59 protein-coding genes, 1 other RNA gene and 1 other annotated feature (2 of these 61 cut by a window edge) are annotated in these 56,431 nt (G+C 46.3%); of the genes, 30 read left to right on the forward strand and 30 right to left on the reverse strand.

Translation table 11 applies throughout. The annotated features are described in order from the left end of the window. The 4 genes from OGY62_RS22465 to OGY62_RS22480 form a co-directional block, all read left to right on the forward strand. Window positions 1-547, forward strand: the 3' end of a protein-coding gene (locus tag OGY62_RS22465) for a sugar ABC transporter ATP-binding protein (RefSeq protein ID WP_286460560.1). Its footprint begins 956 nt before the window's first position; only the last 547 of its 1,503 coding nucleotides appear in the window; the start codon falls outside the window, past its left edge; it ends in the stop codon at window positions 545-547. Then, window positions 544-1,539, forward strand: coding sequence for an ABC transporter permease (locus tag OGY62_RS22470; protein ID WP_047461798.1), 996 nt, complete (start codon window positions 544-546; stop codon window positions 1,537-1,539). The genes OGY62_RS22465 and OGY62_RS22470 overlap by 4 nt, the downstream gene beginning before the upstream one ends. Before the next feature lie 20 nt (window positions 1,540-1,559). Continuing rightward, on the forward strand, window positions 1,560-2,624 hold the full coding sequence (locus OGY62_RS22475) for a sugar ABC transporter substrate-binding protein (RefSeq protein WP_060815943.1): 1,065 nt from the start codon (window positions 1,560-1,562) through the stop codon (window positions 2,622-2,624). An 89-nt stretch (window positions 2,625-2,713) separates the two neighbouring features. Continuing rightward, window positions 2,714-3,955, forward strand: a complete 1,242-nt coding sequence (locus tag OGY62_RS22480; protein WP_275147511.1) for an LVIVD repeat-containing protein — start codon at window positions 2,714-2,716, stop codon at window positions 3,953-3,955. Window positions 3,956-4,045: 90 nt separating this feature from the next. Here the strand turns inward: OGY62_RS22480 and mtnK are convergent, their stop codons facing one another. Continuing rightward, window positions 4,046-5,245, reverse strand: coding sequence for an S-methyl-5-thioribose kinase (gene mtnK, locus OGY62_RS22485; RefSeq protein ID WP_200092790.1), 1,200 nt, complete (start codon window positions 5,243-5,245; stop codon window positions 4,046-4,048). A 105-nt stretch (window positions 5,246-5,350) separates the two neighbouring features. On the opposite strand from mtnK, the gene mtnA reads away from it, so the two are divergent. Continuing rightward, window positions 5,351-6,379 carry an S-methyl-5-thioribose-1-phosphate isomerase gene (mtnA, locus tag OGY62_RS22490; protein ID WP_286460561.1) on the forward strand — a complete coding sequence of 343 codons (1,029 nt, stop codon included), beginning with the start codon at window positions 5,351-5,353 and terminating at the stop codon, window positions 6,377-6,379. Between the two features lie 44 nt (window positions 6,380-6,423). On the opposite strand, the gene OGY62_RS22495 is transcribed toward mtnA, so the two are convergent. The 5 genes from OGY62_RS22495 to OGY62_RS22515 all read right to left on the reverse strand — a co-directional run bounded on the left by OGY62_RS22495 (window position 6,424) and on the right by OGY62_RS22515 (window position 11,337). Further along, window positions 6,424-6,966, reverse strand: a complete 543-nt coding sequence (locus OGY62_RS22495; protein WP_012134737.1) for a 1,2-dihydroxy-3-keto-5-methylthiopentene dioxygenase — start codon at window positions 6,964-6,966, stop codon at window positions 6,424-6,426. Beyond that, on the reverse strand, window positions 6,963-7,652 hold the full coding sequence (gene mtnC, locus OGY62_RS22500; protein WP_071257972.1) for an acireductone synthase: 690 nt from the start codon (window positions 7,650-7,652) through the stop codon (window positions 6,963-6,965). The genes OGY62_RS22495 and mtnC overlap by 4 nt, the downstream gene beginning before the upstream one ends. Continuing rightward, window positions 7,649-8,263: a methylthioribulose 1-phosphate dehydratase gene (locus tag OGY62_RS22505; RefSeq protein ID WP_049011878.1), complete on the reverse strand. Its 615-nt coding sequence runs from the start codon at window positions 8,261-8,263 to the stop codon at window positions 7,649-7,651. The genes mtnC and OGY62_RS22505 overlap by 4 nt, the downstream gene beginning before the upstream one ends. 594 nt (window positions 8,264-8,857) lie before the next feature. Then, window positions 8,858-9,472 (reverse strand): YagU family protein, encoded by a 615-nt coding sequence (locus tag OGY62_RS22510; RefSeq protein ID WP_024130867.1) that lies wholly within the window; start codon window positions 9,470-9,472, stop codon window positions 8,858-8,860. Between the two features lie 659 nt (window positions 9,473-10,131). After that, window positions 10,132-11,337, reverse strand: a complete 1,206-nt coding sequence (locus OGY62_RS22515) for a DUF4236 domain-containing protein (protein ID WP_115181264.1) — start codon at window positions 11,335-11,337, stop codon at window positions 10,132-10,134. A 554-nt stretch (window positions 11,338-11,891) separates the two neighbouring features. On the opposite strand from OGY62_RS22515, the gene OGY62_RS22520 reads away from it, so the two are divergent. The 7 genes from OGY62_RS22520 (at window position 11,892) to OGY62_RS22550 (ending at window position 18,503) form a co-directional block, all read left to right on the forward strand. Next, window positions 11,892-12,743, forward strand: a complete 852-nt coding sequence (locus tag OGY62_RS22520) for a DUF6387 family protein (RefSeq protein ID WP_286460562.1) — start codon at window positions 11,892-11,894, stop codon at window positions 12,741-12,743. Between the two features lie 100 nt (window positions 12,744-12,843). Beyond that, entirely contained in the window at window positions 12,844-13,050 is a 207-nt protein-coding gene (locus OGY62_RS22525; protein WP_033830513.1) for a helix-turn-helix transcriptional regulator, read from the forward strand. Window positions 13,051-13,439: 389 nt separating this feature from the next. Further along, on the forward strand, window positions 13,440-14,645 hold the full coding sequence (locus OGY62_RS22530) for a tyrosine-type recombinase/integrase (protein ID WP_071845379.1): 1,206 nt from the start codon (window positions 13,440-13,442) through the stop codon (window positions 14,643-14,645). Between the two features lies 1 nt (window position 14,646). Further along, window positions 14,647-15,960 (forward strand): site-specific integrase, encoded by a 1,314-nt coding sequence (locus tag OGY62_RS22535; protein ID WP_286460567.1) that lies wholly within the window; start codon window positions 14,647-14,649, stop codon window positions 15,958-15,960. Then, window positions 15,957-17,588 (forward strand): DNA-binding protein, encoded by a 1,632-nt coding sequence (locus OGY62_RS22540; RefSeq protein WP_286460569.1) that lies wholly within the window; start codon window positions 15,957-15,959, stop codon window positions 17,586-17,588. Before OGY62_RS22535 ends, OGY62_RS22540 begins: the two co-directional genes overlap by 4 nt. Continuing rightward, entirely contained in the window at window positions 17,589-17,993 is a 405-nt protein-coding gene (locus OGY62_RS22545; RefSeq protein WP_047730223.1) for a hypothetical protein, read from the forward strand. A 96-nt stretch (window positions 17,994-18,089) separates the two neighbouring features. Further along, the gene (locus tag OGY62_RS22550; protein WP_039021687.1) at window positions 18,090-18,503 is read left to right on the forward strand and encodes a hypothetical protein; all 414 of its coding nucleotides are present in this window, start codon (window positions 18,090-18,092) and stop codon (window positions 18,501-18,503) included. A gap of 57 nt (window positions 18,504-18,560) precedes the next feature. On the opposite strand, the gene OGY62_RS22555 is transcribed toward OGY62_RS22550, so the two are convergent. From OGY62_RS22555 to OGY62_RS22565, 3 genes are all read right to left on the reverse strand, one after another. Beyond that, window positions 18,561-19,226: a hypothetical protein gene (locus tag OGY62_RS22555; protein WP_286460572.1), complete on the reverse strand. Its 666-nt coding sequence runs from the start codon at window positions 19,224-19,226 to the stop codon at window positions 18,561-18,563. Window positions 19,227-19,531: 305 nt separating this feature from the next. After that, the gene (locus OGY62_RS22560) at window positions 19,532-20,803 is read right to left on the reverse strand and encodes a relaxase/mobilization nuclease domain-containing protein (RefSeq protein ID WP_286460574.1); all 1,272 of its coding nucleotides are present in this window, start codon (window positions 20,801-20,803) and stop codon (window positions 19,532-19,534) included. 10 nt (window positions 20,804-20,813) lie between these two features. Further along, a complete protein-coding gene (locus tag OGY62_RS22565; RefSeq protein WP_000230073.1) occupies window positions 20,814-21,209 on the reverse strand; it encodes a hypothetical protein in 396 nt (131 codons plus the stop codon). Window positions 21,210-21,481: 272 nt separating this feature from the next. On the opposite strand from OGY62_RS22565, the gene OGY62_RS22570 reads away from it, so the two are divergent. Then, on the forward strand, window positions 21,482-21,793 hold the full coding sequence (locus OGY62_RS22570) for a hypothetical protein (protein ID WP_149005030.1): 312 nt from the start codon (window positions 21,482-21,484) through the stop codon (window positions 21,791-21,793). 2 nt (window positions 21,794-21,795) lie between these two features. Here the strand turns inward: OGY62_RS22570 and OGY62_RS22575 are convergent, their stop codons facing one another. Both OGY62_RS22575 and OGY62_RS22580 read right to left on the reverse strand, forming a co-directional pair. Continuing rightward, complete coding sequence (locus OGY62_RS22575; protein WP_286460576.1) at window positions 21,796-22,527, reverse strand: hypothetical protein; 732 nt, start codon at window positions 22,525-22,527, stop codon at window positions 21,796-21,798. Between the two features lie 37 nt (window positions 22,528-22,564). Next, on the reverse strand, window positions 22,565-23,560 hold the full coding sequence (locus tag OGY62_RS22580; protein ID WP_286460577.1) for a hypothetical protein: 996 nt from the start codon (window positions 23,558-23,560) through the stop codon (window positions 22,565-22,567). Between the two features lie 913 nt (window positions 23,561-24,473). Between OGY62_RS22580 and hxsD the strand changes: the two genes are divergently transcribed. The 5 genes from hxsD (at window position 24,474) to OGY62_RS22605 (ending at window position 29,574) form a co-directional block, all read left to right on the forward strand. Further along, entirely contained in the window at window positions 24,474-24,746 is a 273-nt protein-coding gene (gene hxsD / locus OGY62_RS22585; RefSeq protein ID WP_000333417.1) for a His-Xaa-Ser system protein HxsD, read from the forward strand. After that, window positions 24,746-26,134: a His-Xaa-Ser system radical SAM maturase HxsB gene (gene hxsB, locus OGY62_RS22590; protein WP_269564788.1), complete on the forward strand. Its 1,389-nt coding sequence runs from the start codon at window positions 24,746-24,748 to the stop codon at window positions 26,132-26,134. The genes hxsD and hxsB overlap by 1 nt, the downstream gene beginning before the upstream one ends. Next, window positions 26,127-27,239 carry a His-Xaa-Ser system radical SAM maturase HxsC gene (gene hxsC, locus OGY62_RS22595; protein WP_286460579.1) on the forward strand — a complete coding sequence of 371 codons (1,113 nt, stop codon included), beginning with the start codon at window positions 26,127-26,129 and terminating at the stop codon, window positions 27,237-27,239. Before hxsB ends, hxsC begins: the two co-directional genes overlap by 8 nt. Further along, window positions 27,236-27,871 carry a His-Xaa-Ser repeat protein HxsA gene (hxsA, locus tag OGY62_RS22600; protein ID WP_286460581.1) on the forward strand — a complete coding sequence of 212 codons (636 nt, stop codon included), beginning with the start codon at window positions 27,236-27,238 and terminating at the stop codon, window positions 27,869-27,871. The genes hxsC and hxsA overlap by 4 nt, the downstream gene beginning before the upstream one ends. 68 nt (window positions 27,872-27,939) lie before the next feature. Further along, the gene (locus OGY62_RS22605) at window positions 27,940-29,574 is read left to right on the forward strand and encodes a DUF6119 family protein (protein WP_286460582.1); all 1,635 of its coding nucleotides are present in this window, start codon (window positions 27,940-27,942) and stop codon (window positions 29,572-29,574) included. A 261-nt stretch (window positions 29,575-29,835) separates the two neighbouring features. Here the strand turns inward: OGY62_RS22605 and OGY62_RS22610 are convergent, their stop codons facing one another. From OGY62_RS22610 to smpB, 6 genes are all read right to left on the reverse strand, one after another. After that, a complete protein-coding gene (locus tag OGY62_RS22610) occupies window positions 29,836-31,656 on the reverse strand; it encodes a DUF3732 domain-containing protein (protein WP_286460585.1) in 1,821 nt (606 codons plus the stop codon). Continuing rightward, window positions 31,656-32,102, reverse strand: coding sequence for a three component ABC system middle component (locus OGY62_RS22615; protein ID WP_286460586.1), 447 nt, complete (start codon window positions 32,100-32,102; stop codon window positions 31,656-31,658). The genes OGY62_RS22610 and OGY62_RS22615 overlap by 1 nt, the downstream gene beginning before the upstream one ends. Next, window positions 32,099-33,262: a hypothetical protein gene (locus tag OGY62_RS22620; protein WP_286460587.1), complete on the reverse strand. Its 1,164-nt coding sequence runs from the start codon at window positions 33,260-33,262 to the stop codon at window positions 32,099-32,101. The genes OGY62_RS22615 and OGY62_RS22620 overlap by 4 nt, the downstream gene beginning before the upstream one ends. 250 nt (window positions 33,263-33,512) lie before the next feature. Further along, window positions 33,513-34,742: an integrase domain-containing protein gene (locus OGY62_RS22625; RefSeq protein WP_286460589.1), complete on the reverse strand. Its 1,230-nt coding sequence runs from the start codon at window positions 34,740-34,742 to the stop codon at window positions 33,513-33,515. A gap of 165 nt (window positions 34,743-34,907) precedes the next feature. Continuing rightward, window positions 34,908-35,270: a transfer-messenger RNA gene (gene ssrA / locus OGY62_RS22630) on the reverse strand. 145 nt (window positions 35,271-35,415) lie between these two features. Further along, window positions 35,416-35,898 (reverse strand): SsrA-binding protein SmpB, encoded by a 483-nt coding sequence (smpB, locus tag OGY62_RS22635; RefSeq protein WP_012134708.1) that lies wholly within the window; start codon window positions 35,896-35,898, stop codon window positions 35,416-35,418. Window positions 35,899-36,067: 169 nt separating this feature from the next. On the opposite strand from smpB, the gene ratA reads away from it, so the two are divergent. After that, a complete protein-coding gene (gene ratA / locus OGY62_RS22640) occupies window positions 36,068-36,505 on the forward strand; it encodes a type II toxin-antitoxin system toxin RatA (RefSeq protein WP_024130854.1) in 438 nt (145 codons plus the stop codon). Beyond that, on the forward strand, window positions 36,495-36,785 hold the full coding sequence (locus OGY62_RS22645) for an RnfH family protein (RefSeq protein ID WP_012134706.1): 291 nt from the start codon (window positions 36,495-36,497) through the stop codon (window positions 36,783-36,785). Before ratA ends, OGY62_RS22645 begins: the two co-directional genes overlap by 11 nt. 113 nt (window positions 36,786-36,898) lie before the next feature. On the opposite strand, the gene bamE is transcribed toward OGY62_RS22645, so the two are convergent. The 3 genes from bamE to nadK all read right to left on the reverse strand — a co-directional run bounded on the left by bamE (window position 36,899) and on the right by nadK (window position 40,018). Further along, window positions 36,899-37,243, reverse strand: a complete 345-nt coding sequence (gene bamE / locus OGY62_RS22650; RefSeq protein ID WP_012134705.1) for an outer membrane protein assembly factor BamE — start codon at window positions 37,241-37,243, stop codon at window positions 36,899-36,901. 149 nt (window positions 37,244-37,392) lie between these two features. Further along, the gene (gene recN / locus OGY62_RS22655; RefSeq protein ID WP_286460590.1) at window positions 37,393-39,054 is read right to left on the reverse strand and encodes a DNA repair protein RecN; all 1,662 of its coding nucleotides are present in this window, start codon (window positions 39,052-39,054) and stop codon (window positions 37,393-37,395) included. 85 nt (window positions 39,055-39,139) lie between these two features. Then, entirely contained in the window at window positions 39,140-40,018 is an 879-nt protein-coding gene (gene nadK / locus OGY62_RS22660) for an NAD(+) kinase (RefSeq protein ID WP_024130853.1), read from the reverse strand. 123 nt (window positions 40,019-40,141) lie between these two features. On the opposite strand from nadK, the gene grpE reads away from it, so the two are divergent. After that, on the forward strand, window positions 40,142-40,735 hold the full coding sequence (gene grpE / locus OGY62_RS22665) for a nucleotide exchange factor GrpE (RefSeq protein WP_024130852.1): 594 nt from the start codon (window positions 40,142-40,144) through the stop codon (window positions 40,733-40,735). Window positions 40,736-40,787: 52 nt separating this feature from the next. Here grpE and OGY62_RS22670 read toward each other — a convergent pair whose 3' ends face one another. Both OGY62_RS22670 and OGY62_RS22675 read right to left on the reverse strand, forming a co-directional pair. Beyond that, entirely contained in the window at window positions 40,788-42,074 is a 1,287-nt protein-coding gene (locus OGY62_RS22670; protein ID WP_047461874.1) for an HlyC/CorC family transporter, read from the reverse strand. A gap of 18 nt (window positions 42,075-42,092) precedes the next feature. After that, window positions 42,093-42,884: a cytochrome C assembly family protein gene (locus OGY62_RS22675; protein WP_012134700.1), complete on the reverse strand. Its 792-nt coding sequence runs from the start codon at window positions 42,882-42,884 to the stop codon at window positions 42,093-42,095. A 163-nt stretch (window positions 42,885-43,047) separates the two neighbouring features. Here OGY62_RS22675 and ffh point away from each other — a divergent pair, with 163 nt between their 5' ends. The 7 genes from ffh to OGY62_RS22710 all read left to right on the forward strand — a co-directional run bounded on the left by ffh (window position 43,048) and on the right by OGY62_RS22710 (window position 48,645). Next, complete coding sequence (gene ffh, locus OGY62_RS22680; protein ID WP_012134699.1) at window positions 43,048-44,409, forward strand: signal recognition particle protein; 1,362 nt, start codon at window positions 43,048-43,050, stop codon at window positions 44,407-44,409. Window positions 44,410-44,662: 253 nt separating this feature from the next. Next, window positions 44,663-44,911 carry a 30S ribosomal protein S16 gene (gene rpsP / locus OGY62_RS22685; RefSeq protein WP_012134698.1) on the forward strand — a complete coding sequence of 83 codons (249 nt, stop codon included), beginning with the start codon at window positions 44,663-44,665 and terminating at the stop codon, window positions 44,909-44,911. A gap of 18 nt (window positions 44,912-44,929) precedes the next feature. After that, on the forward strand, window positions 44,930-45,478 hold the full coding sequence (gene rimM / locus OGY62_RS22690) for a ribosome maturation factor RimM (RefSeq protein ID WP_024130851.1): 549 nt from the start codon (window positions 44,930-44,932) through the stop codon (window positions 45,476-45,478). A gap of 44 nt (window positions 45,479-45,522) precedes the next feature. Then, on the forward strand, window positions 45,523-46,290 hold the full coding sequence (trmD, locus tag OGY62_RS22695; RefSeq protein WP_024130850.1) for a tRNA (guanosine(37)-N1)-methyltransferase TrmD: 768 nt from the start codon (window positions 45,523-45,525) through the stop codon (window positions 46,288-46,290). Window positions 46,291-46,331: 41 nt separating this feature from the next. Further along, complete coding sequence (gene rplS, locus OGY62_RS22700; protein ID WP_012134695.1) at window positions 46,332-46,679, forward strand: 50S ribosomal protein L19; 348 nt, start codon at window positions 46,332-46,334, stop codon at window positions 46,677-46,679. Between the two features lie 190 nt (window positions 46,680-46,869). Beyond that, the gene (locus tag OGY62_RS22705; RefSeq protein WP_012134694.1) at window positions 46,870-47,223 is read left to right on the forward strand and encodes a DUF2946 domain-containing protein; all 354 of its coding nucleotides are present in this window, start codon (window positions 46,870-46,872) and stop codon (window positions 47,221-47,223) included. 63 nt (window positions 47,224-47,286) lie between these two features. Further along, on the forward strand, window positions 47,287-48,645 hold the full coding sequence (locus OGY62_RS22710; protein WP_286460591.1) for a PepSY-associated TM helix domain-containing protein: 1,359 nt from the start codon (window positions 47,287-47,289) through the stop codon (window positions 48,643-48,645). A 2-nt stretch (window positions 48,646-48,647) separates the two neighbouring features. On the opposite strand, the gene OGY62_RS22715 is transcribed toward OGY62_RS22710, so the two are convergent. The 4 genes from OGY62_RS22715 to OGY62_RS22730 all read right to left on the reverse strand — a co-directional run bounded on the left by OGY62_RS22715 (window position 48,648) and on the right by OGY62_RS22730 (window position 51,410). After that, on the reverse strand, window positions 48,648-49,130 hold the full coding sequence (locus OGY62_RS22715) for an OmpA family protein (protein ID WP_058667979.1): 483 nt from the start codon (window positions 49,128-49,130) through the stop codon (window positions 48,648-48,650). A 13-nt stretch (window positions 49,131-49,143) separates the two neighbouring features. After that, complete coding sequence (gene dgcN, locus OGY62_RS22720; RefSeq protein WP_012134690.1) at window positions 49,144-50,367, reverse strand: diguanylate cyclase DgcN/YfiN; 1,224 nt, start codon at window positions 50,365-50,367, stop codon at window positions 49,144-49,146. Then, window positions 50,360-50,878 (reverse strand): regulatory sequestration protein YfiR, encoded by a 519-nt coding sequence (gene yfiR, locus OGY62_RS22725; RefSeq protein WP_024130847.1) that lies wholly within the window; start codon window positions 50,876-50,878, stop codon window positions 50,360-50,362. The genes dgcN and yfiR overlap by 8 nt, the downstream gene beginning before the upstream one ends. 157 nt (window positions 50,879-51,035) lie before the next feature. Continuing rightward, window positions 51,036-51,410 carry a DUF2799 domain-containing protein gene (locus OGY62_RS22730; protein ID WP_012134688.1) on the reverse strand — a complete coding sequence of 125 codons (375 nt, stop codon included), beginning with the start codon at window positions 51,408-51,410 and terminating at the stop codon, window positions 51,036-51,038. 215 nt (window positions 51,411-51,625) lie between these two features. Here OGY62_RS22730 and aroF point away from each other — a divergent pair, with 215 nt between their 5' ends. Both aroF and tyrA read left to right on the forward strand, forming a co-directional pair. Next, window positions 51,626-52,696 carry a 3-deoxy-7-phosphoheptulonate synthase AroF gene (gene aroF, locus OGY62_RS22735; RefSeq protein WP_047461890.1) on the forward strand — a complete coding sequence of 357 codons (1,071 nt, stop codon included), beginning with the start codon at window positions 51,626-51,628 and terminating at the stop codon, window positions 52,694-52,696. Window positions 52,697-52,706: 10 nt separating this feature from the next. Further along, on the forward strand, window positions 52,707-53,828 hold the full coding sequence (tyrA, locus tag OGY62_RS22740; RefSeq protein ID WP_286460592.1) for a bifunctional chorismate mutase/prephenate dehydrogenase: 1,122 nt from the start codon (window positions 52,707-52,709) through the stop codon (window positions 53,826-53,828). 101 nt (window positions 53,829-53,929) lie between these two features. Here tyrA and pheA read toward each other — a convergent pair whose 3' ends face one another. The 4 genes from pheA to bamD all read right to left on the reverse strand — a co-directional run. Continuing rightward, window positions 53,930-55,090, reverse strand: a complete 1,161-nt coding sequence (gene pheA, locus OGY62_RS22745) for a bifunctional chorismate mutase/prephenate dehydratase (protein ID WP_286460593.1) — start codon at window positions 55,088-55,090, stop codon at window positions 53,930-53,932. A gap of 22 nt (window positions 55,091-55,112) precedes the next feature. Continuing rightward, window positions 55,113-55,237 (reverse strand) — a sequence feature (Phe leader region). Then, window positions 55,189-55,236 (reverse strand): pheA operon leader peptide PheL, encoded by a 48-nt coding sequence (gene pheL / locus OGY62_RS22750; RefSeq protein ID WP_101706155.1) that lies wholly within the window; start codon window positions 55,234-55,236, stop codon window positions 55,189-55,191. Its footprint overlaps the feature before it by 48 nt. 102 nt (window positions 55,238-55,339) lie before the next feature. Then, the gene (gene raiA / locus OGY62_RS22755) at window positions 55,340-55,678 is read right to left on the reverse strand and encodes a ribosome-associated translation inhibitor RaiA (RefSeq protein WP_024130845.1); all 339 of its coding nucleotides are present in this window, start codon (window positions 55,676-55,678) and stop codon (window positions 55,340-55,342) included. Window positions 55,679-55,948: 270 nt separating this feature from the next. After that, a protein-coding gene (bamD, locus tag OGY62_RS22760; RefSeq protein WP_012134683.1) for an outer membrane protein assembly factor BamD crosses the window boundary here: on the reverse strand, window positions 55,949-56,431 show its 3' portion. It continues 255 nt past the right edge of the window; 483 of the gene's 738 nt are visible here — the last part of the coding sequence; its start codon lies off the right edge, out of view; its stop codon occupies window positions 55,949-55,951.

Genomic DNA, 56,431 nt, shown 5'->3' on the forward strand with positions numbered 1-56,431 from the left:
GTGGACGCCGCGCGACCCGGTTGATTCGGTGACGCGCGGGCTGGCGCTGGTGCCGGAGGAACGGCGCAAAGAGGGCATTTTTATTGATGAGTCCGTCGCCATGAACCTGGCGGTCGCCGCTGATAACCGTTTCTCGCGCTGGAGCTTGTTTGGTCATCGTCAGGCATGGCGCTGGGCGGAAGCGGTGATTGCCCGCGTCGGCGTGCGCGCTCGCGGGCCGGGGCAAGTGTTGCGTCGGCTTTCCGGCGGCAACCAGCAGAAAGTGGCGATCGGCAAATGGCTGCGCGGCGACGCCCGCGTGCTGATTTTCGACGAGCCGACCAAAGGCGTGGACGTGAAAGCCAAAACCGACCTGTTTGCGCTGATCGACGGCCTGGCGCGGGAAGGCAAAGGGGTGATTTACGCCTCCGGTGAGTTCGCCGAACTGGTGGGGCTGTGCGACCGCATCTGCGTGTTGTGGGACGGGCGCATCGTGGCGGAAGTGGAGGGCGCGCAGGCCCGCGAAGAGACACTACTTTATTATTCAACCGGAGGAACGGCGTTGTGAGTAAGGCCCTTTCAGTCAATGCAGCGGCGTCTGGCCGCCAGCAGATTTTCGATTTTCTCTATAAGTGGGGCATGCTGCTGACGGTTGTCGCGCTGATCGCTATTTTTGGCGTCGCGTCGGATAACTTCCTCGATCCCTTCAATATCATCAACATCCTGCGCTCTATTGCGATCGTCACGGTGATTGCGATTGGCGTCTCCATCTCGCTTACCGTCGGCGGTTTTGATCTTTCCGTTGGCTCAACCGCGTCGCTGGCGAACGCACTGGTGATTTCGCTGTTCGTCTGGCACGGCTTTGGCACCACTGGGGCGATTGTCATTACCCTGGCGCTCTGTACGCTGGTGGGGCTGTTCAACGCTTTTCTGATTGTGGTGCTGCGTATTCCCGACATGCTCGCCACGCTTGCCAGCCTGTTTGTGATTCAGGGGGTGGCGATGACCTACAGCTACGGCGGTTCTATTACTGAAAACATGGTGCTGCCGAGCGGTGAAATGGCTGAGGGGCTTATTCCGGCGGCATTCGGCGCGCTGGGGCAGGTGCCGACTATTGTTGTCGTGATGCTGGTCGTGACGCTGGCGGCGCAGCTCGCGCTGTCGCTGACCACCCACGGGCGACGGATGTACGCCATTGGCGGCAACCCGGAAGCGGCGCGCCTCTCCGGTATTCGTACCACCCGCTATAAAGTGGCGGCCTACGTTATTGCCTCGTTGCTGGCGGGGTTAGGGGGCATCCTGCTGGCTTCGCGTATTGGCTCTTCACAGGTTAACGCCGGGGGCGGCTATTTGATGGATGCCGTCGCGGCGGCGTGGATCGGCTTTTCGCTTGCCGGTTCCGGCAAACCGAATGCGCTCGGCACGCTGGTGGGGGCGGTGATCCTTGGCGTGCTCTCCAACGGGCTGGTGATGCTCTCGGTGCCCTATTACGCAATGGACATTATAAAAGGGCTGGTGCTGGCGGCGGCGCTGGCGATCACCTACATACAAAAACGTTAACAACACAACGGGAAACGATAATGAAAAAAACTGCACTTTCTTTGTTGGCGCTGGGATTACTGAGTTCGCTGCCGGGCTATGCGGCAACGCCTGCACCGGTGCCAGCGGCCATTGCCGGGCATAATGGCCCGGTTCGCATTGCGGTGATCCGCAACCTTGGCTCTGATGACAACACGACCCAGTTCGTTGCGGGCGCGATTCAGGAGGGGAAAAAGCTCGGCTTTAAGGTCAGCACCTTTTTAAGCAATGGCGACGACGCGAAATTCCAGGATTTCGTTAACCAGGCGATCAGCCAGAAGTATGACGGCATTATTCTCTCTCAGGGGCGCGATCCGTACTCCACCGCGCTGGTGAAGAAAGCGGTAGATGCCGGGATCAAAGTGGCGGTGTTTGATACCGCCGTCAACGGTGAGATCCCGGGCGTGACGGTAACTCAGCAGGATGACGCCTCGCTGACCCATCTCTCCTTTGGACAACTGGTAAAAGATTTCAACGGTAAAGCCAATATTATCAAGCTGTGGGTCGCCGGTTTCCCGCCGATGGAGCGTCGCCAGGCGGCTTATCAGCAAATGCTGAAGGACAATCCGGGGATTAAAGAGCTGGAGTCTATCGGCGCGGTCTCTTCCGACGTGCAGGGCGATACCGCCAACAAAGTGGGCGCGGTGCTGGCGAAATACCCGAAAGGGAAAATCGACGCTATCTGGGGAACCTGGGACGCCTTTAGCCAGGGGGCGTACAAAGCGCTGAAAGAGAATGGCCGCACTGAGATTAAGCTCTACAGCATCGACATCTCCAACCAGGATTTACAGTTGATGCGCGAGGCGGGCAGCCCGTGGAAGGTGAGCGTGGCGGTTGACCCGAAACTGATTGGCGCCACCAACGTGCGGCTGATTGCCAATAAGATTGCCGGTGAACCTACGCCTGCCACTTACGATTTTAAAGCCGCAGCCATTCCGCAGGCGCTGCTGGCAGCGCAGCCGGGGGCGGTTAACGTCGCCTCATTAGGCAAAATCATTCCGGGCTGGGGTCAGACGGAAGACTTCATCGCGCCGTGGTTTGCGACGCTTGAAGCGAAGAATAAATAATGCCCGCTGGCGCTGCGCTTACCGGGCCTACAATGTGCTCCCTGTAGGCCGGATAAGGCGGTTACGCCGTTTGGCAAAAGGAGATTAAGGTGACTGAATTACCGCGCCCCGACTATAGCCGCAATATGCGGCTGATTGGCCATAGCGACCAGGGCGGTCGCCCGGACGGCGTACAGCTAATGGTACATCGCGGTTTTGCCTATATTGGCCATATGGTGTCGCAGGGGTTTTCGATTGTTGACGTGCGTGACCCGAAAAATCCACGGGCGGCGGGCTATGTGCCTGCACCGCCAGGCACCTGGAACGTGCATTTGCAGGCGCATGACGATCTGCTGCTGGTGATTAACGCCCGCGATTTGTTCGCCGATGCCCGCTTTGCCGATGAAAAGGTCTACTACACGCGGCAGGTCGGTGAGACGGTCAGCGATGTGCAGGACCGGGGCTGGAGCGCAGGGCTGCGCGTGTTTGATATTTCCACGCCGGATAAACCGCGTGAAATCGGTTTTCTCTCCCTGAATGGGATCGGCATTCACCGCATCTGGTACGTCGGCGGACGCTGGGCCTACGTCTCGGCGCTGATCGACGGTTTCACTGACTACATCTTCCTGACCATCGATCTGGCCGATCCGCGTAAGCCAGAGGTGGCCGGGCGCTGGTGGTTGCCAGGGATGAATCAGGCGGCGGGAGAGACGCCAGACTGGCCGGAGGGCAAACGCTATGCGCTGCATCACGCGATTATCGCTGGCGATACCGCCTACGGTAGCTGGCGTGACGGTGGTCTGACGCTGCTGGACGTGAAAGATCGCACGCAGCCGAAACTGATTAGCCATCGCAACTGGAGCCCGCCGTTTGGCGGCGGCACACACACTGCGCTGCCGCTGCCGGACCGCGATCTGCTGGTGGTGCTGGACGAAGCGGTGCTCGACAATCAGGAAGACGGCGAAAAGCTGATCTGGCTGTTTGATATCCGCGAGCCGTCGAATCCGGTGAGCATCGCCACCTTCCCGCAGCCGGATGAAGCTGATTACGTGGCGAAAGGGGCGCACTTCGGGCCGCATAACCTGCACGAAAACCGCCCTGGCAGCTTTATTAGCTCGACGCTGATTTTCGCCACTTACCAGAACGCAGGGGTGCGCGCTTATGATATTACTAATCCTTATCGTCCGGTAGAGACCGGCGCGCTGGTGCCTGCGGCGCCTGAGAAGATGATGGATACGCGGCCAAATCGCCCGCAGGTGATCCAGTCCTGCGACGTGTTTGTCGATGCGCGGGGGATTATCTACAGCACGGATTACAACGGCGGGTTATCAGTGATTGAGTATCTGGGGTAAGTATTTGCCGGGTGGCGGGTACGCCTTACCCGGCCTGCATTCGGATCGTAGGCCCGGTAAGCGTAGCGCCACCGGGCAAACAGCCTGCACTTAGCTGTACTGCCGCACCCGCGCGATCAGCGCTTCCACGCTCTCAATCCGGTCGGCAATCACAATCAGCGCTTTTCCGAGGGTAATGGCATGGCGCAGGCATTCATGGCGCATTTCCGCATCCTGAATGGTATCGATATCCGCTACGTGCGACAGCCCGACGCTGCGGCGAATCAGCTCGGTGCCGCAAAAGCCGATGGCGTCCGCCCAGACTTTTTTCAGAAATTCCGACGCGTAGCCCGGCGCGCGTAGCGCCGCGTCGCGGGTTTTCTCCGTCGCCAGCACCTGAAAACGTTCAGCAAAGGTGTTCCACAGCGCCTGAATATCCGTCAGCCGCTGCTCGCGCGCGGCGGCGGCGTCGCGAATGCCCAGATGTCCCGGCAGGCCGCAGAAGTTCAGCAGCAGGTTGCCGATGGCGGTGCCCACATCAAAGCCTATCGGCCCAAAGTAGCCGAACTCGGCGTCGATGGCTTTCAGGCGACCGTCAGCGACAAAGATTGAGCCGCTGTGGATATCGCCGTGCAGTAGCGCTTCGGCATGGGAGAAGAAACGATGTTTGAGCGCCGCCACCGCCAGCTTAAGCTGAGCGTCACTGCGCAGTGCGGCGACGTCGCCTTCGATCTCCGCAGGATAGCTGTTGCGTTCGTGGATCTGGTAGGGATCGTTGAAGAACAGATCTTCGGTGATCTCACACATCTCCGGGTTAATAAATGTCGCCACCTGCGCTTTTTTGTCATGCGGGTGGAGATAAAAATCGCTGGTGTGAAACAGCGTTTGCGCCAGATATTCGCCGAGCTGGCGTGCCGCCTGCGGATACCAGGCGCCTTTAATCAGTTCGCCGCGCCAGATGTTATGGTCGGAGAGATCTTCCATCACCATCACCGCCAGCTCAGGGTCGAAATGGTGGATTTTCACCGTATGCTGCGGGCAGTGCTGGTAATGCGCCACCAGCGTTTGCGCTTCAAGACGAGCGCGATCCAGCGTCAGCGGCCAGGATTCGCCGACGCAGCGCACGTAAGGCAGCGCCTGTTTGACGACGATGCGGCTTACGCCTGTGGTATCGAAAATCTTAAACACCAGATTAAGGTTGCCGTCGCCCACCTCCTGCGCCTCTACCAGTGTGGATGGATCATCGATGCCGCCAAACGTTCGGGCGTATTCCACGGCATCCTGGGCGGTAAAGGTACGGTATTGCGACATTGCCTGTTCCTCACTCATTTCACTAATAAAGACATGTAGACGTCTATACATCTGTAATTCATCCTGACACAATGTGATACAACAACGCAACAGAGAATTAACGACATGCAGACATTACAGACGACCAGCCTGCGAGTGGTGGATAATCAATTATTTATTCTCGATCAGCAGGCGCTTCCGCAGGAGAAACGCTGGCTGGATGCCTCAACGGTAGAAGCGCTGGTGGGGCATATTCACGCGCTGCGCGTGCGCGGTGCGCCGCTGATTGGTCTTTCCGCCAGTCTGCTACTGGCGCTGCTGGCGGAGTCAGGCCATCGCCGGGATGAACTGGCGATAGCGCTGGAAACGCTGCGCGCTGCGCGCCCGACGGCGATCAATCTGATGAACAATCTCGATCGCATGAAGCAGGCGCTGAGGCAAGAAGACTTTGTTCCGGCGCTGGCGGCGGAAGCGCTGCGTCTGATCGATGAAGACAAACAACTCTGTGACGATATCGCGCGTGCGGGAAGTGCACTGGTGAAGCCGGGCAGCCGTCTGCTGACCCACTGCAACACCGGCGGGCTGGCGACAGCGGGCACGGGGACGGCGCTGGGGGTGATTGCCCGCGCGTATGCACAGGGCAACGTGCAAAATGTCTGGGTGGATGAAACGCGCCCGTTATTGCAGGGCGGCAGGCTCACCGCCTGGGAACTGGGTGAACTGGGGGTCCCCTATCAACTGATTACCGACTCAATGGCTGCCAGCCTGATGGCGAAAGGGCTGGTGGACGCGGTGTGGGTCGGGGCCGATCGTATCGCCGCAAATGGCGATGTGGCGAATAAAATCGGCACCTATTCGCTGGCGGTGCTGGCGAAATTCCACGGTATTCCGTTTTACGTTGCCGCGCCGCAAACCACGCTGGACCCCCACTGCCCGAATGGCGACGCAATCCCGATTGAGCAGCGCGCAGCAGGAGAAGTCACCGGCGTGGCGGGCAGTTTTGGCGCGGTACAGTGGGCGCCGGAAAATGCGCAGGTCTATAACCCGGCGTTTGACGTGACGCCAGCAGCGCTGATTAGCGGCTGGGTGCTGGATAGCGGTGTGGTGACGCCAGAAGATGTGGCGAAGGGGGTTTTCAGGGCGGAGGCGGCCTGATGCAGAGCAGGCCTGGCGTACAATAGCGTCGCCCGGCCAGATCGTTAAAGCAGGCGCGGATAGGCATCCGCAATGGCATCGCCGGTAAACTGCGCCACCCAGCCTTCCGGGTTATCGAAAATACGGATCGCGGTAAAGTTTGGCTCGGAGCCCATATCAAACCAGTGCGGCGTACCGGCGGGCACTGAAATCAGATCGTTTTTCTCACACAGCACCTGGTAAACCTGGTCGCCAATGTGCAGGCAAAACAGTCCTGCGCCTTCAACGAAGAAGCGCACTTCATCTTCGCCGTGGGTGTGTTCATTGAGAAACTTTGCACGCAGCGCCTCTTTTTGTGGATTGTCGGCGCGCAGGCTGATCACATCCCAGCTCTGATAGCCTTTCTCAGCAACCAGCTTATCAATCGCATGTTGATAGGCGGTGATCACCGTTTCTGGCGCGGGAGCCTGGCCTAAGTCGCGGTCTGCAACCCAGCGTTCGAAGCGGACGCCTTTCGCGTTGAGCTGTTGGGCGATCTCTGCGGCGTCGGTACTGTGCCACTGGGGCTGGCTGGCGTCTTTATCGGAATAAATAGTCAATGCGCTCATGAAAGGATCTGCTCCGGGTTAATGTCGTCGAATTGATGTACCTGGTGGTGGCGGCTGGCGCCATCACCCTCACCACGAATCAGTTGCAGGGTGCGAAGACCCGCCTCTTCAGCAGCGTCCAGCTCCTGATATACATCGGAGAGGAACAGGATTTGCGACGGCGCGACGCCGATATACGACGCGATATTGCGGTATGACTGCGTTTCTCGCTTTGCGCCGATATGGGTATCAAAATAGCCGCTGAACAGATGAGTAATATCACCTTCGTCGCTGTAGCCAAATAACAGTTTCTGCGCCGCAACGGAGCCGGAGGAATAAACATAGAGATCAATGCCTTGTGCTTTCCATTTCTCCAGCGCTGGCAGAACGTCCGGGTAGAGATGACCGGTGAAGTCGCCATTGACGTAACCATCGTGCCAGATAATGCCTTGCAGGGCTTTTAGCGCCGTTGATTTGCGATCTTCATCCATAAAGGCGAAAAGCGTTTCGATAAGTTCTGCGGTACTGGCGTCCGGCCGGGCAATCTCGTTGCGCAGATTATCAAGAATTGATTTTACCGGTTCGGCATACTGCCGGGCGGTGACAAACGCCGCCAGCCGCTCGCGCGCATAGGGGAACAGAACATTGTGAACAAAACGGATATCGCTGGTGGTGCCTTCAATATCCGTCACAATCGCGCGAATCATAATCTCTCCAGTTGTCGCAAACGCATTTCGCATTCAAATAAAAATTCCAGCCCCTCCAGATGACGGCGGGCCTCCTCCACTGAGCGTCCCCAGCAGGTTAAGCCATGACCGCGCAGAAGAAAACCGTAATTCAGAGAATGCTCTTGCGCGTAATGCGCAATACGTGACGCCAGCGCGTCGATATCCTGGTCGTTGTCGAACACTGGCACGCAGACGGTATCAAGATGGGTGGTCTGCCCGCTAAGCGACTTTTGCATTTCAAAACCGCTGATATATAGCTCCGGCGTTTTAACGATGCGCGAGAGCACCGTGGCGTTGACGGTGTGGACGTGCAACACCGCGTTTGCCTGGGGAAAGAGGCGATAAATCAGGGTATGCAGCCCGGTCTCCGCCGATGGTTTGCGACCGGACGGTGCGTGACTGGTGGCGATTTCCACCTGCAAAAAATCGTCGGTAGTCAGGTTGCCTTTATCTTTTCCCGACTCGCTGAGCCAGCAAAATGCGTCGTCCTGGCGGACAGACATATTGCCGCCAGTGGCGGGAGCCCAGCCTTTTGCCCCTATCCAGCGGCAGGTCTCGACCAGTTGTGTGAGTTGCAGGTTATCTGTCATCTTCCTTTTAGCCTCTCTCGGGGTCAGGAATGGAGTTTTTAGACATCTAAGCGTCTTGATTGCCAAATGCTAACATCGTGTTACGGCAGCAGCAACACAACTCTTCCGGGCAGGAGCAACAACGTTGTCCTGGTGGCAGTGTGACTGGTGGGGGAGGTGGTTGAGTTTGTCAGGAGCGGGAGTTTTGCGTATTGATTGATGCTTTCAATGGAAGCTGTAGGTTTGTCGCCCATAGCAGACCTGATAGCCCTTCGTTCAGGCCGCTTTTTGCCAGGAGGGGACATCCACTACAGGTATTAATCGGCAAGGTGCCGGTGATCCGCTTAAATGTTCAGGGAAGGCAATGCAGGAAGTGCGCGGGTTTTTATCATGTTATTTAACAGACCCAGATACCAGACATAAATCTCCTCCTTGATATTAAGAACATTCGGGGGCGCGGATGGAAAGTGGTTTATTCTCTTTTTCACAGAACAGGAATGTCAGAGCCGGGAAGAGGGGATTAGCGAGAGATTAAAACAGGCAACTCAGGAGTTCAGTAAATGGATACTAAAAAATGGCGCTGTGTTTGCGCCATTTTACCATATTAAGAATTTGTCACCGGCTTGTTCCCAAAGGGATCTCCGGGTCTGGTTGATGAGTAATCCTGTTACGCAGATCCCGACGGATAATTTCGATGGACCAGAACCAGATTAAATGTCCAAAAATCTCGGATACATTCTCATACCATGGAAGGTCAACCAAAGGTGGAGTCAGCCCCATGAGAGGGAAGGAAATCATATGGACGAAAAGCTGTGCCAGCGCACCAGCCAGCAAACCCTGCCAGAGTTTAATTTTGGGGAAAACTTCAGCAACAACACAGTAACCCACTGCGAAGACAATCGAAAAGATGATGTGTGTTACACCAACCCAGTTAAACACATGCCCGGCAAAGGTGTAGACGGCAGCGTTAGGATCAGCAAGCCCCATCCAGTCACGAAGGAAAATATAAGGGGGATTCAGGAAATTGCGGGAACAGTCAATTTGCCCGGCAGCCCTGATTAATGATTCCGGCCCGCATGCAGCAGTGAACATATCAGTCGGACTGCGGGGTGGCAAAGGTACTTCAGCGCCCCATTTAACAAATGCTGATACGATACCAGCGATTAACCCAATAAATGCAGCCAGGCCATAACGCCTGCGGTTTGGTGGAGTTTGTTCAAATATATTCATATTTCATCCGTTGAATTTCATCGTGTTAACATAATCATTTAGTAGTATTCATGAAAACCACCAAATGTAAAGATGTGTATGTGATTGTATGTTCCGTATTTGCGTCAGTAACTGGAAATTCCCAATCGAGTTGCTTTATATGGCGTAACAGGAAGGCTGTGAAAGTGGTGAGAGCGGCAAGGTCGTATGCGATCTACTGCAAGATTCTCATCAGTAGAATTAATAGAGTAGCAACCACGCCGCATGAAAGAGCATAGTACGGACAGCTGGCGTGCGAATATAGAATGTTGCCAGCCGCCGCAGATTGTATCTGCCCGGCATGACGGATCAATGTGTTTTAAGTATTAATGCCACGTCTTTTTGCTCAGGCTGGTTATAGCTGAAATAGCATGTGCTGAATCATCAAAAAGCCGGGTCAGTACAGGAACCCACTGCCTGTTTTTGTACTCAAGCACCAGATGTCCAGTCTGGTCTTTGCTGACGATGGCAAATGTCCTGAGTTCAGGCGTTGGAACAGGGAGAGCGGTTTTACCCCGAAGCTTCCCGTGCAAAAAACAGGCATAAAAAACCAACCGTAAGAGGTTGGTTTTTCCAAGGGATTTTGGTCGGCACGAGAGGATTTGAACCTCCTCCCCCCGACACCCCATATCTGCGATAAGTTAGGCTTGTACCAACGCATCAGATTCAGTGAGTGAGGTCTGATAGCGTTTTACTGCCTCAGCAAAGGCTTGCGCGGCATCTGCATTTGATACCATATATTCTTCAGTTACCCCTGTTTGAGAATGGAAAGTAATATTTCCATAAATGCAAATAGGGATTTGGTAGTTGTCTTTAAATCGACGGTCTGGCGAGCCATTCTTATTCGTTTTCGCCCATGTATGCCCATCTATGCGTGAATCACTGGGAACACCTTCTTCCTCATGGAATCTTCGATATTCTGAACTGACTTGTAATTCGCGTAAATCAATCAGAGCGAACGCCCCATCAGCTCGTGGTATGACTGCAACTCCCGGATAAAGCAAAATATCGTCGCCATTCACATTTTCAAACCGCATTGCACGACCTGTAAATTGAATGAGATCCGTTGAACTGAAATCAAAGGTAACTGGGTGACGATTAACAGACCGGGTTGCTAATGTTCTTTCAGCAAACTGGTCTGTAGCTTTATCTGCAGTAATATCCCATTTTTTGACACTCGATTTTAATATATCGAATGCACGGACCATTGCTGCATATGCGCGCTGTGAAGTATCACTGCTCTCGAAGGTTATGGCTATTTTTGTGTTGCCTTCCCAGGATATCAGGCGAGATATCTCAGCTTGCGTTAGGGGGAGTTCTGTCTCAAGTTCTGTGATGCGTCGTTTGTAAAACCAACGGAATAGACTTGATTTGCGTCGAACCAGCTCGTTCTTTTGTTTTGATTCTTCAGTAAGAGCCTCTTGTAGATCTGCTTTTATCTCTGCCCTTTGTTCTCGCGCTTTAGCAATCAAATCTCGTAAAGGTAAAAGGGAGGAACTTGTCAGGACTTCTACCGAAGCGCTGGAAATTTCATTCATGCCAGCCATGGGCATATATATTTTAGCGTTCGATGGGATGTTACTTGGGGATGCCTCCGGCATTCCAAAATGAGGTTCTGTGGAGGACGGAGTTAATGGATTGGTAACAGAGTGCCCATCACCATAGGGCAGGGTAGGTGTAGTATAAGATAAGCCTGTACCCGGTAGTCCGACGGTCGCTCTGAGTCCTTTTTTCCCAACATTGACAGTTGCACCAGGTACACCGATGCTTGCGCTTATTCCACGCTTACCAATGTTGAGCCTAACGCCAGGAAACAGAGTAAAGGTTTGTCTGAAACGAAGAGACATGAAGTTATCCCTATGTAGTTTTGTGCACCAAAGTTCGAAATGTTTTTATATGAACATTGAGCTGATACAAAAGCCTATCCTTAGCTCATCTTCATACTGCCATGATGCGGCGGTTTGCTTGCTGGTGAAGTAAAACAAAAAAGCCCGCATTAGCGGGCTTTTTTGTCACTCGGGAGCCGCGGCTCCTTTGCGTATCCTTTTTTGTCCCCTCACCGTCTGGTCGGTGTCTTGCCGAGACCGCTAACTTCCTGTTTTTATTAGTGCTGTCCTGGTACTGTCCAATCATGATGGCTGGCGTCCCTGTAACTAGATATCTATTTGATTGAATTTTCTAGATAACTGTTGTTTCTGACTTTATCTTTGGTTCTATAAAGGAACCTTAAATCGTAACGGCATGAACCCCTGAAAATAGTCCGTTGGCAAACTGTATCAAAAAATATCAAACCTCTTGGTTCAACTTCCTGATGTCATCTGAACTCATTTCATTGGTCTTCCTTTAACATGTCGATTACGTTAGCTACATACATTAAGTCTTCCGCCTGTTGGAGATTGTTATGAAAAACTGGTCAGTTGAGCATACGAGAGAGGTGAAGAAGTGGCTGGATATAGATACATATCGAGGATTCGAAGAGCTTCCGCTTATACACCTCTACCATGAATTGCTGGCAAGGACATTGTTCTTCAAACCATATCATGAAGAATTTGAAGCAGAAGCGGTCAGACTTTACATTGAGCGGATTTTCATCGGAAAACCGTTTCTTATTACAGAACAACATCTTGGATACCTCACAAGAGAAGATACCCTTTACCAGCCACCTCACTTCTATCTGACAACAACTGAAAGACTGGCGCAACTCAGTATTGTGGGGCTGCGAAATTCACTTTTCTTCTGGGAGGGAGGGGATGAGTACTCGGTTAACCGTGAACTCCTCGATAGCCCTGTTTCAGAAGCTCTCCCCAAGTTGTTCAGGGATACTGTCATGGTCGAAATCGATCTTGCAAACGGGACAGATGAAGAGATCGCTGAATCACTCAAAGCTGCGCTACCTCAATGGCGTAAAGTACGGGGCATCGAAGCCGATACATCTGATTCGATCAGGTTTGGCTATGGCACCATCAAGAAAATCATCAATTACAGACTCATTCCTATGATTGACATCTTGGTATGGTCAAAATTGCATAAAGTACGTATATCAGAAGACCGCCTTTCCCGCCTGTTGTATAGAGATGACGATGATGAGATCAACACTCGCCTGAACCACCAAATCAGGGATACGGACAAACCACTTGCTTTGAAGGCGGCGAGTATACCTTTTATTCGCCAGTTTCATCTGTTCATCAACAAGAACAGCCATTTGAAAAAGATCAGAGTTTCAGAGGTGATGAAAATCTCAGATTCTGACTAAGGCTAACCTCTATTAGCTCTGGCGTTCTCAGCTTCTGTCTCTTTCTTGCTGATTCATTCGTATAGTCATTCCCATCAAAACGACACAAGAGGAAGCGACTATGAATCAGCACAATACCCGCCTTATTCGTTTACCAGAAGTTCTCCATCGAACCGGTTATGGTAAAGCCTGGATCTATCACCTAATCAGCAAAGGATGTTTCCCATCACCAGTAAAAATTGGATCTCGTGCAGTTGCTTTCATTGAAAGTGAAGTGGAAGAGTGGATTCAATTAACTATCGAGAATTCAAGAAAGCATGTTGCTTAAGAGGAATGTTGCTACATCGATCTTTTAACTTTTAATAATGTTAAGGAAATAAATTTAGAGACCTTATAAGTTCACTGACTGAGTTTCAAAAAAAACGAGGTTTTGTAAAGTTTCAATCTAAAAAATTACTATATTTAACGTAATTCTTTACCTTTTTTCTGGCAGAGCTTTTGCTATAAGGTTTAGAGATGGTTTTCTTAATATCGGGTATGGATACAATATGCTAGCCGTACCTGTTTCTTTCACGTGAAAGAAATTTTTTTAAATAATTAAATTGACTATAAAAAAACCAAATATGACAAAAAAATTTGCAAAATTTAAATTGATAAAATAAAGATAAGCCGTAGTGATTACTAAATGTAAAGTTTTCGGAGGGTTGATAATTATTTATGTCATATAAAATTAAAAAATTTGTGATGAGTAATGGTGAAAGAGGGTGTTTGATTCTCGATAAGGAGACACAATTACCAGTTTACTATCAAAACCTTTATCTCACAACAAATGTTAGGAACAGAAGTGCGACAGCATCAACGCTAGAAATAGTCGCAACAAACCTACTTATACTAAGCAATTTCCTAAAAAGCAGGAACATAAATATCATTGATAGGATTGAAACCAAGGGGTTCTTAAATGTAGCTGAAGTAGATGATTTGATAAGGTATGCAAGGCAGAGATTCGATAAGCAAAAGATTACGAATGTAAGATTGATAAAAATGGAACAGGTTGCTAAAAGAACTTTCAGTTATAGGATTCATGTTTTTTCGAGCTATCTTAATTGGCTGTGCGGATTACTTCATTCTATTAAGGGAATTCATGCTAAATATGAAGTCGAGGGTTTCATAGAAAGTATTAAAGCCCATCTTCCGCTAAATAAATCACTTGGCGTGAATGACAGAAAAGATAAATCTCTAAGTGAAGAACAAATAAAAACTTTATTTAAGCTGTTGGAAGTGGAAGGAAGCCAAAATCCTTTCCAGAAGGAGGTTCAGGTGAGAAACAGACTCATTTTTACCTTACTGTTGAATTGTGGTTTAAGAGCAGGAGAGCTATTAAATTTAAAAGTTAATGATTTCTCTCCTAGAAATTACACACTCAATATTTTCAGAAGACACGATTGCATTGAAGATCGAAGGCTGAATCAACCTTTAGTCAAAACTGGTGAAAGGGAAATTCCATTGTCGGACGAGTTAGCAATGGAGGTTTTGGATTACATAAATAACTATAGAAATAAATACACCAAAAAGAAGACGCATGACTTCCTGTTTGTTACACACAGTTCATGTAAAACAATAGGGGAGCCTTTATCTGTTTCCGCATATGAAAAGATAATTTCGACTATTAAAAAATCAAGCCCGGTATTAAAAAATTTATCAGGTCATAAACTGAGGCATTCCTGGAACTATTTTTATTCAAATGAAATTGATGATTCGAATTTAGACATTAGCCGAAAATCAGGGTTAAGGTGCTATCTCATGGGATGGTCAAAAGATTCAAGGATGTCAGAAAATTATAATTTCAAACATATATCAATAAAAGAAAAAGAAGTTATTGAAAAGGTTTATGACTCTTTAAGAAAAATAACTAAGGAGGTATGAAATGAAAGCAAATGTATTAAAAAAAGATAATAGATTATTTTCAATGATGACGGGGTATAGCTTCAGAATCTCTGATAGTAAATGGCAATTAGATATAAATAATTGTGTTTACCCATATAAAGTTGCCGATAAAATGCCAGAGTCGATGCGTGTTGGTTACCTTAATACTTTGGCATATTTTTCGTCTGAATATAGTGCAGGTTATATAAAGAATATAAACCATATCTTTAGTCAATGGCTAAGATTGATGGATTTTGAAATGATTAATTCCAAAGCGGTTTATCAATTTAATGTTAGCTTAGGCCCTGAGAAAAACTATATGCTAAATTCAATAAAGAACTTCCTTAGTAAATGGAAAAAACTCGGTTATGAAGGAGTTGATAACTCAGCTCTAAGGATGCTGGAAAAAATAAGTATTAAACCTAATTTAACAGGGGAGGCCGTTAAACGAAGAGATCCGAATAGTGGACCATTAACGGAAGAAGAGATGAAAATCATACTTGAAAGTATCAGCAACTTGTTGAAAGAAGATAAAATCCCTCTGTTTATTTATTGCTACATTATTCTATTAGCAACAACGGGAAGGAGGCCATTACAGTTAACTTCGTTAAAAGCAAAAGATCTCATCAGAACGGGAGAAAATTGCTTTCTAAAAATACCGAAAGTAAAACAAAGGAAGGACTTTAGAAGTGAGTTCAGCTTGGTAAGTATCGATGACTCCCTTTATGAGAAACTAACAACCTTGGTTAATATGAATCAAAAACATATTGAAGATAGCGTTAGTCAGAGTATGGACCATATAAAAAATGAATTACCTATATTTATGGACACTAAAAAATCTTTATCAATTCATTCCGATAAAAGTTTAGATACAATCATGGCAACTGATTTTCTACATATGAGGAATTCTTTTATCTCAAACAAACTAAGTAATTTGACTACTAAATTCAACATTAGGTCATCAAGTAATAACGATCATATACGACTTAATGCAAGACGATTCAGGTATACCCTGGGAACTCGTTTAGCAAAGGAAGGAGCATCAGTTGAAGTAATCGCGAAAGCATTAGACCATAAATCTATAAACTCATCAGGGATATACGTAAAAAATTGTCCAGACAATGTTCATGATATAGACAAGATGCTTAATCCTTTTTTTGAACCGCTATCAAAGATATTTCTTGGAGAAGAAAAATCAAAAAACAAGAAGCTCTTTACTGAATATGTTTTAAAAACGTTCGGTTTTTTTAATATTAAAAACGACCAAATTGAATGTTTCACTTGTAAAAACTTTAGACCCTGGAGTTCCCAATGACCAATATCATTTTATTCGAGCCAGCAAATGCTAATAATCCGAGTTCAAATGTTGATGAATTTATTGAATTTTGTAAGAGTAATATTTTCAACTCGAAGTTAGCGATTTCATGGGAAAGTAATGTATGGAAGAGATATTATAGATTCAATAAATTTGACATGAATAATAATCGAAATAGCAAAGATAGATTAGATGGTAGTTTCATTGATTTTGCTAAAGCTTATATGTTTCATATTCACTCGTTTAGCAAGTCAAAGTCAAACCAGAATACTTTGTCAATGTTGAAAATCATAGAGTTTGTTTTATTGAAATCATACGGTGAAGCTAATGTTATTAAGTGTAATAATAACATATTTGATGAATGTGCAAGGATAGCATCTGCCAAATATTCAAAAGTACTAGCAGTTGGAATTGGTAAAGAACTTGAGAAACTATGTTTATTCTTAACTGAAAATAGAATGACGACATCATCATACTTTTTCTGGGTAAATCCGTTGAGGCATAAAATAACTCAGAGCTGGAAAGGTTATGAGCCTTCACTCGAAGGACACTCAAAACTACCAGACATAAAATCCGTAATAGCTATTGCTGAGATTTTCTCAAAAGATGAAAGCCAATTGTCTACAAGGGACATTTTTACTACTTCTGTTCTTGCACTACTCATGTGTGCTCCAGGAAGAATTTCAGAAATTTTAAGTCTTCCAGCGGATTGTGAGATTACTGAAAAAGATGACAAAGGCATTGAACGATATGGTTTAAGATTTTTTTCAGCAAAGGGTTATGCTGGGGATATCAAATGGATTCCTACAGTAATGGCCCCTATAGCTCAAAAGGCGATAGCCCGATTAAAAAAACTGTCCAGCAATGCAAGGTTTGCCTCAAGGACAATGGAAGGCCAAGGCACTGATCCATCCAAATTTGCACTCGTTACCACAAAGCCTCAGAATTTTCCTTGGTATGATGAAGAAAAAAGAATTAAATATTCAAATGCTTTATGTCTTTTATTTGACAGGCAACTGTGTCAGAAGACAAGAAAAGATTTTACATCTTTTTTCAAACCCACGGCTGAGTTTTTTAGAATGGATATTAATGCTTTTGCAAGTATTAAAGGCACAACAAACCTGTTCAAAAGACACGGATATATCAATGAGGATGGTATTCCATATTCTATTAGAACTCATCAAATAAGGCATCTGCTGAATACTTTTTCTCAAATTAATGGCATGGATGAGTTCAGCATCGCTCGATGGTCTGGAAGAAAGTTGGTCTCACAAAATGTTTCCTATGATCACCGATCACACTTACAAATGACTAAGCTCATAAGAGAAAAAACGACAATCGAGGCAAGTAATAGGCATAGAAAAAAAGAAATAGCTATCATGGATATAACTGATTTCGATTCATTGAATGATGGAGCTGTGCTCGTTACTAAGCATGGTTACTGCAAGCACTCATATGCTTTTGACATATGTGGTTATTATCCAATACAAGACTCTGGAAGGGATGATGATCGACTATTGGTAATTCATAATAAAATTATTGAAAAAACTTATGATGATAAAAATGATGGGAATGTCAATGCTGAAAAATGGTATGAGTTTCAAAATAAAATTATAAAAGGAGAGTAAATGGCTAAACATATTACTGGTTATGATGAAAAAAGCATAACAAATGTTATAAATAACTGGAATAAAGATGAGAAGCTAACCTGGGATGCTTTATGCGACAAGTTAGTAAAGATCATTGGTAAGAGACCTTCAAGACAATCTTTAAGTAGTCATGTCAAGGTTTCGGATTGTTTTAATTCAAAAAAGAAGATTCTCAAGCTTGGTATTAAAAAAACATGTTCTATTAAACCTGCCAATTTAGAAATCGCTTGTCAGAGAATAAAAAGGCTCGAAACTGAAAACGAAGCTTTGATAGCATTAAATAACAGATATTTAGAGCAGTTCAAGATATGGCTTTATAATTCTCATTTGAAGCAAATAACTGTTGAAGAGCTTAATAGACCCTTGCCTGTAAAAGATATTTAAATATAATTTGATAGGTTTTAACTATTGACATCATTAATAATTATGATATTTCTTTAATTGTCAGGAAGACAAAAATAAATTGCAAGGATGCATATTATGAAAAAAATAAATATTAATCTCATGGAAAGGTATCTTCTTCTGCTTGATCGATTCGTTGATAAACTTACGGAATCAGGCTTTGAAGAACAGGAAATTATAGAGCAATCATATCTGTTTTGTGCCGGGTTTTACATTAAATACCAGCCTGAAATAGAAAAGCTAACTTTTTCAAACAGGGAGGTCGTTTTAACCTTTCTGCTACTTTCATATTATAGTCATATAAATAAACTGGATGATAATTTGATCAACAAAGAGCGTATGAAGCATGTATGTTCTTCATTGATTAACTTTATAGTCAGTAATGGTAGCCGAACAGAGAAAGTCTATGCTAATGAGAAAAAGAAATATGAGGCTTCGACCCTAAAAAGAGGATTATCCATCAAAGAGAAGAAAAGAAAATATGGATTGTGATTATTTTAAAAGCCCGTAGTAGGAATCTACGGGCTAACTCTTTGTTGCTTATAATTTTTAGCTTTTTACTAAATCGATAAGATTTCTGAGTTCATGATCAAACCTCTCGCTTCTTCTTTTAACCCATTTAATACAAACGAAACTTCCGATCCTTGAGAGGAAATATGTAAACCACATATACTTGTGCTCATCCCACACATATCCGTCTTTGAATCCTACGAGCAATGAACAAAATGCAATGAATGAAGCCATGCAGAGCAAAGTGAAGAGAATATAAAACCACTTCGGAACAGGCATTGCTCTGAAGAAAGATGCCGTCGAAGCATTATGAAATAGCATTGTCAGAAAAGCGGGGATAATAATGGTTTTCCTTTTTAAGTTTACCTCGTTTTCACCTGTGTTCTTATTAATAATTAGGGCATTATTATGAACATAACATGAGCTATTTTTACCATACTGACGAAGCTCGTATTTATGGATAGTGTGTGAACTTCTGAACGGGATACCGTAGTCGGGAATCTGCCTCTCATCCCCAGCGTTGCTTTTTACCGAGATCTGGTTATTGCCTGGGTTGGAATCAATGACAGTGCCAGAGAAAGTCTCAACAAACGTGTAAGTTTCACCAAAAAGATCAAACCTGGGGGCCGTAATCTCTGCTTTCCGACGATCAGAAAGACTAACGTTGACTTCTTCATTGCGGTGTTTCGTGGTGGAGATACTCATACAAGTTCCTTTGTGTTAGATGTGAAATTCATATTCGATGTATGAAGAAATCAGGGACTACAGATGAGATGGTATCTGCCATTTCAAAACCTGCATGTTAGTTGACTACGTAAATAGGCTAGTTAAATCAGTCTGTTATATTTTTTGGTGTGAAATCACATTTTGACTGGGTTTACAGGAAAGGCAAATCACTTGTACCGATCGATTAAAGATTAATGATAGATATTGACTATCAACACTAGAATATCGATCGGTATAAACGATCGATTGATTGGCCTGTATCTATCCAAAAAGGCTTGCCAGCCCTACATTGAAAGCGAAGCTCTTCTGGATTGAGGTGCTGATACAATAAGATTTTTTTTGGGGAGAGGCGTTATCTCTATCACTCTCACGCCAGTGATGGTTTTGTATTTTAGAGGGCGTTTAAGGGTTGGGATTTTGAGGTTTTTGAAGATGGTAATAATGGTATTGAGATAGGGGATGGTTTCTAACCATCTGAACATTGAAACCATATAGCTTCGCTTAGAGGCTTCTTTTACCGCTTCGGTTGCAAACGCTCCTTGAGCACCAGCGCCTGGTTCTGAGTGAAGCTGTTTGACTGAAGCGTTAGTGAATTCGTCCTGACAAGCAGCTCGGTTATCGAGGATAAGTGCTTCTATGGGGCGGTTAACGTATTCTGTCATGATTTCAGGAGCATCTGTAGTTATGGCCATATCATGAGTTGCACTAACAGATGTTTCTCTGACAGAGGATTTCAGTTTAAACAGGAAAGCATTATCGCGTTCCGGCTGATAATCGAGTTTGTCCTGTAAAGCCGTCCAGGAATAGCCTTTGCCAAGCTGAGATGCTTTGAAAGCAATCCCGTCGTATTCGAATGAGAAGCCGTTCATGCGTCCGGTAGAAGCGATGTTCGGGATTGCTCTGATGTTTTGTGCGACAAGCTGATGCACAAACTCAGTGGTTGACGGTTTATCGGCAAGGAATACTTCCAGAGCGTTTTGGATGATGGTTTTCGGGCATAGCTGACCAGTCCTTTTCTCCATCATCAGTTCATTACGGGATTTTTTGAGCTTCGGTTTAGGTGAGGGCGCTGCTGGAGATGCTTTCGATCCTTTGGTTCTTGTCAGATTGTAATCTCTTTCAAGTTGCTGAACTATTCTCGTGCTTGCCAGGTTCTCATTCCTGCCGAGGTAGAGCTTTCCGGCATCAAGAGACACTCTGCTGGCGATGATATGGATGTGCTGGCCATCTTCGTCGTCATGTAGGACGTAGCATCTGAGATGCGTTTCAGAGAAGTCCATACGCTTCATGTAGTCATCAGCGATGATTGCCCATTCTGAATTTGTTAACGCTTCGTTCTTCGGCAAACGAAGCGAATTGTGCCATACCGCTTTAATGACTTCTGGACGAAGCGCTTTAGTCGCATTGAATTCTGCAATCAACTCTCCGACATCGCTTCCATCCATGTTCCCGCCAATCACTATCGGATCTTTTTTATGATGAGAAGCTGGTTTTAATGCGTAAAGCACTACACCAGCGAAGCTCTTACCCCTGCGGATTTTTTGCATTCCCTTCATTGGCAGACCTTTACAGGTCAGCGGTAATTAAATGCAAGCGAAGCTCTGAGACATGACGCTTTACGGCGAAGAGTTCAGTTTGCGTCAGAGAGCTTTCATAGCTCTTGCTATCAAGGTGAGCCACAAGCTTGTTCAGCTTCTGCGAAATCTCACCAAGGGTTTTCCAGGCTTCAATATTGATAGCTGGAACGACAGCAGGAAGTTTATTAAGTAAAGATAAGCGAAGCCACTCGCCTTTACGATGACTGCCACGTTTCTCATTGAGAAGCGTTAGCTCTTCATCATTTAATCTGACACTGACGCAATGAGAACGAAGCTGATTGTGTGAGAGCTTCGCTTCGTTAACGCTTCCATTACGGGAATGTTTACTCACAACGATCTTATTAAAAGTATTATTTTCGACCATATAAACTCCTTTTCATATAATTAGATAAAAGCATATTCCTTATGCTTAATTTATTTATATTACAGAAGTAAATAATGTCAATGCAGTGTGTTGATTTTGCTTTTAATTTTTTTTCAACCGAAGGGCGAAAAAAACAAGGGGAACTCGAAGAAGCAGCGTAGCGCTTCGATGAGTTAGCCCTTGCTTATTATCATTAAGGTTGACAAAACTTAATGTTGTTATATATCTAAATAAAAGGTTGTAATTTAATTTTATATATGAGGGTGGATAATGTGGAAAGTAAAAATGAATTAAAGTTATCTTGTGTTTATAAAATGTTAATCTCTAAATCTGAAGTGTTATCAGAAAAAGCTGATGGTGAAGCTGAATACAATGAAAAATCACGTTTAAGAAATATGGTTTGGTGGCTCGATAATAGAGCCACATGGATTGCTCACTGTATAGCTGCTATCGGTGATGTCTCAATTAATGAAGCAGTGATTGAACTTCAATTGATTATTACATCACCGTCCAAAGGGTGTTGTGGTGAAAACCCTTGGTCAAGAGGGTTAGAGTATCTGCAATCTGACAAATTAATAATGTGAGCCTATATTGCATTTTTTAATTCTATTTCTAACATTGTTGAGTCTATTACGCCACCTAACTCTGTTCCTCCTTTCCAAACGATTCCATTGTAAATGTAATACAATGGAGTTATTTCATTCTCATTTGGGTTTATCTTTAAAAAATAGTTTATTTTTTTTGTTTTTATAAGATCAAATATAATTACATAAGGAAAATTCTTGCTTGTATTGATCATTTCATTGAATGTTTGTTCACTTGGATAATGAGTATTTATAACTTCAATAGCAACACAAGGTTCAAAAATAGACATTGAAAGTTTTTTAGTTTCCCCAAAAACATCATGCCTTACAATCGTAGTTGAAGACGTAATTCGGTTTATTTCTCGACCCCATGAATAATCCTCAAGAATAAATTTCGGTTCCCTTTCTAATTTGTGATCAATAAAAACACCAACCATAACTTTCCATTTTGTTTTCATTTTTAGGCTTTTAAGGATTTCATCTATTCTTTTATTATGTAATGGGTCGCTTTCAACATTAATCACCGTTCTGACTTGCGATTTATCTGGTGCATAAAAGTGAGGTTTTTTATTCTCTGGCAAACGCGGTCTTAACCTTACGGATTCTGAATCATCCATCAAGAATTCCGTTTTGGCAGTGTGCAATACATTTTTATAAATCAAATCTTCTGGTTTTATAAAACACTTGATACCATCTTTATAATAAATAGCTTGTTTATACTCTAACTTGCTCATTATTAAGTATACCCTTTTGTTGATTATGTGATTATGATTATAAATTTTGATCAAGTTTAAGCTTGATAAACATTATAAACAAATCACGAGTCTGTTCTAGCGGCAGATCATTAATTTCAATTTTATCGCCATGAAAAAAAGAATCTCTTATTTTTTTTAATTCTTTGAATTCTTTTATCTTATCATCTATCTCAGCAATGTTATAATATGATGCTAATAAGATAAATTTGTCCATTAGCCTATATTTTCCTTCCATCATAACAAACATTCGATCAATAAACTGCTGGTTTATCTCTGGATTTTTGGTTTTCTCTTTAGCAAAGTCAATTAGTTTGTTGAAATTTTGTTTGAAATTCTTAGCTATAAAAATCTCTAAGCATGTCCAAGCGGAAATAAAACTATGTAATCTACCAACCTCATCTGGTATAAGCGAGTTATGGAATAAATCTAATATCGATCCTAAATTTTCATCATTATAAAACTTTTTGGTCAAATAAATTATTGAGTCTAGTTCTCCTCTTGTCAGTTCACTCATCGTGGGGCCGTCAATAATTTTTGATGTAGAGATTTTTTTTACAATTTTATTTTCTACTTCGATGAAGAGTCCCTCGTCAATCAATTCGTATTCAGGAGAAATATTAGAGTTTCGACATAATGAAAAAGCCGTAGTTAGAGAACTTAATATTTTTGATTCAATTTCTTTATAAGGTGGTTTTCCCCAGAATAGATCAGCATCACTGGTGTCTATTTCTTTCAAATCAATGCTAATGCTCAGCTCTATAATGGCACTGTTACTATACATTAAATCTAACGTATTTATTTTGCTATTAACATATTCTCTTTTAGTTTTAGATTGTGAATCATAGTCTTTATTTAAGTTCAAAAACAGGTTGTAATAATTTGCTTTGAATTCGCTATATCCTAATATTTTAATCGAAGCATTACTGTCATTAAAAATCCTTTCACTGAAATTCGATGCTAAATTCCAAATCCCTTTGCACCTTAGATACTTAATATATTTAACATTAGTCATTATTTATCTTCACTTAATAAAGTATATGAAATGTAGTACTTTTAACTCAAAATGATTAACAAACTCATAATAATTAACCCCTTATTAATTCGATATATTTTTAACCAGAATTAACCTTGTTCTTTTTTCGTATGTAGTTGTAAGCTGCTGTAAATAGTGTATCTATTGAGTGAAGGTGAGTAAATAGCCAATGTGTGGTTTTTTGTTCCTTGGAAAGTTAGTTATCTACTCTATCGAACCGCAACGACATTCCCCAAAAAGTATCCCATCAGTAAACAGTAATCCGTATGGAAATCACTTTATGCCTCTACTTTAAAAAGATAATGCTTAAATTTAAGTACTGCTGCATCATTCGCTTGTAGTTTGTGATTTATGCTTACGTTGATAAGAATTGCACCCATAATTGTCCTCTCATAAGAAGTAAAATGTTCATACTCACCTCCAACAGCTTATCATCTATCTTCTCTACGTTGCTCAACGTGTTGAAAGCGATTGTAGGCTTCCCTGACATCTATGGTGTAAACGATACTGGCCAACGCTTCTTCACTTAAGTCAGTATAGAATCCTTTCGCATTGTGATTACTGAAGGGATACATCTCATATTATGAGCCACCGACAACCCATTGAAATTCCGCGTTTTAACGTCATGTTGGCTACTTGGCTACTTGGCTACTTGGCTACTTGGCTACTTGGCTACTTGGCTACTTGGCTACTTGGCCGGTTCAAGCGGCATATGATAATCAGAAAACATCATTGATTATCATAGGATAAGCAACATCATTTTTTCAGAGTAGCCATTAAGATGCTAACATCCTGTAACATATTAATTAAATGGTGTATTCTCATTTCTATAGGAAAAATCCGCTTTAAAGCGGTTGCTGATTGTGATTATTAGTTTTGTGAGGCAATGGCAATGTGCGAAAGGACGTTAAAAAAAGATGTTTATTCTGAATGGGTTATACGCAATAGCCTGTACTGGATGACTTCTCTTACTCAGTGGAAACTTTGTGAAGATATATCCTCCTGGACAATCTCTTTTGAAAACGATGGTCCCGAATGCCTCTATGAATTCGAGAGGCTGCTGAATGATTATGCTTTGCGAGAAAAACTACAGCATAAAACGGGGGCGTTGAGAGACTCTATTGTCCATAAAGTGCTTCGCAGTGTCGATGAAAGGCTTTCGTAATGGAATTGATGCCATTCAATTTTGACAGATTGCCTAATGGACGGGTTTTTATAAGCAACCTCGCTGGCTTTCATCACTTCATTAATGAGCAAGAGCTGCTTGATCTTTCTGATGAGCAAATCAGTGCGGAGCAATCAAACGCACTAGAAAGCAAGCTATTCATAACCAACGAAAGCTCATCAGCTATTGCTCCCTATGCTTTAAGTTCTGCTTTTGCAAAACGATTGATGAATGAACTGGCGGTCAGGCCAATTTTCATGGTTGTGCCCACATTACGTTGCGACCATACCTGCAAGTATTGTCAGGTCAGTAGAGCTTCCGTGAACGCCTCTGGTTATGATCTAGATCCTGCTCTCATCCCTGATATCATTTCTACTATCAAAAAACTATCAACTCCACCTTACAAGATAGAGATACAGGGTGGAGAGCCACTCTTGCGGTTCGATTTAATTCAGTCTATCTATGAGCAATGTGCTGAAACGCTGGGAAGCACCGATTTTGAGATGGTGGTAGCATCAAGCCTGTCTGTCTTGAATGAGGGTATGCTTGAATGGTCGAGAGATAGGAACATAACGTTCTCTGTTTCGCTTGATGGTGAGGAAGTTGTTCACAACAGTAATCGAATTCTTGGTCATGGGCTTGCGTACAGTAGAACAGTGTCAGGGGTAGAGGCTATCAAACGGTCTTTAGGCGCTGGTCGCGTTGCAACGGTTACTACAGTTACTAAAGATCTCATTAGGCATCCTGAATCGATTGTCCAGGCTCACTTGTCTCTTGGCCTCAAGGACATGTTTATCCGACCTGTTAGTCCCTATGGGTTTGCACAAAAAGCATCGTTCACATTTTCTATGGAGGAATACTTCAGTTTCTATGCCTCGTTGATAGATGAAATCCTTAAGATGAATATTGAAGGGATAAGGGTTGTGGAACATTCGGCCTCCATTCATCTGAAAAGGATCTTCAATCCCGGCTTTAGTGGTTATGCGGATTTAAAGTCGCCAAGCGGGGTCGTGCTTAACAGTATTCTTTTCAATTATGACGGTCGAGTATATGGTAGCGATGAGAGCCGTATGTTGCAGAAGGTGAATCCTGAAACGGAGTTCAGTGCGGGTGAGGTTAAGACGATATCATTTTCCAAGAGTCCTTACTATAACGCAGTATTGAGTTCATCGTTCAATTTTGCTCTGCCAGGTTGTGATACATGCGCGTATCAACCATTTTGCGGTGCAGACCCATGCCAGAACATAAGTGTACAAGGTGAGCCTGTCGGTGATAGGAGTCGTTCAACGTTTTGTCAGTATCACAAGGGGATGTTCAGGTATCTGATGAACTGCATTTCAGAAGGTGGTCCGAAGGCTGAGATGCTAAAAGGATGGGCATATGTCTAAGGTTATCAGGAACGATATCTTTCATTTTGCTTCAAAAAAGAATGTGCCCACGGGGTTCTATCGGTTATGCAAACAAAAACCAGTGAACCCTTTATTCTTTTTACCCAATTTGCTGGTAGTTGCTGAAAGCAATAATGATGCCATTCTACCATGCTTTGATTACTCTGTTATTAGCACTGAATTATTTGAGTCAATTGAAGATGGAGATATCGGGATAATCAACAATGGCAATATGATACGCGTTATTCTGTCCCGCAGAGCCAATCATAATACTGTCTTAGTTACGGAACGTTGCAATAACTTGTGTCTGTTTTGTTCGCAGCCACCAAAGAAATCAAATGATGACTGGCTACTTACCCAATCAGCTTTTGCTATAGCTTCATTTGGTTTAAATGGAGTTGTTGGGGTCAGCGGTGGTGAACCTTTGCTGTATGGAGATGATTTCCTTCACTTCCTTGATTTTATCATCGAGAATTCACCAGATACTGCTTTGCATGTTTTAACAAACGGACGCAAATTCGCTGATACCAACTTTACTCAGGAAATGGCAAAGCGAAGCAAAAAGATCAAAATCACTTTTGGTATCCCGCTCTACTCATCAAGACCACTTGTGCATGATCATCTTGTAGGGAGTGATGGCGCATTTAATGAAACGGTTAAGGGGTTAATCAATGCAGGAAACTCAGGGATTAATATCGAACTTAGAGTTATTCCGACACTGGCTAACTATACAGAATTGGATGATATTGTAGAGTTCGTTGGCCGTGTATTCTCTAACATCAATCAGATTTCCCTTATGGGGCTGGAATCTATCGGTTGGGCGCGAAAGAACTGGTCAACAATCTTCATTGAGCACAGCAGTTATAGTGAGAAAATAACCTCCGCCATAGACGCTGCACACAGATCAGGCATACCTCTAACAATTTTTAATTATCCTTTGTGTCATCTTCCTGAAAGAGCCTGGGAGTTTGCTGCTCAGTCGATCTCTGATTGGAAAAATTACTATCCTAAAGAATGTGATGAATGCACTCAGAAGTCTTCCTGTACTGGTTATTTCAGTTCCTCAACAGGCCGTTTTCATCAACCACCGAGACCAATTATATGAGAAAATTTAATTTTGCTGCTCTACTTCCGGGATTTTTGGCGCTCAATAATTCTGTATGGGCAAGTGATTCATCCACCGGAGCAAGTGATTTGCCTGGTATGACTCTTAATGAACATGATTTAGTGATAGCCCCACTTAACACCGAAGTTCCATTCTACATTGCAGGGCATCGCAGTCATAGCTCCCATCGAAGCCATAGTTCTCACCGATCATCATCAGGTGGCGGATACTATGGTGGCAGCACTCCTTATTATCCAAAAACATACAGCTCACCAAGCTCATCTGGGCCTTCAAGTTCAGGAACAAGTTCCTCATCGTCCTCTTCCTCTGTGCGTTCGCTTCGTTCTAACGACAATAACAACCCTACTACTACGAATTCTGTTGGAACTACAGAAGCTAACCGTGCAAGTAATGGGCTGACTTCTGGTACAGAGAAGCGTAAGCGCTTAATCATGCGGGTTCAATTCGCTTTGCTGGACAAAGGTTATTACAACGGGAATATTGACGGCATAATGGGGCCTTCGACAAGGCAGTCAATAAAAAATTATCGCATTGCGAACGGACTACCAGTACCCTCAAGTGAAACCTTGGATACACAGTTGTTAAATTCATTGAGTATTTTAGCTCGATAAATTAAGTATATTTAAAATTGTTCACTTTAACATTAACTTGTATGAATATATATTTCAGAGGCGATTAAATGTCAGTCAGCTATAACATATATAGAATGCCATATAAGAGTCTTCCAGAATTGACAAAAAAAATCATTAAAGAAGGACTTGTCGAACAAAAAACTATTCTACATCAATCTTATCAACTCAAATTTTATTTTTCTGATAAGTTAAAAGGAAATGAAGTATGGTGGTGGGATGTATTTAGTGATTTCTTCAATGAAGAAATTGAAAAGCCTCATAATATATTCTATTTTGGCCTGCTAATAGGATTTAAAGAAAAGGACCCTGAGAATTGCTATCTTATCAGTCTTGGTAAATCACATTTTTATCTCAGCAAGTTTATTGAAGCAGACTTTGGGCTGAATGTGGCAATGCGTATAGCTAATGATGAAAATATTTTGCTCAAGAAAAGTAGATTCTTTTGTGGGGGAAAGAGTCAGGAGGCATCGTCATACTCACAGTTTGTGCAAGGATCATATTTTCCTGGCGAATCCATCGAACATCTTAAAACAAAAGCCAAAGAAACTGACAAGTGGGGATGTAATAATATAACTTTTTCTGATTCAATTCAGCTAAGTTTAGATGGTGCCCCTACTGCATTAGTAGATGTCTTCAATGATATTGATTCTTCGTTGGCAACCAAAGAGAAAATCGAATTTCCTAAATCGGAAAAAATCACTGACGAGTCAAAAATAGATGAGCTTGATAATTATCTACTTCAATCGATCATTAAAGATGATGTAAATGTTATTATAGATGAGATTCAATCTTTTGGTGCCTCTATTGTAATTAATAATTCTTTGACATTTTTTAAATTGCACACAAAAGTTGAGGGGAGTGGAAAGTATCTTCAATCAGCAGATAAAGTTAATGATATAAAAATAACAGATGTTAAGCAATTTATAAAAAACAACGACATAAAGGATATCAATAAAGTTTTTGTTAAGATAACTAATGAAAATAACAGTGGTCATACGGCCTCTCTAAAAGAAATATTGAGTATTACTTATAGCGATGGCAGTGAGCACTACTTCCTTAAGAGGGGAGGGTGGAGTCGATTTAACTCTGCCTTTATGAAGTATTTGTCTACCTCTTTAGCAGGTATAAAATTTGAGGTTAAAGATGCTCTAAAGGAAGACGACTTCAAAGCATGGCAAGCTGAAAAAATAAAACAAATCGAAGAAGGAACTTCTAAAGACAAATTAGAATATAGAGAGTACTATTTTAATGAAAAGATGTCTGTTGAGAAAGGTTATACACTTCTAGATCGCCAGCTCAAAAAAATACCCTCCTTACGTGATGATGGAAAGGACTACAATGTTGAAGTTGCAGATCTTTATAAAAATGGAGAGATTATTGCTGTAAAGATATCAGATAAACCGCATGATCTAATTTATAATATTGAGCAGTCAAAAACTACAATTCAAACTATAGTAAGAGGAGTAGTAAAATTTGAAGAGAAAATTACTGATGTGGTTTTATGGATCTCAACTACTACAAAAGCCAAAAAATTAATTGACATCAATTCTATCCAATTTTTATTAGCGGTTCAAACTTGGAAGGAAGTTGTTGAAGGATTTAATTTGAAACCAAAGATATATTATTCGCATCACGACAAACCCAAAAAGAAAAAGGAAAAGAAAAAGCCAAAAAATGGTTGATTAAAAATATTGAATTTCCTTATCGAATAATTTCAGGAGAGAAAAGAACATTCTAATTACCACATTATAAATATTATTTGAGTGTATTGATGAATTTAAAATCTTATGTGGTGGTGTTATGTGAAACTTACACCACCATTGTTTATTGAACATCTTTAAGAACTTTCAAAATTTACTCTGGATGTTGGTTATAAGCCCCGTAGCTGATAAGCTGTGGCACTATGTATGCAATCATAGTGCCCTCATAATCTCTGTACGATTTTATTTGAAATGAATTAAACCATAATTGCCTCTTAATTCATTATCAACAAGAGTAAAGTTCGTCATTTCTCTGTCAAGCCAATAAGACTCTTCAATATGCTCTAACAGTATTATTTGGAAACCACCATGAGACCGCATTTTCTCAACAAAAGAATTAATTTCATTTAGGGCTGCATCAAGGCTTGCAAAGTCATCAGTTTTTTTACCAGCAGTACTAAAATATGGAGTGCTGGGCTGGTCAATTACTAAGAATCGTGGAACCCACGGTACGTTTCTATCTCTTACCAATTCGTGAAGTGCAAGGAAATAAGCTACATGTACATACATATAGTTAGAAGCACTTCCAATATCTATCATTTTTTCAACTTGATTTTTATTTATCAGATCAAGTGTTTTTTTTGCCTTGTTAAATATCGGAGTTGCATCCTCAAATCCTTTTAAAGGCATCCGTGTGAATATTTCCTTTATTTTTCCGTTCAGTAAACTCAATGTATATTCTTTAAAGGCATTATTATCTGTTATCTTGCTTTCTAACTCATCAATTTTCGTAGTTATCTTTTCTATAGTATCAGTGTAATCATATTTAGGGAGAACAACTATCCGTTTAATTTCAGAACTGAGTTCGCCCATGAACCGATAAAGTTCGATTGGTGTAACCTTTTCATCACTAACAGTTGCAAGTTTTTTACTCAAGGATGATATTTTAAGTTCTAACTCTTTTCTCTTAGCATTTGTTTTTGATATGAGTGAGTTTTGTCCTTTTTCGGCTATAGCTTTTTTTATCTCTGAGCTTTGGTTCAATAAAGATTTAATGATTGAATAGATGTTTTTTGTATATAATATGTTGCTGTAATTATCATCTAGATATTTGGCTATTAAAAGAGAGTCTTGGTTTTCTTTTAAAAACCTCTTATATTCAGTATTTGTTTCTATATATTCATTAATGTCTGTAAGTTCTTTTTTTAAGAGGAAAAGTTCTTTTTCGATTTTTGTTTTTTCATTAATTGCTGGAATTTCGTTTATATCCCTGTAATTAACTATCGCTCTCAAATTTTCAAATTTATCACTTACAGTTGGTTCATTCTTGCTGTTTTCAATTATTAAACCAAAATTATACGCCCTGTCGTATAGTGATTCTATTTCACTTTCGAAATTGAAATAAGAGTCTTTGCTAACCGACTGTTTATATTCGATACGAGCAAGATTCCTTTGTAATTCTTCTAACCGCGTTCTCATTATCATAGTTTCGGCGTTTTCACTGCCAAGAGCCATGTCAAAAGTTCGGTCAATACGCTCTCTTGTCTTTAAATCAGAGATTTTTGAATAAAGATGTTCTGAAGAGGTTAGTGTTGTTTGATCTATAAAGCAATGCGGGATAAAATATCTATAGGATACTTTTGACCCTTGTTGTATGAATCTACCACCATAAGGGATTTTTAGAGAACTATTAATACCAAACTCATAATTCAGATGTTCCTTTAAAACATCCTTTTTGATATTGTTTATTGGGGTTTGTGGAATGTCTCCATTTTTGTCAAAGTAAACTAGATCATCTTCTTCAAAGTGTGTCGCTTTTCTACAAATAGTGAAATATTTACCGTTAATACTTAATCTAATCCCATACCAATTTACAAAATTATCGACATTTGTTTTTGATATACCATCAGAGGATGAGGATAAAAGGCAATAATCAACAATAGCCAGTATTGAGGATTTTCCTTTGCCAGAATCACCTGTTATTACATTTACCTTGTTTTCCTCAAGTTCTAAATTCCTCAAGGTTGAATCAATTTGCCATATTAAAATATTAGTAATCTGCATTATAATCTAACTCCACAAATGTCATATATATTGTGTGGTTCTTCTAATAATAAACGTGCAACATTTATAGATGCTGCCTGTATTTTTACGGCTCTTTTGCCAATGAACGGGATCGTATTATCTAATATTAACTTGTTTTTAAATGCTAATCTACCTTGGTCTAATTCAGCTATTCCATTTTCAAGGCACAATGAAACACAATTTACTGAGGATGGAAGGAAATTATAGAATCTTTTATTTATGGATACTATTATTTCGGGCTTGGTTAATAGTAGATCTTGAAAAGATAGTGTATTGGTTCTCTTGTGAGCAAGGTAATCTAAGCTTTTTTTATGAAATATAATTGGTAAAATTAGCATTGCATTGCTTATTTCAATATTTGATGCTATTGATAACACCTCTTGCAAAGAGAATATGCCTAAAAGCTCATTGTTATATATTTTCATTTATAGACTGACTCCCAGTTTTGAAGCCATCCTATTTTTGGCTTATCTGAAAGGAGCAAGAACGTTCCTGTAGTCATAGACTTAGGTAATTGATTTTTATCCAACACAATATTACAGTTTCCTGTCAATTCAGTATAGACAAAGAAAGCTTTATTAAGATGATCTTCATTTATTTCTGTAAAACGGCTTCGTATATACGTTGCTGAATGACGAGATTGCCATTCATCAAGCGCTTTTTGATATATTAGTCTTTCTTCTTGAGTTGTTAAATCTCCAGAGCTTTGTAATTTTTGAATGAAAGCTTCTGTCTTGGCCATTTCATTTATATATTTTACGATTGAATCGCTATTCAAATCCAAATCTTTGAGTTGTTTGTAAGAGATCTTTGATTCAACGTTAGTAGGGTATGCAGATTCAAAATCGTAGTATTGGTCGAAATTATTTATACAATGTCTTGAAATTTGAATAATCCTATCTATTCCAAAATTATTTCGGAAATCATTATAGCTTATATTTATCTTTCTGTGATTTTTAATTAGATCATATTTACGTTCAAAGAACGTACCCGATATGTAATAAAATACGTCATCTAATTTATCATTTGGGATTGCTAATGTTTTTAGTAATGTTTTAATTTGGAATATAATCCCATCTTCGCTATGTTGAAAACTTATACTATTAAATAACCTGTCAAAAGTATTGCTATCGAGTGAGTTAATAATAGAAATATACTTATAAAGGTCATCTGACTTATTTTTATGATCTTGTTCTATCTTTTTTACTTCATCTTTTATTTTTTCAATGTCTTTAGTGTCGTTAGCTATAAGTTGCACGATACCAGGCTCTAAGGTAAGGCCTTTATTAGTGTAAAAAATAAGGCTAATACTTTTGTCGCCTATGGTCTTAATCGCCTCTGCCCAATTATATAATGTTTTCCATAAGTCTATGTCTTTATTAGTTATATTAGACTTGTTAATTGAATGTTTAACTTGAACCAAAGTTTTATGACCCTCGATGCTCTCAAGATGGAGATCGTCATAAACTTCAATCCCAATGTGTTCTTCTGGTTTAAGCTCTAAGGCATGTTTTAAAGCAACGTAATCTTGATAGGTAAAACCTATTGAATTTTTGTCAGCATTAGTTTTTTCAAAGAAATCCATATGGTAGCCCACTAAGGAAACAAGCAATGAAAGCATAAAAAAACATCAGTATCTTTTTTTCACCATATCAAACACTAAAAACATATGGAAGCATACGTATCAAAGTTTAGTTATATAACCTTATGTTTTTATACTGGTTTTATGTACATGTGCGCTTTAAATTCGATGATAATGTTTTAGCTAAGGGGCATTCGTCAGCATATGGGCTTTCCAGGCTATCCCTATCCTTCTTGCTGATCCCCTGTATCAGTCAAGCAGCGATAGCTTTAGCTCTTTGAGTTTGAACGTAATCACTCCACCATTGCATCAAACTCTGTCGCTCTATCAGATATTCTGCACGATTGTATGCTGCGATAATTTCATCTTTTTTAGAGTGGGCAAGTGCTGCCTCAAGAACTTCAGCTCTGAACTTACCAGACTCCTCTGCCGCTGTTCTTGCAATCGAACGCATACCGTGAGCTACAAGCTCCCCTCCAAACCCCATTCGGATAATAGCTGCGTTGGCTGTTTGTTCATGCATATGATTAAGAGGCGCTTTAATGCTGGGGAAAACCCATTCTCTATGCCCACTTATTGATTTCATTAATTCAAGGATGTGCAAAGCTTCTTTACTCAAAGGAACTTTGTGAGGCTTTTTCATTTTCATAAAATCTGCAGGAATGTTCCAAATGCTGTTGGTTGTATCAATATCAGACCACCTTGCGCGGACGGCTTCACCCGGACGAACCCATGTCAACAATTGCCATTCAATTAGCATACGTGTTTCCAACCGGATTGACGCATTCGTCAAAGATTCCATAAACCTTGGCAATTCGCTTGGGGGAAGGGCAGGCATATTTTGCTTTTTTGGTTTACTGAATCTTTGACCAAGGTTGTCAGCCGGGTTGAACTCAATAAGTTCTTCAGTGGCTGCCCACCGGAAGATTTCATTCAGACGTGAAATGATGCGGCGTAGAGTTTCCAATACGCCTCGTTGCTCAATAGGATCAAGGTGTTGTTTTAAGAGCTTAGGTCGGATCTCATTGATAGGGACATTACCCAGACCAGTAAAGACATTTCTCTCTAAGCTGCGCCAGATGTCTGCTGCATGGTCTTGTGAGATACCTGAGGTCTTTACCTTCTCATCCAACCATTTCCTTGCCACGGCTTGGAGAGTGTGTTCAGTAGCATTCTTTAAGGCATTAGCTTTATCGTTGTTATGAACTTGGGGATCAATGCCATTAGCAAGCAAGGAAAGGTATTCATCTCGTAAGGCTCTGGCTCTTGCCAGTGTAAGGTGAGGATATGTCCCAAGGCTCATTTTGGTTCTTTTTTTACTGACTGGCACTGCATACCTGAAATACCAATTCTTCTTTCCTCCTTTCGAGAGGGGAGCGATTCGTAGTATCAAACCATCTCCGTCAAACAAGTTGATTTCTTTGTCGGCTGGCTTGGTGCTTTTGATTTCAGTGTCAGTGAGCTTCTTAGCGATTTTTGCCATTTTGGGACCCTCGGTTTTTGGACCCTTCTTAGTGGGTCCCATTCAGGGTGCCATAAGTGATAGTTCTCAGCAATTCTCACTGGACGACAATAGACGTAAAAAAGCCCGCAGAGCTTGTGCTGTGCGGGCTTAGTAGACTTCATTGTACTTCAAACAACTAAAAAGTGGTGGAGCTGGCGGGAGTTGAACCCGCGTCCGAAATTCCTACATCCTCGGTACTACATGCTTAGTCAGTCTTTACATTCGCCTGGCACCTGCGGACGGACACGCCACTACCAAACTAGCCTGATTAGTTTTAACGCTTCAACCCCAGGCAGGGCATCCACGCGATCTCTTTTGGGTTTGACCTCTCTTTGATCCCCGTCTTAAGAGCGGAAGCTAGGGAGAGAGGGCTCAGAGCAGGTTATTAAGCTGCTAAAGCGTAGTTTTCGTCGTTTGCGACTATTTTTTGCGGCTTTTTACGAGGCCAACCGCCCCTCGGCATGCACCTTGGGTTTCGCAAATCCCGTCGAATCCAGAATCAGCCCCAATGTGTTACGTTAAGTATAACAGAGTTGTGACACGTGTGACCAGCCCCCGATTTTCCTTATCTTCAAGGATTTACCGCTCATTTCGCGTGATGGAACGATTTGCTTAAATAGCCAGCAACGAAAGCGGTGTTATCAGGGAACGTTTAGCGGCCTGCATTCTTCATGATGCGGGCTTTATCCAGTTGCCACTCACGCTCTTTCAGGTCTGAGCGTTTATCATGCTGTTTCTTACCTTTTGCAACGCCGATTTTCACTTTGCACCAGGCGTTCTTCCAGTACAGTGAAAGTGCGACGACGGTATAACCTTCACGATTGACGCGTCCGTACAGGGAGTCGAGTTCGCGCTGGTTCAGTAGCAGTTTACGGGTGCGAGTGGGGTCACACACGACGTGCGTTGAGGCGACTGCCATTGGCGTAAAGTTTGCGCCGAACAAGTATGCTTCGCCATCCCTGAGAAGGACATAGCTATCGCTAATATTCGCTTTGCCCGCGCGCAGGGATTTAACTTCCCAACCTTGCAGGGCGAGTCCAGCTTCGAACTCTTCTTCAATAAAGTATTCGTGTCGGGCGCGCTTATTCAACGCAATAGTGGCTGAGCCAGGTTTGTGTGCTTTTTTCTTCGTCATAATGCCGCTCAGTATAGGTAATCTGAAATCGAAAAACACCCCATTTCATCCTGCGGGGGATAAGGCGTTATCTTAGCATGAACCTGCGTAGGCCCTGTTGAGGTATAGCGTTTTTTTTACCTGGGGATAAATGGTATTATTTGTTCGATTTATGTTGATGGAAATTGCTATGCCTCAGATTAGCCGGACCGCTTTAGTCCCTTATAGCGCGGAACAGATGTATAAGTTAGTGAATGATGTTCAGTCCTACCCTCAGTTTTTGCCGGGATGTGTCGGCAGCCGTGTGCTGGAATCGACGCCGGGTCAGATGACGGCGGCCGTGGATGTGTCTAAGGCAGGGATCAGCAAAACATTCACGACACGTAACCAGTTGACGAATAACCAGAGCATCCTGATGCATCTGGTCGATGGCCCTTTCAAAAAGTTGATTGGCGGGTGGAAATTTACGCCGCTCAGCCAGGAAGCGTGCCGCATCGAGTTCCACCTCGATTTTGAGTTCACCAACAAGTTAATTGAACTGGCGTTTGGCCGCGTCTTTAAAGAGCTGGCTTCTAATATGGTGCAGGCGTTCACCGTTCGGGCCAAAGAGGTTTACAGTGTCGGCTAAAATTGTCGTCGAAGTGGCGTATGCGCTGCCCGAGAAACAGTATTTACAGCGTGTGACGTTGCAGGAAGGCGCGACGGTTGAAGAGGCGATTCGTGCTTCCGGTTTGCTGGAACTGCGCACCGATATCGATCTCGCTAAAAACAAAGTCGGTATATATAGCCGCCCGACAAAACTTGCCGACGTGGTTCATGACGGCGATCGGGTAGAGATCTATCGACCGCTGATTGCCGATCCGAAAGAGTTGCGCAGACAGCGAGCGGAGAAATCGGCAAATAAATAATCATGGATGCCTGAACGCTTATCAGGCCTGCATTCTTTCGGCAAAGCGGGTTCAGGTTCGTCAATAATTAAAAAAGGTGCCAATGGCACCTTTTTTAACACCAGAAAACAATCTTACTTGTTGTCGGTCAACGCTGGCTTATTGTCGATGTTGGTCAACACGCCGTTGCTGTTAAAGGTCAGCGTTAAGGTTTGTTGCGTTACGCCTTCATGACCCGGTTGCTGACGGAACACATAGAACCATGTGTTAGTGCCAAAAGGATCGGACATCATCGGTGTACCCAAAGCATAAGCAACCTGCTGTTGCGTCATACCGACGCGCACTTTGGCGACATCGTTAGCGGTCAGATAGTTCCCCTGGTTGATGTCAGGGCGGTAAACCACTCGCTCCAGAGTGGAACAGCCTGCGGTCAACATCAGTAGTACTGCTGCGGCAGCAGTCAGCGTTTTACAGCGCATAGTGATTTGATTCCTTTTCGGGCCCGAGCAGTACGCGGCTCATATGTAATATGCCGATGATAATAGACCTTTCACCACTTTAAAACCTTTTGGTGTCGGGTCTTACGGCGATTTTGTTTTGTACTCAGACCTTAAAGGGTCAAAAAAGTTTACGCAGCCAACAGTTCTTTCGCATTTGCGAGGGTATTACGCGTCACTTCGCTGCCGCCAAGTAAACGAGCCAGCTCCTGTAACCGCGAGCGTTTATCCAGCGACTGCATATGCGTTTCGGTCATGGCGCCGTCCGTTTCTTTGCTGACAAAGAAGTGCTGATGACCACAACCGGCAACTTGCGGAAGGTGGGTGACGCACATTACCTGAGTTGACTCACCTAACTGGCGCAGCAGTTTGCCGACAACGGCCGCAGTAGGGCCGCTGATACCGACATCGACTTCATCGAAAATGAGCGCCGGGGTTTCCATTTTACGGGCAGTGATGACCTGGATTGCCAGCGCGATACGGGACAGTTCGCCCCCGGAAGCGACCTTTGCGATTGGCTGCAATGGCTGACCCGGGTTTGTGGTGACTTTAAACTCTACGCGGTCGGCACCGTCGCTGCTCAGATGATGCTCATCAAATTTTACATCAATAGTGAACCGGCCATGTGGCATCGACAGCGCATGCATGCTTTCGGTGATCAACTGCCCCAGTTCCTGCGCGTCATGCTGACGCTGAGTATGCAGCGCTTTTGCCGTTTCCAGCGCCTGCTGGCGATGTTTGTTCACCGCCAGCGTCAGGGTTTCCAGTGAGTCGGCCTGATCGTCAAGCTGCTGCTGTTCTTCGAGCAGTGACTGATAAAACTGCGGCAGCGCTTCCGGGCTGACGTGATGTTTACGCGCCAGTGAAATCTGCTTAGAAATGCGCTGCTCAAGTTCGAACAGGCGATTGGGGTCTAAATCCAGACGGTCGCAATAGTGACGCAGTTCGTCGCTGGCCTCAGTTATCTGGATTGTGGCCTCCTCCAGCATATCCAGAATGCCAGACAGTTTGCTGTCCATGCCCGTCAGTTCGGTGACTAACTGTTTTGCCGTGTACAGCTGGCTTTGCAGATTGACGTCTTCGCCATCAGCAAGCAACGTCAGCGCATTCTGGCTGGTCGTCAGCAACCGGCCGCTGTTTGCCAGTCGTTTATATTCTTCATCAATTTGCTCAAACTCACCGGGCTGCGGGTTAAATTCGTTCAGTTCTTTCAACTGATATTGCAGCAGCTCCATACGTGCGGCGCGTTCCTGGCTTTGCTGTTGATGATGCGCCAGATCGCGGCAGCTTTGATGCCACAGTTGATAGCGTGAGGACATTTCCTGAATCAGAAGCGCTTCGTTGGCGTAGCCGTCGAGCAGGGATTTTTGATGTTCAGACTTGGTCAGTAGCTGATGCGCATGCTGGCCGTGAATTTGAATGAGCAACTGGCCCAGTTCCCGTAACTGGGAGAGAGGCACGGCGGTGCCGTTGATGAAGCCGCGGGAGCGACCGTCGCTGCTAATGACGCGGCGAAGTAAGCACTCACGCCCTTCTTCCAGTTGGTTTTCTTCCAGCCAGCGCATCGCTGCTGGCGTATCTTTCAGTGAGAAGCGGGCGCACAGGTCTGCGCGGGTTGCTCCCACCCGCACCATGTCGGCGTCTGCACGGCCACCCAGACACAAGCCGAGCGCATCAATCGCAATAGACTTACCCGCGCCGGTTTCACCGGTAATGACGGTCATTCCGCTCTGGAAATCGATCTCAAGTTCACGAACGATAGCAAAATTGCTGATGGTCAGTTGTGCCAACATAGCTGTTTTCCTGTATGAAAAACCATAACTGTAATTACATACAGTATAAACTGGTTTTTTATACAGTAAAGAGGGCGGCGTTAAATTAGAATAATTTTTTTGACCAGCCTAATTTTGTGCTTAATGTGTTGAAATAACTGTAATCTTTAGGGTGTATCAGGTTCAGATGGTAGTCACAGCGGCGGATCAATACATCTTCGCCTTCCTGTATGGGCAGGGCAATCTGACTGTCGCAACTGATTTCGAGGTCGCTACGGCGGTGTGAGAAACGCAAACGAATCGTGCTGCTGCCGTTAATGACCAACGGGCGTGCGGATAGGGTGTGCGGGAACATCGGCACCAGCGTGATGGCGTCCAGCGACGGCGTCAGAATGGGGCCGCCCGCCGAGAGTGAATAGGCGGTGGAACCGGTCGGCGTGGAGATGATCAGACCATCGGAACGCTGAGAAAAGGCGAAGGTTTCGTCGATATACACTTCAAATTCAATCATGTGCGCCACTTTTCCCGGGTGCAGCACGACTTCATTGATGGCGGTACTGATGCGTTTCTGGCAGTTTTGCTGGCAGACCTGAGCTTCCAGTAAAAAGCGTTTCTCGGCGATATAATGGCCTTCCAGTACGTCCGCGAGTTGTTGCAGGGCGTTGTCCGGGTCAAGGTCGGTCAGGAAGCCGAGATTGCCACGGTTAATGCCGATCACTTTGATGTCATAGCGCGCCAGCGTGCGCGCCGCGCCGAGCATATTGCCATCCCCGCCGACAACGACGGCGAGATCCGCCAGTTGACCAATTTCCGCCAGCGTGCCGGTTTTTACATTTTTCAGCTGTAATTCGTGGGCGATCTGTTGCTCCACGATGACCTCGTAACCTTTTGTGCATAGCCAGCGGTAGAGCATTTCATGTGTCGTCAGTGCAGTGGGGTGACGTGGATGTCCCACAATGCCAATACACTTGAAATGATTGTTCATTTTCTCGAGGTCCTTGTAGCGAAGATTGATGACAATGTGAGTGCTTCCCTTGAAACCCTGAATCTGATCCCCATAATAAGCGAAGTTAGCGAGATGAATGCGAAAAAAAACGCGGAGAAATTCATGAGTAGTAAAGAACAGAAAACGCCTGAGGGGCAAGCCCCGGAAGAAATTATCATGGATCAGCACGAAGAAGTTGAGGCGGTTGAATCAGACGCTTCTGCTGAGCAGGTGGATCCGCGCGATGAAAAAATTGCGAATCTGGAAGCGCAGCTTGCTGAAGCCCAGAATCGCGAACGTGACAGCGTGTTACGTATCAAAGCGGAAATGGAAAACCTGCGCCGTCGTACCGAGCTGGACGTAGAAAAGGCGCATAAGTTCGCGCTGGAAAAATTCGTCAATGAGCTGTTGCCGGTTATCGATAGCCTGGATCGTGCGCTGGAAGTGGCGGATAAAGCGAATCCAGATATGGCGTCAATGGTCGAAGGCATTGAGCTGACGCTGAAATCCATGCTGGATGTCGTGCGTAAGTTCGGCGTAGAGGTGATTGCTGACACCAACGTACCGCTGGATCCGAACGTGCATCAGGCGATTGCGATGGTGGAGTCTGAGGATGTTACCCCGGGTAACGTGCTGGGCATTATGCAGAAAGGCTATACGCTGAACGGTCGTACTATTCGCGCGGCGATGGTAACTGTGGCGAAGGCGAAAGCGTAATTTGCCATCCGTAGTGCCGGGTGGCGGCATTCGCCGTACCCGGCCTACAGCATTACTCTGAGATACTCTCCCGCAACGGTTTCACCGGCAAGACTTTAACCTGCTTAATCATATTGTCCTGGACGTCGAGAATATCGATATCGTACTGGCCAATGCGCACGCGCGTTCCGGCGATGGGGATCTCTTCCAGCGCTTCCAGAATCACGCCGTTTACCGTCCGCGCATCGTCTTCCGGCAGGTGCCAGTTAAAGGCTTTGTTGATTTCCCGCACGTTGGCGCTGCCGTCGATAATCACTGAACCGTCATTCTGCGGCGTGACCTCTTCCGCCAGCGTTGGCGACATTGAGGTAGTGAAGTCGCCGACAATTTCTTCCAGAATATCTTCGACCGTCACCAGTCCCTGAATATCCCCGTATTCGTTGACCACCAGCCCGACTTTCTTTTTATTACGCTGAAATTTTACCAGCTGCGTGCTGAGCGGCGTGCCTTCCGGGATGAAGTAGATCTCATCGGCGGCGCGCAGCATGGTCTCTTTAGTGAACTCTTTTTTCTCGGACATTAACCGCCAGGCCTCGCGTACGCGCAGCATGCTGATGGCGTCATCCAGCGAGTCGCGGTAAAGCACAATGCGCCCGTGCGGCGAGTGAGAAAGCTGGCGGACGATCGATTTCCAGTCGTCATTGATATCAATGCCGATAATTTCGTTGCGCGGCACCATGATGTCATCCACGCTAACCTTTTCCAGATCCAGCACTGAGAGCAGCATGTCCTGGTTGCGGCGGGAGATTTGCGAGCGGGATTCATTCACGAGCGTGCGCAGTTCGTCTTTACTCAGAGAGCCGCTGATGACGATATCCGTTTTAATGCCCATCATGCGCATCAGCAGCCGGGTAATGGTGTTAAGCAACCAGACCAGCGGCATCATCAGCACCTGCAAAGGCGCCAGCAGAAAACTGCTGGGGTAGGCCACTTTTTCCGGGTACAGCGCGGCGATGGTTTTCGGCAGCACTTCCGCAAATACGAGGACGACAAACGTCAGTACGCCGGTGGCAATTGCCACGCCCGCATCGCCGTACAGGCGCATACCGACGATGGTGCCGATGGCTGAGGCGAGAATATTGACCAGGTTATTACCAATCAGAACCAGGCTTATCAGTCGGTCCGGCTTGCGCAGTAGTTTTTCCACGCGCTTTGCCGGACGGTTGCCCTGTTTTGCCAGGTGGCGAAGACGATAGCGGTTCAGCGTCATCATGCCGGTTTCGGAACCGGAAAAATAGGCTGAAATAACCACCATGATGATCAGTGTGACGATCAGCGTGGTAGTGGAGATATGTTCCAGGGGGTGCTCCTTTAAGACTTAGCTTACAAACTGCTGCAATACGCGGCTGCCGAAATAGGCCAGCGTCAGAATGCCTGCGCCCGCGACGTTAAACCATACGACCCGACGTCCGCGCCAGCCTTCGTGGTAATGTCCCCACAACAGAACAATATAGACAAACCATGCCACGATAGAGAGAACGGCTTTGTCGATATTTTCCATGCTGAACAGGTTATGCATGTAAAACAGGCCAGTACACAGCGTGAGCGTCAGCAGCACCACGCCAATCTGCGTGATGTGAAACATTTTGCGCTCAATGCTCATCAGCGGGGGCATTTCATTATTGAACGCCAGCTTTTTGTTTTTGAGCTGATAGTCGATCCATGCCAGCTGCAACGCATACAGCGCGGCAATGATCAATGTGGCGTAAGCGAACAGCGACAGGCCGATGTGTATCATCATACCTGGCGTGGCTTCGAGGTGGGTGATGTACTCGTTCGGCATGAACGTGGCGAAGGCCAGGTTAATTAACGCAAAGGCGTAGACAACAGGCAGCAGCAGCCAGCCGCGATTGCGTGAAGCGACAATTGTCATGACGGTACAAATCATCAGGCTGACCAGCGAACCGACGTTCAGCAGGCTCAGGTTTTGACCGCTTTCGCCGCCGGGCAGGATTCGGGCTTCCAGCGCAAAAGCATGGCACACCAGCGCGATGACCGCAGAAAGGATAGCCATACGCCGCCAGCCGCTGTTTTTTTGCAGCAAAGCAGGAACGATCAGCGCGAGGCTGATGGAATAGGCGACAAGAGCGAGTAAAGCAAAAACGGGCATAGGAGTGTCGACAGTTGGCCAGTGAGAGAGAAGCAGTATAGCGTTACGTGACCGCTGCTCCAACCGTTGCATAACAACAAAGGCGGCTTCATGTTATACTGCGACAAAATTCTGTATATGTGTCGCGCTAGCGACCAACCGTTTCCACCCCAGGCGAGAGACAATGTTTGATAATTTAACCGATCGTTTGTCGCGCACGCTGCGCAATATCAGTGGCCGTGGACGCCTTACTGAAGACAACGTTAAAGAGACGCTGCGCGAAGTGCGCATGGCGCTGCTGGAGGCTGACGTTGCGCTTCCTGTAGTGCGAGAGTTTATCAATCGCGTAAAAGAGAAAGCGGTTGGTCATGAAGTTAACAAGAGCCTGACGCCGGGGCAGGAGTTCGTCAAGATTGTGCGCAACGAACTGGTTGCGGCGATGGGCGAAGAGAACCAGACCCTGAATCTGGCCGCGCAGCCGCCAGCCGTCGTGCTGATGGCGGGCTTGCAGGGCGCCGGTAAAACCACCAGCGTCGGTAAGCTGGGTAAATTTCTGCGCGAGAAGCACAAGAAGAAAGTGCTGGTCGTCTCTGCCGACGTTTATCGCCCGGCGGCGATCAAACAGCTGGAAACCCTGGCGCAGCAGGTTGACGTCGATTTCTTCCCGTCTGACGTCGGTCAGAAGCCGGTTGATATCGTCAATGCCGCGCTGAAAGAAGCGAAACTCAAATTCTACGACGTGCTGCTGGTGGATACCGCCGGTCGCCTGCACGTCGATGAAGCGATGATGGACGAAATCAAACAGGTCCACGCTTCTATTAATCCGGTAGAGACCCTGTTTGTCGTCGATGCGATGACCGGTCAGGATGCCGCGAATACCGCGAAAGCGTTTAACGAAGCGCTGCCGTTGACCGGCGTGGTGCTGACGAAAGTCGACGGTGACGCCCGTGGCGGTGCCGCGCTCTCTATTCGTCATATCACCGGCAAGCCGATTAAATTCCTCGGCGTTGGCGAGAAAACCGAAGCGCTGGAGCCGTTCCACCCGGATCGTATCGCGTCCCGTATTCTCGGCATGGGCGACGTGCTGTCGCTGATCGAAGATATTGAAAGCAAAGTTGACCGCGCGCAGGCTGAGAAATTAGCCAGCAAACTGAAAAAAGGCGACGGCTTTGATCTGAACGATTTCCTCGAACAGCTCAACCAGATGAAAAACATGGGCGGTATGGCGAGCCTGATGGGCAAGCTGCCGGGCATGGGCCAGATTCCTGACAACGTGAAATCGCAGATGGATGACAAGGTGCTGGTGCGGATGGAGGCGATCATCAACTCGATGACGCTGAAAGAGCGCGCGAAGCCAGAAATCATCAAAGGTTCCCGTAAACGCCGTATCGCAGCCGGTTGTGGCATGCAGGTACAGGACGTTAACCGTCTTCTGAAACAGTTCGACGACATGCAGCGCATGATGAAGAAAATGAAGAAAGGCGGGATGGCGAAGATGATGCGTGGCATGAAGGGTATGATGCCGCCAGGCTTCCCTGGTAGATAAATATATCGGGCTACCTTATTTGCCATTTTGACGTCGGGGTGTGCTCGAAATGCTCACGTACTGCATGTACGCTCCGCTTTCTGTGCGCACGCCGACGCCAAACTGGCTGCAACGGTAACGCCCTGGTATAAAGCCTCATCACATGTTGATTGCAATTTTCCCAGAAATCAGTAAAATTTTCGGGCTTTTAATATGACACCCGGGCTCCGTTCCTCGATGGGGCCTGGGTGTTTTATTCACACAAGAGGATGTTATGGTTACTATTCGTTTAGCTCGTCACGGCGCTAAAAAGCGTCCGTTCTACCAGGTTGTTGTTACCGACAGCCGTAATGCACGCAACGGTCGCTTCATTGAGCGCGTTGGCTTCTTCAACCCGATCGCCAGCGAAAAAGAAGAAGGCACCCGCCTGGATCTGGATCGCATCGCTCACTGGGTTGGCCAGGGCGCGACTATTTCTGATCGCGTTGCAGCGCTGATCAAAGCAGCAAACAAAGCAGCTTAATCTGTCACGGTGGTCATGATGAGCAAGCAACTCACTGCGCAAGCGCCCGTTGAACCCATCGTTTTGGGGAAAATGGGGTCGTCTTACGGTATTCGTGGGTGGCTCAGAGTGTTTTCTTCCACCGAAGACGCCGAAAGCATTTTTGACTATCAGCCCTGGTTTATCCAGAAGGCGGGTCAGTGGCAGCAAGTACAGCTGGAAAGCTGGAAGCACCACAATCAGGATCTGATCATCAAGCTGAAAGGCGTTGACGATCGTGATTCGGCGAATCTACTGACTAATTGCGAAATTGTCGTGGATTCCTCGCAGTTGCCTGCGCTGGAAGATGGTTCCTACTACTGGAAAGACCTTATGGGCTGTCAGGTAGTGACCACTGAAGGCTACGATCTCGGTAAAGTCGTCGATATGATGGAAACCGGTTCGAATGACGTCATCGTCATCAAGGCAAACCTGAAAGATGCGTTTGGTATCAAGGAACGTCTTGTGCCGTTCCTCGATGGGCAGGTTATCAAGAAAGTCGATCTCGCTACTCGTACTATCGAAGTAGATTGGGATCCTGGTTTTTAAACCACCGGATAAACGGTAAAAGTCGGCGTTATGGGGATTGGCTTGTGTTTATAGGTATCGTTAGCCTGTTTCCTGAAATGTTCCGCGCAATTACCGATTACGGGGTAACTGGCCGGGCAGTAAAAAATGGCCTGCTGAGCATCCAGAGCTGGAGTCCTCGTGACTTCACGCATGACCGGCACCGTACCGTGGACGATCGTCCTTACGGCGGCGGACCGGGGATGTTAATGATGGTGCAACCCTTGCGGGACGCCATTCATGCAGCAAAAAGCGCGGCGGGTGAAGGCGCTAAGGTGATCTATCTGTCACCTCAGGGACGCAAGCTTGATCAAGCGGGCGTCAGCGAACTGGCAACGAATCAGAAACTGATTCTGGTGTGCGGTCGCTACGAAGGAATAGATGAGCGCGTGATTCAAACCGAAATTGACGAAGAATGGTCAATCGGCGATTACGTACTCAGTGGGGGTGAGTTACCAGCAATGACGCTGATTGACTCCGTTTCCCGGTTCATTCCAGGGGTTCTGGGTCATGAGGCTTCGGCAATCGAAGATTCCTTTGCCGACGGATTACTGGACTGTCCACACTATACTCGACCTGAAGTGTTGGAAGGGATGGAAGTACCGGCAGTATTGCTGTCAGGAAACCATGCTGAGATACGTCGCTGGCGTTTGAAACAGTCGCTGGGCCGAACCTGGCTTAGAAGACCTGAACTTCTGGAAAACCTGGCTCTGACTGAAGAGCAAGCAAGGTTGCTGGCGGAGTTCAAAACGGAACACGCACAACAGCAACATAAACATGATGGGCTGGTCTGAGACCCCCAAATATCAGTTTACCCAGGATAAGAGATTAAATTATGAGCAACATTATTAAGCAACTTGAACAAGAGCAGATGAAGCAGGACGTACCTTCCTTCCGTCCGGGTGATACCGTGGAAGTGAAAGTATGGGTTGTTGAAGGTTCCAAAAAACGTCTGCAGGCATTCGAGGGCGTGGTTATCGCTATTCGTAACCGCGGTCTGCACTCTGCATTCACTGTTCGTAAAATTTCCAACGGCGAAGGCGTTGAGCGTGTCTTCCAGACTCACTCTCCGGTAGTTGACAGCATTGCTGTTAAACGTCGTGGTGCCGTTCGTAAAGCTAAACTGTACTACCTGCGTGAGCGTACTGGTAAGGCTGCTCGTATTAAAGAGCGTCTTAACTAAGATATCGCTCAGGCGACATCCTGTAAGAAAGGGCTGGCCAGTTGGCTGGCCCTTTTTTTATCTTCGTGAAGCTCACAACGTTAACCATTAGTTCATAAATCATTTACAATGCCCGTTCGTTACGGGAGGGGCAGTGGTTATCGGTACATTTCGTCAGCCTGCGTATCAACGCAACGCGACATGGCTCGCGATGTTTGCGATCCTGCTGATCGTGGTGGCGCCGCTTATCTCCGTCTCGTTGCAAAAAGATCCCATGAGCGCCATGCCTGGTATGCATCATGACATGAGCATGATGGCTGAACATGTTGGACATCATGGGCAGTCTTCATCAATGCCGATGCCTGTCGATCACGGTGAAGCGTGCGGGTATTGCGTCCTCCTGACCCATGTTCCTGGCCTGATGCTGGCGCTGGTCATCCTGTTGTCCGGGATGCTGCTCAGACAAAAGCTGACGCCGCCACGCCCGGTTGTTAAACACTGGCATTTCTTCCCCTGGCTTTATCCCGATACGCGCGCACCGCCGCGCAGGTCTGCTGTTTCCTGAATCTAACAATACGTTTGTGCGCATAAGCGTCACGACACATGTGTGCTTTCTCTGAGGAAAAGTATGACAACCTGCACTCCGCGCGCGGCATGGATAACCCTGTTGCGACGTTTTCATTTCTACACAGGTCTGTTTGTCGGGCCATTTATCTTTGTGGCGGCCTTAACCGGTACGCTCTACGTTGCGACGCCGCAACTGGAAGAGGCGCTCTATGCACCGGCGCTACAGGGCACAGAGCAAGGAGAGCGGCAACCGCTGGCGGCGCAAATCGCCGTTGCCCAACAGGTGACGGGAGGGCATTTACGACTGCATGCCGTTCGTCCCGCTCTTGAAGAGGGCGCAACGACGCGGGTGATGTTTGCCGACCCCGGACTTGCCGCTTCCGAGAACCGGGCGATTTTCATCGATCCAGTGACGCTGGCGGTGAAAGGCGATATGACGGTCTATGGCACCAGTGGCATTTTGCCCTTGCGTCAGTGGATTGATTATGCTCACCGCTCTTTGCTATTGGGGGATATCGGGCGAATTTACAGCGAGCTGGCGGCCTCCTGGATGTGGGTTGCGGCGACTGGCGGCATTATGCTCTGGTATTTCACCCGACCAAAACGTCGGCTGAATAATCGGGTGCAAAATAACCGGCGTTTACACGTAATGCTGGGGTGGTTACTGCTGGCGGGGATGCTGCTGTTCTCGGCAACCGGTTTAACCTGGTCCCAGTGGGCCGGAGGCAACGTGGATAAAATGCGTGCGGCTTTTGGTTGGCTGACGCCGCAGGTGAATACGCAGCTTTATGGCGACGAACACCCTGCTGATGAACATGCCGATCATCATGCCGGGCAGGAAATGCCGGTTATGCATATGGATGTCAGCCAGTTTGATGCGGTTCTGCATACGGCGCAGGCGGCGGGAATTGATGCTAAAAAGCTGGAGATTCGTCCGGCCAAAGATGCGCAACATGGCTGGACGGTAACTGAAATTGATCGCCGCTGGCCGACACAGGTTGATGCGGTATCAGTAGACGCCGCAACCCTGCATGTTATCGACCGGACGCATTTTGCTGACTTTCCGCTTATGGCAAAGCTGACGCGCTGGGGCGTCGATTTCCATATGGGCATACTGTTTGGTCTGCCAAATCAGTTACTGCTGATCGCCTTCGGCATCGGGCTTTGCCTGATGATTATTATTGGCTACCGTCTGTGGTGGATTCGCCGACCGGCCAGGTCAGGCGTCAACCCGGCACAAACGCTGATGCAGTGTTGGCTTACGTTAGGTTGGCCGGGAAGGGGCGGGGTTCTGGTGCTGGCTGCCGCCCTGGGGATGGCGATGCCGGTGCTGGGAGGCAGTCTGCTGGTATTTATCGTTATCGACTGGCTGCGCTGGTTCAGTACGTCTCGCGCCGCCCTTACGCAGCCAGTTGACTAACATTACGGCGTGCTGATGACGACGGCAACGCGGCGGTTTTCAGCACGACCTTTCGCGCTCTGATTGCTGGCGACCGGGTGTTTTTTACCTAAACCCTGCGTCGTCAGATTGCTACGAGGGATGTTGGCGCCTTCGGCCCAGGCGTCAGCAACCACATTGGCGCGCTTGAGCGACAATGCCTCGTTATAACTGTCTTCGCCGTAGTTGTCAGTATGGCCATCCATACGGGCATGTTTCAGCCCGGTGGCTGCCAGCCTGGAGGCCATCTCACGGATTTGCTGCTGGCTTTCCGGGCGTAACTTATAGTCGTTTTTATCAAATAAAATGTTGTCAGACAGCCCCAGAGACCAGTCGCCTGCTGATTCAGTAAACCCATAGGATTTCATTGCCGCAACTTGTTCGGGCGTAAATTTCCCCTGCGGCGTCTGGCAACCCGCCAGAATCAACGCTATCAGAATGATCGGGGAGAAAAGTCGCTTTAGCATATATCTATTCCTGTTATTTAATTGAACGTTCAGAACGCTGATGTTTGGCCTGATACATATTACGATCGGCCAACTCTTGTAATTTTTCTGCGGAAGCATGTTCCCACGTCAGCGCGAAACCAATACTCAGCGTCATACTCGCCAGATGCCCGTTATGCAGATCAAAGGGGCGATTAAATTCTTGCGATAATGCCGAACAAATGCGTTTAACTTCGTACTCCGAATGCACGTTGTAGAGCACCATGGCGAATTCATCTCCGCCAAGTCGATATGGCTGGTGGTGATTGCCGCCAAACTCCGCCAGTCGCCGGGCGACCTCGATCAAAACGCGATCTCCTGCGGCATGCCCCCATGTATCGTTAATGAATTTGAAGTTATCGCCGTCCAGAAATAGCAGCGCCGAACAGCTACGGGCGGAGCTGTCATTCATCAACTCAGTTATGCTGTTACGAAAGGCGGCACGATTAGCAAGACCAGTAAGGGGGTCGTGCAGCGCGGTACGCAAAAGCTGGGCGTTTTTAGCCTGTAGCCGCAGTTGCCACTCTTCCATCTCATCCAGCAGGCTGTTGAAATCCTGGGCAAAAAGATGGAACTCTTCAATGCGTTCCTCAGAAACGCGACGTGAAAAGTTACGGTTCGTGCGTACATCATGTACCACATCGGTGATGTTTTGCAGCGCGTCCACCACGCCATTATGCAAATAACGCGTGAGCATTAACGCAATGCCGGATGCGAGCAAAATACACCCGGTAAGAACCGCCAGCGAGAGCCAGATAAAATGACCAATCAAGCTGTCGCGCGCGGTCAGGCAGACCTCGCCGATAATTTTGCCATTGTGCCAGACGGGCTGAGTCACCGGCAGCGGGAAAAGCCACTGGCTGATCAGGCCATTGAGCTTATCGTCCGACGCTTGTGCGTCATAATACCAGGAGGCGATCACCTTCTGGTTTTTATCGCGAACCTCTGCGGCCGAGAACTGCCCCTGGCGCCCCAGCGCGGCCAGCGTTTCTGTCGCGGCGACGCCATCGGAAAACACCAATGCGGCCTCAAGACTATGGGTCATTGTCGCGGCAGTCAGATCCAGATTTTTTTGCGCATATTGTTTCAGCGTCAGGACAGAGGCGACGCAAAGCAGCAGCCAGATCAGCAACATGGTGACCAGTACGCTGATCATGTTGATCCGGCGTAATGTACGCTTAAAGGTCGGGCGCGTTGTAGGGAAAAAATCCTTATCCATGCTTTTGATTCCGTGCAAGCATCAATACGTCGGGGTTCACTCTTACGCCACTGCGTGACAGGGAATCCAGATTTACGGAAAATCTGACTTCATCATTGTTTATGATCAGACAAAATGCGCTGCCAATAATGCATTCAGTATTTTGTTCGGCAATTAATAACAATGCCTTAGACGGATATTTATTCGTTAATTCTACCTGATACGCCGGAGATTCACTGCCGAAATAAAAGCCATCGCAACGGGCTGCCAGAGCTTCCTGCTCCGTGCGGATGATGACGGGCAGATAAGGTAATGACCTGGCGCTGTTGTCGTTCAGCACATCGGCAAAACGAGACGAGGCGAAAATACATAGCCGTGGAGGGCCAGATAATGCAGGCCAGCGTGTATAGCTGACGATACCGGAAACGATTGAGCGTACAGATTTCGCTTCTTCTGTGATGCCCTGAGCATACAGTGGTAATCCTGCCAGTAATAGCGTTAGCAGGAGTATGAGTCGGTGAGAAAAGCTCATAAACAGGTGCCCACCAGCGTCAGTCAAAAAGCATCAAAATACATCCGTGATTGTTTGCAGCAAAATAACATTATTTTGCCTGTCAGTCATTACACCATGCCGATTAATGGTATTTCCTTAAGTCAAATCCCATACTTATTTATTGGTAAGGTCTTAATTAATTTAGCCGCATTGAGCGAACACCTTCGTCTGCGCCTTTTTGCCAGGCATCATGTAATTGACTGGCGTTTTCAACCGTGTCGCAACTGGCGGGAAATGTTTTCCCGGCCAGTCCTCTGGCGTGGACAAAGTTTAACTGGCAGGTTTTTCGCTGGCCTTCGGCGTAGCCCTTAAGATATTGCGTTCGCTCCACGTCAGGATCGTTCCAGGCGTCAGCCAGTGTTTCGTTATCTTTGACGGCAACGCCTGAAATCGCATCTTCGATACCGGCGCTATACCAGTCGGTCGCGGTCCAGGTGGGGGCATGCGTGTAAGGATCGATCTGACATCCGCTGATGAATAAAACAAATAAGGCGCCTGCGAAACGCTTCATTGCCTGTTCTCCTGTGTTTTTCAAAGCATAGTGGATTCGCAAATATAATGATGTAAATTTTTATGTACGATTTGAATGGCGTTAATTGCGAGATAAATGGTTTGTGTAAAGTAAAATTTACGGAATGTGGATTGAAATCTTTACCTATTATGTTATCGTTACGCCATCCTCTGTGAGGATCATTTATCGCAAACGAGCTAAACAGGATCGCCATCATGCAAAAAGACGCGCTGAACAACGTACACATTACCGACGAACAGGTTCTGATGACCCCGGAGCAACTCAAAGCGGCGTTCCCGCTGAGTTTGTCGCAAGAGGCGCAAATCGCCCAGTCACGTAAAACGATTTCTGACATCATCGCCGGTCGCGATCCGCGCCTGCTGGTGGTGTGCGGCCCTTGTTCTATCCACGATCCTGAAACCGCTCTGGAATACGCTCGTCGATTTAAAACTCTTGCCGCAGAGGTCAGCGATAGCCTCTACCTGGTAATGCGCGTCTATTTTGAAAAGCCCCGTACCACTGTCGGCTGGAAAGGGTTGATTAACGATCCTCATATGGATGGCTCGTTTGATGTGGAAACCGGCCTGAAGATTGCGCGTCAACTTCTGGTGGAACTGGTGAACATGGGCTTGCCGCTGGCGACGGAAGCGTTAGATCCAAACAGCCCGCAATACCTGGGCGATCTGTTTAGCTGGTCGGCAATCGGCGCGCGTACGACCGAATCCCAAACCCACCGTGAAATGGCCTCTGGCCTTTCCATGCCCGTTGGCTTTAAAAACGGGACGGATGGCAGCCTGGCGACGGCGATTAACGCCATGCGTGCCGCTGCTCAGTCACACCGTTTTGTCGGTATCAACCAGGCGGGGCAGGTCGCTCTGCTGCAAACGCAGGGCAACCCGGATGGCCATGTCATTCTGCGCGGTGGGAAAGCGCCAAACTACAGCCCGGCAGATGTCGCGCAGTGTGAAAAAGAGATGGAACAGGCAGGACTCCGCCCGTCTCTGATGGTAGATTGCAGCCATGGTAACTCGAATAAAGATTACCGTCGCCAGCCTGCCGTGGCAGAGTCTGTGGTCGCGCAGATCAAAGACGGCAACCGTTCCATTATTGGCTTGATGATTGAAAGTAATATTCACGAAGGCAACCAGTCCTCCGAGCAACCGCGCAGTGAAATGAAATACGGCGTGTCTGTTACGGATGCGTGTATCAGCTGGGAAGCCACGGATGCACTGCTGCGTGAAATTCATCAGGACCTGAACGGCCAACTGGTGGCGCGTGTAGCATAAGAGGTTGGTTATGGTTGCTGAGTTGACCGCGTTACGCGATCAAATAGATGAAGTGGATAAGGCGCTGCTGGATTTACTGGCTAAGCGCCTGGAGCTGGTGGCCGAAGTCGGTGAAGTGAAAAGCCGCTTTGGGCTGCCGATTTACGTGCCTGAGCGTGAGGCGTCTATGCTGGCTTCACGCCGTGCGGAGGCGGAAGCGCTTGGCGTTCCTCCCGATCTGATTGAAGACGTCTTGCGTCGGGTGATGCGTGAGTCTTACTCCAGTGAGAATGACAAAGGGTTTAAGATGCTTTGTCCTTCTCTGCGCCCGGTGGTTATCGTCGGCGGCGGCGGTCAGATGGGTCGTTTGTTTGAAAAAATGCTCACGCTGTCGGGATATCAGGTACGCATACTTGAGCAACAGGACTGGGGACGGGCGCAGGAGATCGTGGCCGATGCCGGGATGGTGATCGTAAGTGTGCCGATTCATATCACGGAGCAGGTGATCGCGAAATTACCGCGTTTGCCTGCGGACTGTATTCTGGTCGATCTTGCATCGGTTAAAAACGGACCGCTACAGGCGATGATGGCGGCGCACGATGGCCCGGTACTGGGCTTACACCCGATGTTTGGCCCGGACAGCGGCAGTCTGGCAAAGCAGGTAGTTGTCTGGTGCGATGGCCGTCAGCCGGAGGCGTACCAGTGGTTCCTTGAGCAAATTCAGGTGTGGGGCGCACGGCTGCATCGGATTAGCGCCGTTGAGCACGATCAGAATATGGCGTTTATTCAGGCGCTGCGTCACTTTGCGACGTTCGCTTACGGTTTGCACCTGGCGGAAGAGAATGTCCAGCTGGAACAACTGCTGGCGCTGTCGTCACCGATTTACCGTCTCGAACTGGCGATGGTTGGGCGACTGTTTGCGCAGGACCCGCAGCTGTATGCCGATATTATTATGTCGTCGGAAAATAACCTGGCGCTGATCAAACGCTACTATAAACGTTTTGGCGACGCGATTGGTTTGCTGGAGCAGGGCGACAAGCAGGCCTTTATCGACAGTTTCCGCAAGGTTGAGCATTGGTTTGGTGATTACGCCAAACGCTTCCAGAACGAAAGTCGCACGCTGTTACGCCAGGCGAACGATAGCCGACAATAAGTGAGATGCCTGATGGCGACGCTGGTGCGTCTTATCCGGCCTACAAAATTGCATGAATCGTAGGCCGGATAAGCGTAGCGCCATCCGGCATTATCAAACAGTTAGTTCGGATCGACAGGCACAACGTTCTCGCTGGGGTAGCAGCCCAGTACCTTCATTGAGCGGGTAATTTCCCCCAACTCTTTCAGCGCTTTTTTCATCTCCGGTGATTCCAGGTTGGCCTGGATATCGAGATAAAACATCTCTTCCCACGGGTTGCCGTGAATCGGACGGGACTCCAGTTTGGTCATGATCAGGTTGTGATTGCGCAGCACCAGCAGCGCCTCAACCAGCGCACCTGCCTGTTGACCCGTGGCGATCAGCAGCGTGGTTTTCGCCGGGACCTGGTCGGAAACATTGACGGCTTTGCGCGCCAGCACCACGAAACGGGTAATATTCTGCGTCTGGTTGGCTTCGATTCTTTCCAGCACCTGTAGCCCATGCAGCACGCCACCGGCTTCGCTACCCAGCGCCGCCACGCGTGGAGAGTTCGCCTGCGCCACTTTTTCCATCGCCGCAGAGGTGCTTTCAGTGTACTCAATCTTCCAGTGCGGATAGCGGTTAAGGAATTTACTGCACTGCTGGAACGGCTGCGGGTGGCTGTAGACCGTCTCAATGGTGTTTAAATCGGTCGTCCCTGAAACCAGCACGCAGTGGTCGATGATAATGGTCATCTCGCCCACGATAGAGAGGCTGGTGTGCTGCAACAGATCGTAGACGTCGTTGATCGCGCCTGAACTGGTGTTCTCAATCGGCACGACGGCGTAGTCCGCTTGCCCGGTTTCGACCTGATTAAAGATATCAGCGAATTTTGCGCAGCCGCTTTCAATAAACTGTTCAAAATGGCGGGCGGCATACTGGCGCGCAGCGAGGTGCGAGTACGACCCTTTTGGTCCAAGAAAGGCAATACGCGCTGAATGCGGGTTAATTTTGTTCAGATGTTGCTGCAACAGCGCCTGCTGGGTAAGGACAGAATCTTCAATGATGAGCTGGAACAGGCGAGTAATATAGTGCGCGTCCAGATGATGGGCTTTGCCAAGCGCGATCAGCCTGTCCAGCAGGTCGCGCTCGCGATCGATATCACGCACCGGGCGATGAGAAAGCAGCTTCGCTTTCCCGACTTCAACGGCCAGTTCACGACGCTCCGCCAGTAAGGCCAGTAATTTTACATCCAGAGCGCTTATTTTCTCTCGCAGCGCCAGTAACGGGTTTTCCGATGTCATAGTGTTGCCTTTCTTGTTATCAATAAAAAAGGCCTCCCGTGTGGGAGGCCTTATTGTTCGTCTTCGCATTCTTTTTCACACGACGAAACGCCTCCCATTCAGGGGAAGGTAAAAAAGAATGCGAAGAAGAACGGGATAAGTTTCATGTCAGTTTCCTTTAGCGACTTCAGTAAAGTACCCGTACTGTTTTAATCCTGTCAACAAAAAACGCGCCCGAAGGCGCGTTGGCGATACACTCAATGTAAGGGACTACTCTTCTTCTGCTTCGACGAAGTTGGCGTCTTTTACTGAAGTTGTGGCACGACGGGCTTCGCCTTTGTGCTGCACTTTATTGAGCTGCCGTTCCAGCTTGTTGATCAAATCGTTAATGGCGGCGTACATATCTTCGTGTTTTGCGCTGGCGACCAGATGTCCGTTCGGGGTATTGATGGTGGCATCAGCGATGAAACCCTGTGGCTCCTTAGACAGAATGATATGTGGATTAATCAGGTGAGTTTGCCATTTTTCTAGTTTGGCGAGACGGTCTGCGACATGCTGGCGTATTGCCGGAGTAATTTCCATTTGTTTACTGGTAATGTTCATTGTCATAAATTTTACCTCTTGTCTTTCCCGTCTTGGTGATTCCAGCATACCGTTCCTAATGTCAAAAAGCGTGATTTAAATCACATTATTTTGTCACTTTTTGTCAAGGAAGCCTTTTTGTGAGTTATCGCAGGAACAACGGATTTTTTACTTGAGGAATAGCCGAAAGGGAGCCATATTTGACGGGATGCGTTGTACTGAAACCGTTTCAGCAACAGCGTAAAATGGATAAAAAAACGGCAGCCTTCGGGCTGCCGTTTTGCGTTCAGTACGCAATCAGGTGTTGCGACCATTGGCGGCGATAATTTTCGCCACTTTGTCAGCCTGAGTCGTCATCTGCATCTGACGATAAGCGTTTTCCATCAGCGGCAGAGCGTCGCGCGTCGCCTGCGTATCCGGGAAGTCGCGCAGCATACCTTCCACACGGTTTACCACGGCAACCCATGCGCCGCGAGCGGTGTAGTAGTCGGCAACGGAGTATTCATACTTCGCCAGACGATCTTTCAGGAAGACCAGACGTTTGGTGGCGTCGGTCGTGTACTGGCTGTTCGGATAGCTACGCACCAGCTTTGAGAAATCATTGAATGCCGCTCGGGCGTGCTGCGGATCGCGATCGCTACGATCGACGCCGAAGAAACCTTGCAGCGCGCTGTCATCCAGCGCCATATTGGTCAGACCGCGCATATACATGACATAATCAATATTCGGGTGCGTCGGATTGAGGCGAATAAAACGATCGATGGCGGCCTGAGCTAACGG

The sequence above is a fragment of the Citrobacter sp. CK198 genome, assembly GCF_030333295.1.
Lineage (GTDB): Bacteria > Pseudomonadota > Gammaproteobacteria > Enterobacterales > Enterobacteriaceae > Citrobacter_B > Citrobacter_B koseri.

Bases quoted from the DNA above. Each gene is read 5' to 3' on its own strand.
- OGY62_RS22475 (WP_060815943.1), top strand. From the start codon at position 1,560: ATGAAAAAAACTGCACTTTCTTTGTTGGCGCTGGGATTACTGAGTTCG.
- mtnK (WP_200092790.1), bottom strand. From the start codon at position 5,245: ATGTCGCAATACCGTACCTTTACCGCCCAGGATGCCGTGGAATACGCC.
- mtnA (WP_286460561.1), top strand. From the start codon at position 5,351: ATGCAGACATTACAGACGACCAGCCTGCGAGTGGTGGATAATCAATTA.
- OGY62_RS22495 (WP_012134737.1), bottom strand. From the start codon at position 6,966: ATGAGCGCATTGACTATTTATTCCGATAAAGACGCCAGCCAGCCCCAG.
- mtnC (WP_071257972.1), bottom strand. From the start codon at position 7,652: ATGATTCGCGCGATTGTGACGGATATTGAAGGCACCACCAGCGATATC.
- OGY62_RS22505 (WP_049011878.1), bottom strand. From the start codon at position 8,263: ATGACAGATAACCTGCAACTCACACAACTGGTCGAGACCTGCCGCTGG.
- OGY62_RS22510 (WP_024130867.1), bottom strand. From the start codon at position 9,472: ATGAATATATTTGAACAAACTCCACCAAACCGCAGGCGTTATGGCCTG.
- OGY62_RS22515 (WP_115181264.1), bottom strand. From the start codon at position 11,337: ATGTCTCTTCGTTTCAGACAAACCTTTACTCTGTTTCCTGGCGTTAGG.
- OGY62_RS22520 (WP_286460562.1), top strand. From the start codon at position 11,892: ATGAAAAACTGGTCAGTTGAGCATACGAGAGAGGTGAAGAAGTGGCTG.
- OGY62_RS22525 (WP_033830513.1), top strand. From the start codon at position 12,844: ATGAATCAGCACAATACCCGCCTTATTCGTTTACCAGAAGTTCTCCAT.
- OGY62_RS22530 (WP_071845379.1), top strand. From the start codon at position 13,440: ATGTCATATAAAATTAAAAAATTTGTGATGAGTAATGGTGAAAGAGGG.
- OGY62_RS22535 (WP_286460567.1), top strand. From the start codon at position 14,647: ATGAAAGCAAATGTATTAAAAAAAGATAATAGATTATTTTCAATGATG.
- OGY62_RS22540 (WP_286460569.1), top strand. From the start codon at position 15,957: ATGACCAATATCATTTTATTCGAGCCAGCAAATGCTAATAATCCGAGT.
- OGY62_RS22545 (WP_047730223.1), top strand. From the start codon at position 17,589: ATGGCTAAACATATTACTGGTTATGATGAAAAAAGCATAACAAATGTT.
- OGY62_RS22550 (WP_039021687.1), top strand. From the start codon at position 18,090: ATGAAAAAAATAAATATTAATCTCATGGAAAGGTATCTTCTTCTGCTT.
- OGY62_RS22555 (WP_286460572.1), bottom strand. From the start codon at position 19,226: ATGAGTATCTCCACCACGAAACACCGCAATGAAGAAGTCAACGTTAGT.
- OGY62_RS22560 (WP_286460574.1), bottom strand. From the start codon at position 20,803: ATGAAGGGAATGCAAAAAATCCGCAGGGGTAAGAGCTTCGCTGGTGTA.
- OGY62_RS22565 (WP_000230073.1), bottom strand. From the start codon at position 21,209: ATGGTCGAAAATAATACTTTTAATAAGATCGTTGTGAGTAAACATTCC.
- OGY62_RS22575 (WP_286460576.1), bottom strand. From the start codon at position 22,527: ATGAGCAAGTTAGAGTATAAACAAGCTATTTATTATAAAGATGGTATC.
- OGY62_RS22580 (WP_286460577.1), bottom strand. From the start codon at position 23,560: ATGACTAATGTTAAATATATTAAGTATCTAAGGTGCAAAGGGATTTGG.
- hxsD (WP_000333417.1), top strand. From the start codon at position 24,474: ATGTGCGAAAGGACGTTAAAAAAAGATGTTTATTCTGAATGGGTTATA.
- hxsB (WP_269564788.1), top strand. From the start codon at position 24,746: ATGGAATTGATGCCATTCAATTTTGACAGATTGCCTAATGGACGGGTT.
- hxsC (WP_286460579.1), top strand. From the start codon at position 26,127: ATGTCTAAGGTTATCAGGAACGATATCTTTCATTTTGCTTCAAAAAAG.
- hxsA (WP_286460581.1), top strand. From the start codon at position 27,236: ATGAGAAAATTTAATTTTGCTGCTCTACTTCCGGGATTTTTGGCGCTC.
- OGY62_RS22605 (WP_286460582.1), top strand. From the start codon at position 27,940: ATGTCAGTCAGCTATAACATATATAGAATGCCATATAAGAGTCTTCCA.
- OGY62_RS22610 (WP_286460585.1), bottom strand. From the start codon at position 31,656: ATGCAGATTACTAATATTTTAATATGGCAAATTGATTCAACCTTGAGG.
- OGY62_RS22615 (WP_286460586.1), bottom strand. From the start codon at position 32,102: ATGAAAATATATAACAATGAGCTTTTAGGCATATTCTCTTTGCAAGAG.
- OGY62_RS22620 (WP_286460587.1), bottom strand. From the start codon at position 33,262: ATGGATTTCTTTGAAAAAACTAATGCTGACAAAAATTCAATAGGTTTT.
- OGY62_RS22625 (WP_286460589.1), bottom strand. From the start codon at position 34,742: ATGGCAAAAATCGCTAAGAAGCTCACTGACACTGAAATCAAAAGCACC.
- smpB (WP_012134708.1), bottom strand. From the start codon at position 35,898: ATGACGAAGAAAAAAGCACACAAACCTGGCTCAGCCACTATTGCGTTG.
- ratA (WP_024130854.1), top strand. From the start codon at position 36,068: ATGCCTCAGATTAGCCGGACCGCTTTAGTCCCTTATAGCGCGGAACAG.
- bamE (WP_012134705.1), bottom strand. From the start codon at position 37,243: ATGCGCTGTAAAACGCTGACTGCTGCCGCAGCAGTACTACTGATGTTG.
- recN (WP_286460590.1), bottom strand. From the start codon at position 39,054: ATGTTGGCACAACTGACCATCAGCAATTTTGCTATCGTTCGTGAACTT.
- nadK (WP_024130853.1), bottom strand. From the start codon at position 40,018: ATGAACAATCATTTCAAGTGTATTGGCATTGTGGGACATCCACGTCAC.
- grpE (WP_024130852.1), top strand. From the start codon at position 40,142: ATGAGTAGTAAAGAACAGAAAACGCCTGAGGGGCAAGCCCCGGAAGAA.
- OGY62_RS22675 (WP_012134700.1), bottom strand. From the start codon at position 42,884: ATGCCCGTTTTTGCTTTACTCGCTCTTGTCGCCTATTCCATCAGCCTC.
- ffh (WP_012134699.1), top strand. From the start codon at position 43,048: ATGTTTGATAATTTAACCGATCGTTTGTCGCGCACGCTGCGCAATATC.
- rpsP (WP_012134698.1), top strand. From the start codon at position 44,663: ATGGTTACTATTCGTTTAGCTCGTCACGGCGCTAAAAAGCGTCCGTTC.
- rimM (WP_024130851.1), top strand. From the start codon at position 44,930: ATGAGCAAGCAACTCACTGCGCAAGCGCCCGTTGAACCCATCGTTTTG.
- rplS (WP_012134695.1), top strand. From the start codon at position 46,332: ATGAGCAACATTATTAAGCAACTTGAACAAGAGCAGATGAAGCAGGAC.
- OGY62_RS22705 (WP_012134694.1), top strand. From the start codon at position 46,870: ATGTTTGCGATCCTGCTGATCGTGGTGGCGCCGCTTATCTCCGTCTCG.
- OGY62_RS22710 (WP_286460591.1), top strand. From the start codon at position 47,287: ATGACAACCTGCACTCCGCGCGCGGCATGGATAACCCTGTTGCGACGT.
- OGY62_RS22715 (WP_058667979.1), bottom strand. From the start codon at position 49,130: ATGCTAAAGCGACTTTTCTCCCCGATCATTCTGATAGCGTTGATTCTG.
- dgcN (WP_012134690.1), bottom strand. From the start codon at position 50,367: ATGGATAAGGATTTTTTCCCTACAACGCGCCCGACCTTTAAGCGTACA.
- yfiR (WP_024130847.1), bottom strand. From the start codon at position 50,878: ATGAGCTTTTCTCACCGACTCATACTCCTGCTAACGCTATTACTGGCA.
- OGY62_RS22730 (WP_012134688.1), bottom strand. From the start codon at position 51,410: ATGAAGCGTTTCGCAGGCGCCTTATTTGTTTTATTCATCAGCGGATGT.
- aroF (WP_047461890.1), top strand. From the start codon at position 51,626: ATGCAAAAAGACGCGCTGAACAACGTACACATTACCGACGAACAGGTT.
- tyrA (WP_286460592.1), top strand. From the start codon at position 52,707: ATGGTTGCTGAGTTGACCGCGTTACGCGATCAAATAGATGAAGTGGAT.
- pheA (WP_286460593.1), bottom strand. From the start codon at position 55,090: ATGACATCGGAAAACCCGTTACTGGCGCTGCGAGAGAAAATAAGCGCT.
- raiA (WP_024130845.1), bottom strand. From the start codon at position 55,678: ATGACAATGAACATTACCAGTAAACAAATGGAAATTACTCCGGCAATA.